This window comes from Stieleria tagensis (genome assembly GCF_024129865.1).
GTDB lineage: Bacteria > Planctomycetota > Planctomycetia > Pirellulales > Pirellulaceae > Stieleria > Stieleria tagensis.
Genome location: NZ_JAMYFE010000037.1, coordinates 1 through 57,671 on the forward strand (window position 1 = coordinate 1; position 57,671 = coordinate 57,671).

Annotated in this window: 40 protein-coding genes (1 of these 40 running past the window's edge); 14 read left to right on the forward strand and 26 right to left on the reverse strand. The window is 56.4% G+C overall.

What is annotated here, in order from left to right; genetic code table 11:
- The 6 genes from NHH03_RS07855 to NHH03_RS07880 all read right to left on the reverse strand — a co-directional run.
- Positions 1 to 743 (reverse strand): sulfatase-like hydrolase/transferase (locus NHH03_RS07855; protein ID WP_253155333.1); only part of this gene is annotated, 743 nt, incomplete at its 3' end.
- A gap of 34 nt (positions 744 to 777) precedes the next feature.
- Positions 778 to 2,286 (reverse strand): arylsulfatase, encoded by a 1,509-nt coding sequence (locus NHH03_RS07860; protein WP_253155217.1) that lies wholly within the window; start codon positions 2,284 to 2,286, stop codon positions 778 to 780.
- A 437-nt stretch (positions 2,287 to 2,723) separates the two neighbouring features.
- Positions 2,724 to 4,502: an arylsulfatase gene (locus tag NHH03_RS07865; protein WP_253155218.1), complete on the reverse strand. Its 1,779-nt coding sequence runs from the start codon at positions 4,500 to 4,502 to the stop codon at positions 2,724 to 2,726.
- Between the two features lie 44 nt (positions 4,503 to 4,546).
- On the reverse strand, positions 4,547 to 6,847 hold the full coding sequence (locus NHH03_RS07870) for an alpha/beta fold hydrolase (protein ID WP_253155219.1): 2,301 nt from the start codon (positions 6,845 to 6,847) through the stop codon (positions 4,547 to 4,549).
- 308 nt (positions 6,848 to 7,155) lie between these two features.
- Positions 7,156 to 7,863 (reverse strand): energy transducer TonB, encoded by a 708-nt coding sequence (locus NHH03_RS07875; protein WP_253155220.1) that lies wholly within the window; start codon positions 7,861 to 7,863, stop codon positions 7,156 to 7,158.
- 14 nt (positions 7,864 to 7,877) lie between these two features.
- On the reverse strand, positions 7,878 to 8,093 hold the full coding sequence (locus NHH03_RS07880) for a hemin uptake protein HemP (RefSeq protein WP_315861430.1): 216 nt from the start codon (positions 8,091 to 8,093) through the stop codon (positions 7,878 to 7,880).
- Positions 8,094 to 8,384: 291 nt separating this feature from the next.
- Between NHH03_RS07880 and NHH03_RS07895 the strand changes: the two genes are divergently transcribed.
- A complete protein-coding gene (locus NHH03_RS07895) occupies positions 8,385 to 10,871 on the forward strand; it encodes a TonB-dependent receptor plug domain-containing protein (protein ID WP_315861431.1) in 2,487 nt (828 codons plus the stop codon).
- Positions 10,872 to 11,158: 287 nt separating this feature from the next.
- On the opposite strand, the gene NHH03_RS07900 is transcribed toward NHH03_RS07895, so the two are convergent.
- A complete protein-coding gene (locus NHH03_RS07900; RefSeq protein ID WP_253155222.1) occupies positions 11,159 to 11,938 on the reverse strand; it encodes an AraC family transcriptional regulator in 780 nt (259 codons plus the stop codon).
- A 121-nt stretch (positions 11,939 to 12,059) separates the two neighbouring features.
- Here NHH03_RS07900 and NHH03_RS07905 point away from each other — a divergent pair, with 121 nt between their 5' ends.
- The 3 genes from NHH03_RS07905 to NHH03_RS28350 are packed head-to-tail and all read left to right on the forward strand — an operon-like array spanning position 12,060 to position 16,897.
- On the forward strand, positions 12,060 to 15,260 hold the full coding sequence (locus tag NHH03_RS07905) for a DUF1553 domain-containing protein (RefSeq protein ID WP_253155223.1): 3,201 nt from the start codon (positions 12,060 to 12,062) through the stop codon (positions 15,258 to 15,260).
- Positions 15,260 to 16,699, forward strand: a complete 1,440-nt coding sequence (locus NHH03_RS07910; protein WP_390895538.1) for a DUF1501 domain-containing protein — start codon at positions 15,260 to 15,262, stop codon at positions 16,697 to 16,699. Before NHH03_RS07905 ends, NHH03_RS07910 begins: the two co-directional genes overlap by 1 nt.
- A 30-nt stretch (positions 16,700 to 16,729) precedes the next feature.
- The gene (locus NHH03_RS28350; RefSeq protein ID WP_390895539.1) at positions 16,730 to 16,897 is read left to right on the forward strand and encodes a hypothetical protein; all 168 of its coding nucleotides are present in this window, start codon (positions 16,730 to 16,732) and stop codon (positions 16,895 to 16,897) included.
- A gap of 119 nt (positions 16,898 to 17,016) precedes the next feature.
- Here NHH03_RS28350 and NHH03_RS07915 read toward each other — a convergent pair whose 3' ends face one another.
- From NHH03_RS07915 to NHH03_RS07925, 3 genes are all read right to left on the reverse strand, one after another.
- Positions 17,017 to 21,012 (reverse strand): LamG-like jellyroll fold domain-containing protein, encoded by a 3,996-nt coding sequence (locus NHH03_RS07915; protein ID WP_253155224.1) that lies wholly within the window; start codon positions 21,010 to 21,012, stop codon positions 17,017 to 17,019.
- A complete protein-coding gene (locus tag NHH03_RS07920) occupies positions 21,009 to 22,472 on the reverse strand; it encodes a hypothetical protein (RefSeq protein ID WP_253155225.1) in 1,464 nt (487 codons plus the stop codon). The genes NHH03_RS07915 and NHH03_RS07920 overlap by 4 nt, the downstream gene beginning before the upstream one ends.
- A 61-nt stretch (positions 22,473 to 22,533) precedes the next feature.
- A complete protein-coding gene (locus NHH03_RS07925) occupies positions 22,534 to 23,109 on the reverse strand; it encodes a nitroreductase family protein (RefSeq protein WP_253155226.1) in 576 nt (191 codons plus the stop codon).
- A gap of 166 nt (positions 23,110 to 23,275) precedes the next feature.
- Here NHH03_RS07925 and NHH03_RS07930 point away from each other — a divergent pair, with 166 nt between their 5' ends.
- The 6 genes from NHH03_RS07930 to NHH03_RS07955 all read left to right on the forward strand — a co-directional run bounded on the left by NHH03_RS07930 (position 23,276) and on the right by NHH03_RS07955 (position 30,560).
- Positions 23,276 to 23,512 carry an RNA 2'-phosphotransferase gene (locus NHH03_RS07930; protein WP_253155227.1) on the forward strand — a complete coding sequence of 79 codons (237 nt, stop codon included), beginning with the start codon at positions 23,276 to 23,278 and terminating at the stop codon, positions 23,510 to 23,512.
- A gap of 57 nt (positions 23,513 to 23,569) precedes the next feature.
- The gene (locus tag NHH03_RS07935; protein WP_253155228.1) at positions 23,570 to 24,184 is read left to right on the forward strand and encodes a hypothetical protein; all 615 of its coding nucleotides are present in this window, start codon (positions 23,570 to 23,572) and stop codon (positions 24,182 to 24,184) included.
- Positions 24,185 to 24,251: 67 nt separating this feature from the next.
- Positions 24,252 to 24,791: a DUF2760 domain-containing protein gene (locus NHH03_RS07940; RefSeq protein ID WP_253155229.1), complete on the forward strand. Its 540-nt coding sequence runs from the start codon at positions 24,252 to 24,254 to the stop codon at positions 24,789 to 24,791.
- Positions 24,792 to 24,983: 192 nt separating this feature from the next.
- Entirely contained in the window at positions 24,984 to 26,810 is a 1,827-nt protein-coding gene (locus NHH03_RS07945; RefSeq protein ID WP_253155230.1) for an Hsp70 family protein, read from the forward strand.
- A 28-nt stretch (positions 26,811 to 26,838) separates the two neighbouring features.
- Positions 26,839 to 29,652: an Hsp70 family protein gene (locus NHH03_RS07950; protein WP_253155231.1), complete on the forward strand. Its 2,814-nt coding sequence runs from the start codon at positions 26,839 to 26,841 to the stop codon at positions 29,650 to 29,652.
- 107 nt (positions 29,653 to 29,759) lie between these two features.
- Entirely contained in the window at positions 29,760 to 30,560 is an 801-nt protein-coding gene (locus NHH03_RS07955) for a hypothetical protein (protein WP_253155232.1), read from the forward strand.
- Between the two features lie 186 nt (positions 30,561 to 30,746).
- On the opposite strand, the gene NHH03_RS07960 is transcribed toward NHH03_RS07955, so the two are convergent.
- Genes NHH03_RS07960 through NHH03_RS07970 form a run of 3 tightly spaced genes read right to left on the reverse strand, consistent with a single transcriptional unit; the run spans position 30,747 to position 35,035 of the window.
- Positions 30,747 to 31,679, reverse strand: a complete 933-nt coding sequence (locus tag NHH03_RS07960) for a PhzF family phenazine biosynthesis protein (protein WP_315861432.1) — start codon at positions 31,677 to 31,679, stop codon at positions 30,747 to 30,749.
- A gap of 19 nt (positions 31,680 to 31,698) precedes the next feature.
- Positions 31,699 to 34,167: a multiheme c-type cytochrome gene (locus NHH03_RS07965; protein ID WP_253155233.1), complete on the reverse strand. Its 2,469-nt coding sequence runs from the start codon at positions 34,165 to 34,167 to the stop codon at positions 31,699 to 31,701.
- Between the two features lie 19 nt (positions 34,168 to 34,186).
- The gene (locus tag NHH03_RS07970; protein ID WP_253155234.1) at positions 34,187 to 35,035 is read right to left on the reverse strand and encodes a methyltransferase domain-containing protein; all 849 of its coding nucleotides are present in this window, start codon (positions 35,033 to 35,035) and stop codon (positions 34,187 to 34,189) included.
- A 143-nt stretch (positions 35,036 to 35,178) separates the two neighbouring features.
- Between NHH03_RS07970 and NHH03_RS07975 the strand changes: the two genes are divergently transcribed.
- Positions 35,179 to 35,688, forward strand: a complete 510-nt coding sequence (locus NHH03_RS07975) for a nucleoside deaminase (RefSeq protein WP_253155235.1) — start codon at positions 35,179 to 35,181, stop codon at positions 35,686 to 35,688.
- A 12-nt stretch (positions 35,689 to 35,700) separates the two neighbouring features.
- On the opposite strand, the gene NHH03_RS07980 is transcribed toward NHH03_RS07975, so the two are convergent.
- Both NHH03_RS07980 and NHH03_RS07985 read right to left on the reverse strand, forming a co-directional pair.
- Positions 35,701 to 36,807, reverse strand: a complete 1,107-nt coding sequence (locus NHH03_RS07980; protein ID WP_253155236.1) for an AI-2E family transporter — start codon at positions 36,805 to 36,807, stop codon at positions 35,701 to 35,703.
- A complete protein-coding gene (locus tag NHH03_RS07985; protein WP_253155237.1) occupies positions 36,800 to 37,150 on the reverse strand; it encodes a hypothetical protein in 351 nt (116 codons plus the stop codon). Before NHH03_RS07985 ends, NHH03_RS07980 begins: the two co-directional genes overlap by 8 nt.
- A gap of 143 nt (positions 37,151 to 37,293) precedes the next feature.
- On the opposite strand from NHH03_RS07985, the gene NHH03_RS07990 reads away from it, so the two are divergent.
- Complete coding sequence (locus NHH03_RS07990) at positions 37,294 to 37,491, forward strand: zinc-ribbon domain-containing protein (RefSeq protein WP_253155238.1); 198 nt, start codon at positions 37,294 to 37,296, stop codon at positions 37,489 to 37,491.
- Here NHH03_RS07990 and NHH03_RS07995 read toward each other — a convergent pair.
- The gene (locus tag NHH03_RS07995; RefSeq protein ID WP_253155239.1) at positions 37,488 to 43,511 is read right to left on the reverse strand and encodes a PAS domain S-box protein; all 6,024 of its coding nucleotides are present in this window, start codon (positions 43,509 to 43,511) and stop codon (positions 37,488 to 37,490) included. The genes NHH03_RS07990 and NHH03_RS07995 overlap by 4 nt on opposite strands.
- A 164-nt stretch (positions 43,512 to 43,675) precedes the next feature.
- Between NHH03_RS07995 and NHH03_RS08000 the strand changes: the two genes are divergently transcribed.
- Entirely contained in the window at positions 43,676 to 44,209 is a 534-nt protein-coding gene (locus NHH03_RS08000; protein WP_253155240.1) for an MgtC/SapB family protein, read from the forward strand.
- 7 nt (positions 44,210 to 44,216) lie between these two features.
- Here NHH03_RS08000 and NHH03_RS08005 read toward each other — a convergent pair whose 3' ends face one another.
- The 3 genes from NHH03_RS08005 to NHH03_RS08015 are packed head-to-tail and all read right to left on the reverse strand — an operon-like array spanning position 44,217 to position 48,015.
- A complete protein-coding gene (locus tag NHH03_RS08005) occupies positions 44,217 to 45,263 on the reverse strand; it encodes a glutathione synthetase (RefSeq protein WP_253155241.1) in 1,047 nt (348 codons plus the stop codon).
- Positions 45,260 to 47,233, reverse strand: coding sequence for a flavohemoglobin expression-modulating QEGLA motif protein (locus tag NHH03_RS28130; RefSeq protein WP_253155242.1), 1,974 nt, complete (start codon positions 47,231 to 47,233; stop codon positions 45,260 to 45,262). The genes NHH03_RS08005 and NHH03_RS28130 overlap by 4 nt, the downstream gene beginning before the upstream one ends.
- On the reverse strand, positions 47,230 to 48,015 hold the full coding sequence (locus NHH03_RS08015) for an N-formylglutamate amidohydrolase (protein WP_253155243.1): 786 nt from the start codon (positions 48,013 to 48,015) through the stop codon (positions 47,230 to 47,232). The genes NHH03_RS28130 and NHH03_RS08015 overlap by 4 nt, the downstream gene beginning before the upstream one ends.
- Positions 48,016 to 48,604: 589 nt before the next feature.
- Here NHH03_RS08015 and NHH03_RS08020 point away from each other — a divergent pair.
- Positions 48,605 to 49,075 carry a PA2169 family four-helix-bundle protein gene (locus NHH03_RS08020; protein ID WP_253155244.1) on the forward strand — a complete coding sequence of 157 codons (471 nt, stop codon included), beginning with the start codon at positions 48,605 to 48,607 and terminating at the stop codon, positions 49,073 to 49,075.
- Between the two features lie 28 nt (positions 49,076 to 49,103).
- Here the strand turns inward: NHH03_RS08020 and NHH03_RS08025 are convergent, their stop codons facing one another.
- The 7 genes from NHH03_RS08025 to NHH03_RS08055 form a co-directional block, all read right to left on the reverse strand.
- On the reverse strand, positions 49,104 to 50,030 hold the full coding sequence (locus tag NHH03_RS08025) for a DUF1207 domain-containing protein (protein WP_253155245.1): 927 nt from the start codon (positions 50,028 to 50,030) through the stop codon (positions 49,104 to 49,106).
- Between the two features lie 71 nt (positions 50,031 to 50,101).
- A complete protein-coding gene (locus NHH03_RS08030) occupies positions 50,102 to 51,733 on the reverse strand; it encodes an ArnT family glycosyltransferase (RefSeq protein WP_253155246.1) in 1,632 nt (543 codons plus the stop codon).
- Between the two features lie 3 nt (positions 51,734 to 51,736).
- Positions 51,737 to 52,930 carry an LptF/LptG family permease gene (locus NHH03_RS08035; protein ID WP_253155247.1) on the reverse strand — a complete coding sequence of 398 codons (1,194 nt, stop codon included), beginning with the start codon at positions 52,928 to 52,930 and terminating at the stop codon, positions 51,737 to 51,739.
- On the reverse strand, positions 52,924 to 55,422 hold the full coding sequence (locus tag NHH03_RS08040; protein ID WP_253155248.1) for a glycosyltransferase: 2,499 nt from the start codon (positions 55,420 to 55,422) through the stop codon (positions 52,924 to 52,926). The genes NHH03_RS08035 and NHH03_RS08040 overlap by 7 nt, the downstream gene beginning before the upstream one ends.
- A gap of 155 nt (positions 55,423 to 55,577) precedes the next feature.
- Positions 55,578 to 56,681 carry a M56 family metallopeptidase gene (locus NHH03_RS08045; RefSeq protein ID WP_253155249.1) on the reverse strand — a complete coding sequence of 368 codons (1,104 nt, stop codon included), beginning with the start codon at positions 56,679 to 56,681 and terminating at the stop codon, positions 55,578 to 55,580.
- The gene (locus NHH03_RS08050) at positions 56,681 to 57,067 is read right to left on the reverse strand and encodes a BlaI/MecI/CopY family transcriptional regulator (RefSeq protein WP_253155250.1); all 387 of its coding nucleotides are present in this window, start codon (positions 57,065 to 57,067) and stop codon (positions 56,681 to 56,683) included. Before NHH03_RS08050 ends, NHH03_RS08045 begins: the two co-directional genes overlap by 1 nt.
- A 30-nt stretch (positions 57,068 to 57,097) precedes the next feature.
- A protein-coding gene (locus NHH03_RS08055) for a DUF1559 domain-containing protein (RefSeq protein ID WP_253155251.1) crosses the window boundary here: on the reverse strand, positions 57,098 to 57,671 show its 3' portion. Its footprint extends 383 nt past the window's final position; only the last 574 of its 957 coding nucleotides appear in the window; its start codon lies beyond the right edge, outside the window; the stop codon is at positions 57,098 to 57,100.

Below are 57,671 nucleotides of genomic sequence, written 5' to 3' on the forward strand. Positions count from 1 at the left end.
CAAAACCCAGGCCACCTCATCTGAAGCCGTTCCTGGGACCGTGTGTGAATGGGTGCGTGAACCAACCAGGTCGCGTAATAGAGAAAGAACGGCTTGTCCTTGTTCTCCCGCAGAAACTCCAGGGCGTCTTCGTTGGTCTGGTGATACGGATACCCGTTTTCATCCATCCGGTAGGGATCGTGCGCTTCCTTCGTTGCGAAGCCCGATAGGCGATCTTTCATTCCCGTGCGCGATCCGCGACTGGACCGGGTGAAATCAAATCCCACGTCTTCGGGCTGCGGAAAAGCGTGATGATCGATCGCAATGTGCCACTTGCCCGAGTGGCCGGTCGTGTATCCGTTTTGGTGCAATGCCTTTGCCAACGTCATTTCGTCTGCCGGCATGCGACCGCTATACCACGGGTCCATCATGCGGAAGTGATGATTGATCGGCGTCGGCGGCGCCCCACCGACAACGTGCGTCTTTTGAGCCCGCGCGGGATGGTTGCCGCTCAGGATGGCACAGCGAGACGGTGCACAGGTCGGAGCCGGCGAGTAACCCTGCCAGAACATCACTCCCTGCTTTGCAAAGGCGTCGATATTGGGAGTCTCCATCGGTGATGGTTCGTCGATGTCGTAGCACTTAACATCCTGCCAGCCGAGATCGTCCGTCAGGATCAGCACGACGTTCGGCCGTTCGGGACGTTCCGCAGCAGCAATGTCGTCGCAAGCCATCGCGGCCAAGCAGCCACCGAGAACCCACATGGGCAAGGGACACTTTCGACAAAATTCCCAAACGTCATTTTTCATTGTGCGATCCCGGGGCAGTTTCAATCTCATCGGGCGTCCAATCGGGAATCCCCTGTTCGTCCAGCTGCCTGCGGTAGCGGATCGCCAGTGGTTGATTTTCGCGGGTCACGCGCGGCAGGTCTTCGTTGACCATCAAGGGAATGGCCGAAGCCCACCAACGGTCGTATGACGCTCTCAGTCGCTGGACAACATCTGGATGGGACTCGAACACATCTTGCGCCTGACCTGGATCTTGAGTGATGTCATAAAGTTGTTCATTGTTGACAAAACGCCATCGCTGCGTCCGTACGGCACACTTCTCGAACTTTGCCTGCTGCGCCTTCCCCGTTGCCCAACGTCCGCAGTGAAAGAACAATTCGCGGTCAGGCCACTCGGCATCGGGATCGCTTAGCAGCGGCAGCAGCGAACGCCCATCCAACTCTTGCATCGTTTCTGGCAAAGTCGCACCAGCGAGTTCGCTGAATGTCTTGTAGAGATCAAGGTGCGCGGTGAGCGCATCGACATCGACTCCTTCACCAAGAATGCCTTGCCAGTACCAAAATGCGGGAACTCGGCTGCCGCCTTCATCGGGGGAATTCTTTTTGCCTTTCATGCCGGCATTGAATGGTGGCTGTGGCTTCCCGTTCTGGTGGATCATCGGCATCGACATTCCATTGTCGGTCATGAAGATCACGATGGTGTTTTGCAGCGCCTTCCACTGGCGCAGCTTTTCCATCATCAAGCCAAAGTTCTCGTCGATGTTCTCGATCATCCCGTACCGCGCCGCCGTCTTCTGGTCATAGCCGGCATCGAGAAACCGTTGCTTATTTTTTTCTGGTGCGTGATAGGGACCGTGCGGAGCGTTGCAAGAGAGATAGGCAAAGTACGGCACATTGGAACTGTGCTGCTGTTTAATCCATGCCAACCCCGACCTGAAAAACAAATCGGTACAGAACCCTTTCGTCTGCACGATCGTGTCGTTGTGCAGCAAGACATTGTCAAAGTAGGGGTTCACTGCGTTGGGCGGGAAATCGTCCAGACCGACCTGCCCGATGCCGCCGGCTCCATGGATTAGCACTTCGTCAAATCCACGGCTTCCCGGCAAGTAAGCTTGTTCGTCGCCGAGATGCCACTTGCCAAAAATACCCGTCGTGTAGCCGGCCGATTTCAACATTTCGGGAACGGTGAAAACGTCCAGCGTCATCCGCTCGCGTTGCAGAATCGTATGCGTCACTCCATTCTTCAGCGGAGCACGACCACTGAGGAGGGCTGAACGTGTCGGCGCACAAGTCGGGCTGACATGAAAATCAGTAAAACGCGTTGACGAATCGTAAAACCGGTCGAGATTTGGAGTCTTTAGAATTGGATTTCCCAGACAAGACAAATCGCCCATGCCTTGGTCATCCGTCATCACCAAAATGATGTTCGGTCGCGTCCCCACCAAAGACTTCGCCTGGGCGATTCCGGCAAAGGCGAGTGCAGCTAGCACGGCCGCATTGATGAGGGTTCTTGCATTCACTGAATGATTCCAATTCGTCAGCATCTGGTCTCTCTCGAAAACTGCACCAACACCGCCGAGAGCGATCGACCGGCACTGCGCTGTTGATCGTTCTTAATGATTTCTCACCCGACGCATCAGCGAGGGATCCCCTCCACCGGCTAAATCGCTGGCTGACGCGTCGGGTTACCATAAAAGCGCTGGCTTCAAAACTGACGCACCGAGTTGTGATCTTGCTGTTTTCGTCATGCAGATTCGGAGGGGGAATCATTTTCCGCTCGCCTAGAGGCGGATTCGATGCCATATTGCGACACCAAGGTAATGATTTGCAACACACCCCCCGAATGAAACTCACGTCCTATCTCGATCGGCAGGCCAATGGGATGCCACTCAACCGCGTGGCAGAGGAGCGCCATTTTCGAATCGATCAGCTAGCCGATTGCCGGGCCAATGCGTTGTCAATCGCGGGTCAGTACCACTTGATGCGGTCCCTGGACTTGGCCGCCAAAGTCGACATCGACCGCCAAGGTCAATTGGCCTTTGGCGACGTGGATTTTTGCCGTGTGTCCACGTTGCTGGTTCGGCAGGATCGGGATCGTCGACGAAGCGTCGCCGGTCTTGATCGTTGCCGTTCCAGCGGGATGGTTATCCGAGGCAAGAATGACTTCGATCGTAAACTCCCCGGCCTGTGGATTGTCGAGCAGCCAAAAACCGTTTGAACTCGCGCCCCATGGTTTCCCCTGGGCATGACGCCAATCCTGGCGGGTGAGCACTGTGACCGGTTCGTGCGGTGTTCCGATCACAATTCGCGGCGGTGCATAGTTGTCCGGGCGAGTTGAACTGACATCGGCGAACCAGGCTTCGTACGCTTTTGTCAAACGTTGCTTGACTTTGGGACGAATCTCGGACAGATCATTCTTTTGACGTGGATCTTGGCTCAAATCATAAAGTTCAAGTTTTGGCTGGCCGTCGAAACTCTCCTTGCCGAAGCCGCTTGGATGAACCAGTTTCCAATTGTCTTCGTGCAGGGCGAAGTTGTGAAACTGCTGGGGCACGTTGCCGCGATGAGCCTGGAAAATGACTTGCCGCGTAGGCCACGGTGGATCGTTCTCGGTCAATAGCGGCAGAAAGCTTTTACCGTCCAAGTGAAGATCCGCAGGCGCGTCGACATCGCAGGCATCCAGGATCGTTGGCAGGATGTCGATGTGGGCGCACAATGCTGACGAGGTTCGGTTGGCGGAAACTTTGTCCGGCCAATGAAACAGCAAGGGTGAACGGATACCACCATTATCGACGTGCGATTTCATACCACGCATGTTGCCGACATAGCGCATCGAGTTGGGGCCATTGTCGTTTAGATAGATGACGATCGTCTTGTTGCCGATCCCGAGTTCATCGAGTTTCTCAAACAGTCGGCCAACGTTTTGATCGATATTGGTAATCATCGCGGCAATGCGCGCGAGTTTATCAAATTCTTGTTTACGTTTTTTCTCTGGAATGTCGTTGACCAAGATCGGCGAAAAGTCGACGTCGCGATATTCCTCGTACAACTCGGTTGGTACATCGCCAAACGGCCCGTGTGGTGCATTGGTCGCGATGTAGGTGAAGAAGTTCTCACCTTGCTTCACGCTGTTTGCCATGAATTCCATCGCCGCATCGAAATAGATGTCGGTGCAATAGCCTTTCATCTGGACTTCGTCGCCATTCTTGAACAACGTCGGATCGGTGTACTTGGCTTCGGCACCGATCGGATCGGATGGTTGCCCGATCCCGCCACCGCGATGCACGAGGCTGTCTTGGAAACCCTGGTCCATCGCTCGCAGCGGATAGTTATCGCCCATGTGCCATTTGCCGTAGATCCCCGTGCGGTATCCGGCATCACGCAGGAGTTCTGCGAGGGTGACTTCGTCTGTGTCCATCATGGCGCGTCCGACGAAGGTGTCGATGCATCGAGTGCGATAGTTGTAGCGGCCCGTCATCAGACTCGCCCGTGTCGGGGCACACACGGGGCTGACGTAAAAATTGTCCAGGTACCCGCTGCGTGCATGCATGCCGTCAAGCTGCGGAGTACGAATGATTTCGTTACCTACAAATCCGTAGTCACCACCGCCCTGATCATCGCTCATGATAACGATGACATTGGGACGATCGGCCATGGCGTTTGAATTTGCAGCGGGGTTCAATGGAACCAACGCAGCGAGGAAAACGACCAGTGAAAGGGTGCGGAATATCAACATGGGTCAAAAGTTCACAGTTGTTCAGGGAAAAGGTGGACGGAGCACTAGTCGTTTCGAACGGTTGGGAGTGAATCGTGATTGAGAGTGCTGCTGAAAAATGCGTCGGAGACATTCAGCATCTCGTCAAACCAAACTTGTTTGCCGAGGAATGGATGCGGCGCACCCGCAATCACCGTTAGGTTTGAATCGATCCCCAACGGCTCCATTCGTCGGCGAAATTCATCCGCGTGCGTGCTCGGGTCATCAGTCTCGCCGGTGATGAACCAGCAGGGTGGATCATTTTTGTCGAGATGATGCATCGGTGACGCGAGCTGATAGGTCGCTGGTTTGTCTGCCTGCGAGCCGCCGAGAAACTGTCGCCAAATGGTTCCACGCCCCTCGATTGCGGAAATCTCTTTGGTACGAGCCGATAGAAAATCGGTTTGGGCACCCATCGGCACAGCGGCTTGAATCGCGCTGCTGAATGTTGCGTTGCCTCCTTCGCCTTCCAATTCAGCGACCCCAGCAGAGGTTGCCAACAGAGCCGTCAAATGCCCGCCGGCTGAAAGCCCGATGGCACCTATTTGGTTCGCATCGATGCCGTATTGCGACGCGTTGGCCCGCAAGAACCGAACCGCGGCTTTGCAATCGTGGATGGCGGCCGGAAATGGAGCTTCACCGCTCAAGCGATAGGAAATCGTGGCGGCGACATATCCGCGCGACGCAAGCGCCTGAGCGATTTTGCCATGATTGGCTCGAGTGCCGTTGGCCCAACCGCCGCCGTGAATACAAACGATCGCCGGCAAATTGCCCCAAACCCCTTTGGGTCGATACAAATCCATCTCCAACGTTCGATCTGCATAGCGAGCGTAAGTCACGTCTAGCTTTGAATCGATTTGATCCAGCATCGATTGCGAAATCACCGCTGCACCATCGACACGCGGTTTCGCCGGAGCTTCGCCGGCCGGGCGTGCGTCGAGCCGCATTTCGTCTTGAAACAGAATCGCCATGCCACGCAACTTCCGCGTGATGTCTCGGTCACGCACAAGCTTTGATTCCCCCGGATCATTTGCCAAGTCATAGAGCTCAAGCGAGGGGTTCAAATAGAGCTTCCAGTTCTTCCAGCGGACTGCGGACAATGCTCCCTGGCTGCCGTGATAGAAGAACGCGTCGTTGTATTCATTGCGTTTGATGATCGGCTGCCATTCTCCAGGCGGGCTCCATCGACGCCGCAGTGGCAGCGATGCGTTGAGCGACATTTTCAATCCAGGAGGGGGCACGACTTGAGTTTCACCCTTCAACAACGGGCTGAGATCGCGACCGTCGATCACACGTCCTGCGGGGACTTCGATGCCGGCGAACGTGGCCAGTGTGGGGTACCAATCCATCGCACGGACGACCGCAGATGACTGCACGCCCGACTGCAGCCCAAACTTGGGGCCCCATGCGATTGCTGGCACGCGAATGCCACCTTCATACGTCGATAGCTTGTGTCCGCGAATCTGCTGATCCGGCGTGCGTCCGGGGCCACGTCCGTTGTCCGATGCATAGATAACAATCGTGTTGTCATCTATGCCCAAGTCGTCGAGTGAATCAAAAATACGGCCGACGTTGTGGTCGAGCTCTTGAATCGCGTCCCCGTATTCACCCCAGTTCGAGCTGCCTTTGAATTCGTCACTCACGCCCAGTGGATTGTGCAACATCGTGTGCGGCAGATACAGGAAGAACGGCCCCGCTTTGTTCTTTTCAATAAATTCAATCGCTTCGTCGGTGTAGAGCCGGGTGAGTTCTGAGGGATCGGCGGGACGTTTAACGACGTCGCCATTTCGCATCAACGGCACGCCACCCTGGTCCTGGAAATACACGAACTCGACCGGATCAAGATTGTGCAACAACCCGAAATAGTGATCGAAACCTTGATTTCTTGGCAGCAGTGGCGGCTCAAATCCGAGGTGCCATTTGCCGATGCACGCGGTCGCGTAGCCGTTCGCCTTTAATAATTCCGCAATGGTCAGTTCGTCGGGATGAATGCCTGATCGTGAATCAGCGCGATGCACCCAAGTCTCGTTGCCGACTCGCCGCGGGTAACATCCGGTCAACAGACCCGCTCGTGACGGACTGCAGATTGGAGCCGCAGCGTAGTAGTCGGTGAACCGCGTTCCCTGATCCGCCATCGCATCGATTCGCGGCGTTTCAACCTCCGTCGCCCCATAACAACCCAGGTCGTAGTACCCCTGGTCGTCCACAAAGATGAAAACGATGTTTGGTCGAGAGTCGGAAGCCAACGACCACGAACCGCCACCGCATAAAGACGCAATCGCAGCGCAGAGGATGAAAGTTGTTCGAATCCACGGTGTGCGAATCATGTCCTAGTTCCCGGTGTTGGGCCACGAAGAAAGGGGTCAGGAACCAAAAACCAAGCGGCACCCATTTGTCAGTTGACTGACTGCCGCAGAAAGATTGTATTCCAAGATTCACTTGCGGGTGTTCCGTGTCACCGGGATTGCCCCGCAGCTGCCACTGATCGATGGAAACCACCGATGGAAACCGTCGTCCATCGGCACTGGCGAACTGTTCCAGGCCCTACCGTCGATCAACAGCCGTACAAGGTTCGGCTATTCCGCATAGAATGTGACCGGGCCAGACTGCGTGAGCAACGAGCGTGCGGTTGCCATCAGAGGCGAAATCGGATGGGCAAGACTTCGACCGACGCAATGGGTCGGCCTAGGCGAGTGGCGGGGTTGCCCGACCATTGCAACACCGCATCCATTGCGGCTCGGTCCAACAAACCACTGCCGCTGGACTTCATGACGTCGGCGCGTTCGACTTTTCCGAGATCGCTGACGTGCAGTTTCAACAACACGGTGCCTTCGATTCGGGTTGCCACCGCGGCAGCGGGGTACTTGGGTGGTGGGTTTGATAAAAATTCTACCTTTGTTTCCGCCTGACCAGCGACCGCTTGAAGGGGCGGATTTTTTAGGGATGGTGGGGCGGCCACCGATGGAGCGCGGCGGGGACGGGCAACCGTGGTCATCGTGACCGGCGGCAGGTCGCGACTGGGATCCGATCGTTTTGGGACTTGCTTGACGATTGATGTGATCGGTCGCTCAGCCAACTCGAACTCGGCGAGTGGCAGACTCGTTTCGGCCGGCTCGACGCGACGCTTTTCAGGCGTTGGTTCGATTTCGATCGGTTGTAATTTGACCGGCATGGCGATCGACGCCGTAGCGACGGGTGACGGTGCGGTCATCGTCAATTCAATCGCGATGATCTCACGTTGCCCGCTGATGGAAAGTCGATCGTCCAGCGACAGCGGCACAGCGGACAGTACCAACAGCGCGGTCGCGTGCAGGATGCATGACAGCGCCATCGATCGTTTCATTGGGTTCGTGTGAGTCACTTGCTCAAGTATAATTTCCCCGTCCCAGTTTGTCGAAGCCGGTACAGGGTGCCCTCATGGTCAATCCATACCTCGTGCCGACCTTGGAAAAGATCGGTCGAACTTAGAACACGTGCATGTGATTCGTCTGGTTGCGACAGGGAATGCTGTTCGGGTCGGTCATCAGGACAGGGCGGAACGGATTGATTCATGACCGGCGTGGATAGCAACATTCGTTCCACAAGACCTGGAAAATGCCCTCGCTTGCATTCCCGCCACAGACCACGCCGAATTGCGACACCGGGCGGTGAAATTTCCGCCGTGAATGGCGGAAATCTGCGCAGGTTCCCTCATTCTTCCCGCTCGGGTCCTATCGGCTGCGGCGACTTTGACGGGTGGTGTTGTGCGGGATCACGCGAAAGAAGGGCTGGTGCCGATCGAAGCTGATAGACCGAAAAGAACGATCGCCACAGCCTAGCTTTGTCGCCAACGCGGTGGTGTCGTTCCATTGAGAAGGAATACTCGTGAAAAGGACTTCACCGATTTCGCTGGCTTTAGTGCTGGTGATCAATGCCTGTGGATTCGCCGCAGACAACCCATTTGAACCCAGTTCTTCGTCCAACAACGCTGCCGTGTCCTTGGCAGCGATGCTTCAACAGGACGACGCGCCGACGTTGCCAGAAATCGAAGTGCGTCCGCCCGCGAATTCAGCGGCTCCCGAAACGATTCCACCGACGCAGCCGCCCATCGAAACGTTCGATTCCCCACCAGTCCAGCCGCCGACGAATCAACCGCAATCGGTCTCGCCGTCGGCCAGCGGATCCGACGCGTTTTCGCTGCCGACCGAGTCGTCTGCGCTGGACGATTCTGCGCCCACCAACGCGAACTTTAACGCCTCCAATACAGGCAACAGTTCAGCCAACAACAACGGCCCCTTTAGCGAATCGTTTGAATCGTTGAGCGAACAAACGTTTGGTGGTTCGATGAGTGACATCACTGGATTGAACAGTGTCCTAAGGGGTGAAACGGATCTGTTCGACACACCAAGACTCGGCACGATCATCGACCGAGAGTTGCTCGATCGTCGTCAAGCGTCGTCGATGTTCCGCGCATTGCAAAACGAAGTCAGCGTGCAGTTACAACAAACCGGAAACGGCCAACTATCGCCGTTCATTCGCGGTTTAACAGGCCAGCAAATCCTGATTTTGGTCGATGGCATTCGGATGAACACCAGTATTCTGCGACCCGGTCCAAACCAGTACGCCGCGACGATCGACCCCGGTTCGGTCGAGCGGATCGAAGTCATTCGCGGAGCCGAATCGGCATTGTGGGGCAGCGACGCAATCGGTGGTGTCATCAACATCATCACCCGCTCCGCCGACCCACTGCGCGGGGATTACCTGAGCCCTCGTTTCACTCAGTTTTATAGCACTGCCGAAGCATCTTCGTACACTCGCACCGGATTCGGCGGATGGTACGGAGCAACTGGAATCACGGGCGGTGTGTCATACTCGGATGTTGGCAACCTGGATCGCGGTGGAGAATTTGGACGTCAACCGGGAACAGACTACACCCAGTTCGCTGGCGACTTGAAACTGCAACGCATGTTGACGAAAGATCACTTGCTGACCATCGCGATGCAACACTTCGAGCAGCAAGACCTTGATCGCAGTGATCGTTACTTGCCGTTCGTCCTGGGCCCCGCCAGCGATGGAAGCGTGCCGACGCAGCGGCCGACCGTGTTTGATCCGCAACAACGCGATCTGATCTATGGACGGCTGGAAGGACTGTTGCCCGATGACCTGTTCTTTGCAGATGTCTACTCGGCCACACTTTCAGGCATGAGGACCAAAGAAGCATCGGTGGTTGATCGCTATGCCAGTAACGATGCGAACGCCGTGCCGACGCGGCGAGAAATCGGCGAGTTCGACGACTGGGGCTGGGGCACGACAATGTCATTCGTCAAGAACATGAACGACTTTGGCAAGCTGACGTATGGAACGGATTTCTACAGCGAATCCATCGACGCCACACGGGTTCGCATCGACAACCCGACGCTGCCCGGCGCAACCCCGACGCCCGATGATCCACAGTACCCTGACGACGCCAAAGCCGACCGAGTGGGCCTATTCGCATCGTGGTACGTCCCGTTGACCGATCGCCTGGATGCAACGAGCTCGATTCGCTACGAAAATATCAATGTCTCTGGTTCACCGAACTTTGACACGATCGGACCACAGTTTTTCAGTCGAACGTTTCAAGACTGGATTACGAGTGTCGGACTGTCCTACGAATTGACCGAAGAACTACGTTTGGTCGGCGGTTACTATGAAGGCTTCCGAGCACCGACCATTGACGACTTGACGGCCAACAAAACTTTCCTGCAAAACGGACAATCCACGCCGTTGGTGGGAAACTTGGATGTCCAACCGGAACATAGCCAGACTTACGAGGTCGGCTTGAAATTCAACTACGATCGACTGCGGCTTCAAGCGACCGAATTTTGGACGGATTTCGACAGCTTCATTGCCCGTGATGTCATTGGCGGCCAGCGTTTCTTGACGAACCAAGAAGCCTACCTTAACGGCACCGAACTGGCGGGCGAATACCTGCTCGATCGCAACGTCGCTTTGTACGGAAACTTTTATTACACCTACGGAAATAACACGACACAGAACGATCCGTTGTCTCGGATCCCACCCACGCAAGGCATCCTCGGTTTGCGTTTGAACGACCCATCCAACGGCGGTTACCTGGATGTCTTCACCTGGATGGTTGACCGAGCCGATCGCTACGCGGAATCGAACTTGGGCGATGTACGATTCATCGCAGGTGGGACGCCCGGTTACGCGACACTGAACGTTCGCAGCGGAAGATCATTCGGCAACCGCAACCAACACACCGTTTCACTGTCACTGGAAAACATCACCGACAAGTACTATCGAGTGCTCGGGAGTGGCGTGGATGGACCAGGATTTAACGCCGTGCTGGGCTATCAATACGCCTTGTAGCGCGAGGCAATTTCGCGGCTTCGATGCCGAACAGCAGGGCCGCTTGGAATGGATTGCCAGCGGTGTGGGCGACGACGACAGGGATTGAAGCCAGCGCTTTTGCGTGGGGCATTGGATTTTGGTAACCCGAAGCGTGAGTTTTGAAGCCAGCGCTCAACAGCCTTTTCAACGCAAATGACTCGTCAAATTGCCGCTTGGACGTCCGACTCTCCCGCGGGGCGGGGTGAATTGCAAAAGCGCAACTTCAAAACGCATAGGGATCGTTGGGACGCTCTTTTGCAAGCCAGCTACGACGCTGATTGATCCGGCGATCGTTTGTCGCTCGTTTTGCTGGGCTGCATTTGCGTTCGGTATGCTGACGGCGATCGGTTCATCAATCGGCGAAAGCTGCGGCTAAAGTGAGCGTGGTCATAGAAGCCGCAACACTGCGCGATCTCGGTGACCGAGCGATCCGTTTCACGCAACATGCTGGCCGCATTTTCGATGCGAACGCGGATCAGATACTGTCGCGGCGAGGCCCCGAATGCGAGTCGAAAACGGCGTTCGAAATGGCTGATCGACAACCCCGCCATCTCCGCAAGTTTTCCGGTTGCGATGTCTTGCCGATAGTGCTGGTGCAGGTACTCAATGACGCTGGCCATCGAATCCGCCGTGCCCGACTGCATGCGTTCCACTTGGCGTGAAAAACCGGCGACGCCGATCACGCGGCCACGACGGTTCCGCAGCGGAATTTTGCTGGTCGTCACCAATCGCGGCGACCCGGCTTCCTCCGGCGCACTCTCAATCCGATTGATGATCGCCTCGCCCTTCTGCAGGACCTGCAAGTCATCCAGCCGGTACTCGTCGGCCCGCACCGCCGGGAAAAAGTCGTGGTCTGTTTTGCCGATCGCCTCGGATTCCGACAGCACGCCACAGTATTCGCAGCCACGCCGGTTGAGCGCCATGAATCGGCCGCCCTCGTCTTTGACAAAGAACGACACGTCCGGCAACAGGTCAAACAGCTGCAAAACCTGCTGCCCGGGGGCCAAACGATCAAAAAAGGCTTGACGAAGGGGTGTTTTTTCCATGCTGTATTTTTACACAGCAAAAGCATTCACGTGCAAGACAAGGCGGCATGATTGGCACAGAATGCCAGCGTCGATTCACTGTTTTGCGGCGTCCCCATCCCCTCGGTTTCCAGCGATCCCCATGCAACGTCGAAAATCCGCCCTGTTCAACACCTCGCTGCTATTGGCCGGTTTGATAGCGTGTTGCGGTTGGCACGCCGAAACGTTCGCGGACGAGATCGATTTCAATCGCGATGTGCGGCCGATCCTTTCAGACCGATGCTACTTCTGTCACGGCCCAGACGCTGCGACACGCGAATCCGGATTGCGATTGGACATTCGTGACGAAGCGCTCGACGCGATCGAATCCGGCGAGTTGCTCGATCGCATTCTTAGCGACGACCCGGACATGCAGATGCCGCCGCCGCATTCGAATCTGTCGCTTTCCGAAAAAGAACAGCAAACGCTCACCCGCTGGGTCGAACAAGGCGCGGTCTACGCCAGTCACTGGGCGTTCGAACTGCTGCCCGATGCGGTCGCAGTGCCAGCGGTTAGCAAACCTGCCTGGTGCCGTGAAACAATCGATCACTTTGTGATGGCGGAATTAGACCGTCAAGGTCTGGAACCGAACCACCAGGCCGATCCACTGCGCTGGTTGCGACGCGTGACGTTGGATCTGACCGGGCTGCCGCCGACGCCTGACGAGATCACAGCGTTTGAATCGGCGATCGCTCGATCAGGTGACGATGCCTACCGCGATGCCGTGGACCGTTTGTTGACCTCCACGGCGTTCGGGGAACAAATGGCGATCGCCTGGCTCGACGCCGCTCGCTACGCCGATTCCTACGGTTACCAATCGGACAAACTGAACACCCAGTGGCCCTACCGCGACTGGGTCGTCGGCGCGCTGAACCAAAACCTGCCCTACGACCAGTTCCTGACTTGGCAGCTCGCTGGCGACTTGTTGGACCAACCGACGAGCGAACAACGACTGGCGACCGCGTTCAACCGAATTCATCGGCTGAACAACGAGGGCGGCGCGGTGTTCGAGGAATGGCGACTGGAAAACGTGGCCGATCGCGTTCAGACCTTCGGCACCGCAGTGCTGGGGCTGACCCTGGAATGCTGTCGCTGCCACGACCACAAGTACGATCCGATTCCGACGCGTGATAATTACGCCCTGTCAGCCTACTTCAATTCGATCGACGAAAGCGGCGTGTACGATCGGACCGAAAAAGTGCCTTGCCCGTCACTGTTGCTACCGACACCCCAGCAGCAGCGTGCGTTGGAACAAGCACGCCAAGCGATGGACGCAGCCGACGCAGACTATCGCGAGCAGCGCGAACTGGCCCGTGAGCGCTACCAGAACTGGAGTCCAGATTCCGGCCCGACGTTAGAGATCAGCGATTTGCGATTGGCGATCGCGTTTGATCGTGACTACGACGCATCGCTCAAGCATGTCTACCGACCGACCCAGTCCGATCGGGCCGGGGCACCGATGCCCGAACTGGTCACCGTGGAAGAATCTGCGATCGAAAGGCTCGCTCCATCACTGGCTGACGATCGCGATCCCCAGTCGCAGCAGCAACCGCCTCGCCGCGCGCTCTCGTTGGACGGCGAACGAGGTGTGACGACCACGGGGATCGAACCCTTTGATCGCTGGTTGCCGATCAGCGTTGTGATCACATTTCGCGAAACCAATCGCGCTGCCGACCGCAGCTTGATCGCTCATCACACCCGCGGCACCGATTGTGGATACAACGGCTGGGATTTGACGATTGAAAACGGGCACTTGGAATCGCGGATGGCCCGTGTTTGGCCGGGAAATGCCATCAGCGTGCGCACGGTCGATCCGATTCCCGTAAACGTTTGGCACCAGGTCGCGGCGACCTATGACGGATCCTCGCAAGCGTCTGGGTTGAAACTGTATTTAAACGGCGCGCCGCTGAAAACGGAAATCGTTCGTGATTCCTTGAAGAAAAGTTGCAACGTCGTGGTGGATCACGGTGGTGAATTCGTGGTCGGACAACGGTTTCGCGCCCGAGGCCTAGCCGGCGGACTGATCGATGACGTGCGGGTTTATCTACGAAACCTGACTGCGGAGGAACTGCAGTCGCTGGCGACCGGAGGCGTCGACACAGCGCGGAAACCGAGCTTTGAATACTACGTGTCTGCCATCGACCAACCGGCCCGTCGATCCATGGCGGCACTGACGGCGGCTCGCAAAGCGTTCGTGATGTCCGAGGAGGACATTCAAGAGATCCCGGTGATGCAGGAAATGGATACACCGCGGCCCGCTCATGTGTTGGCGCGTGGCGAATATGACGCGCCGAAGAACGAGGACACGCTGGTCGAGCGAAGCACGCTGTCGGGATTGCCATTGCCGTTTCCCGCCGGCGCCCCGAACAACCGCTTGGGACTTGCCCGCTGGGTCACCGACCCACGACACCCGCTGACCGCCCGCGTGGCGGTGAATCGATTTTGGGGCAACTTCTTTGCGGCACCACTGGTACGCACGCCGGAAAATTTTGGGCTGCAGGGCGATCTACCGACGCACCCACAATTGCTCGATTGGTTGGCGCGCGATTTCATCAACGGCGGGTGGGATGTGAAACGGCTGTGCCGCTCGATCGTACTGTCGGCAACCTATCGACAGGATTCACGGTGCAGTGCAGCGGCGCTGCAAGCGGATCCGACGAACCGATCACTCTCACGCGGACCGTCACATCGTTTGGCCGCCGAACAGATCCGCGACCTCGCACTCGCCGCCTCTGGTTTACTCGACGACCAGCAGGGTGGGCCACCGGTGTCACCCTATCAACCGGGCGAAGATTTGTGGAAGGAAGCCAACGGCATGTCGCCTCCCTACCAACAGTCGGTTGGCAAATCGTTGCACCGGCGATCGCTGTATTCGGTCTGGAAACGCACGGCACCGCTGCCGAACATGATGGCGTTCGATGCAACAACACGAGAGGTTTGCACAGTGAAACGCTCACGGACAAACACTCCGTTGCAAGCGTTAGTGTTGTTGAACGATGTGCAGTTCATCGAATCCTCACGCGTGTTGGCGGAAGCCCTGTTGCGGGACAGCGGGGACGATCCGATCGACGCGGCGATGCTACGTTTGACCGGACGCAAGCCGGATGCCGACGAGCGTGCTGTTCTTGATCAGTTGCTCAGCGACGAAAGGGAACACTACCGCCAGCACCCCGAAGCGGCCACCGAATTGCTGAACCGGGGCGAAGCTCAGCGCGACAGTGAACTTGACCCCGCCGAATTGGCCGCTGTGACCAATCTATGTCAAATCATCTTGAACCTCGATGCCACCATTTGGAAACGATAATGATGTTGCGTGATCCATTGGAAATCAATCGTCGCCATTTCTTTCAAAACAATGCGCGCGGCATTGGCGCCGCGGCGCTGGCGGGTCTGCTGGGCAGCGAATCGCCCACTGCGGCAGGCGCGCAAGACGGCCTGCTTGGCAGCGGGCTTCACCACACCCCAAAAGCCAAACGAATCATCAATCTGTTCCAGTCGGGCGGACCGGCCCAACAGGATTTGTTTGATTACAAGCCGCTGCTGACAAAGATGAACGGCCAGGAGATTCCGCCCGAGGTTCGCGGCCAGCAACGGCTGACGGGAATGTCGGTCAACCAGACATCGCTGCCACTTGCCGGTTCCCACTTCAAATTTGCACAACACGGCCAATCGGGAGCCTGGTTGAGCGAATTGATGCCGCACCACCGCGACATCGTCGACGAGGTGTGCTTCATCAAATCGATGCACACCGAAGCGATCAACCATGACCCGGCGATCACGTTCTTTCAGACCGGTTCCCAGATCGCCGGCCGGCCGTCGCTGGGTTCTTGGCTCTCGTACGGTCTGGGTAGCGAGAACGAAGACTTACCCGCCTTTATCGTATTGGTTTCCGCCGCGCAGGGCGGCCAACCGCTGTATGCTCGACTGTGGGGAAACGGATTTTTGGATTCCAAATACCAGGGCGTTCAATTTCGTAGCGGGCACGATCCGGTGCTGTACCTGAGCAACCCGGAAGGCATTCCATCGTCACGACGTCGGGCTCAGTTGGACGCACTGCGCTCGCTGAACCAACACCAGTTTCAAAACGAACTCGATCCCGAGATCGAGTCGCGAATTGCGCAATACGAAATGGCTTTTCGGATGCAAACCAGCGTTCCCGATGCAACCGATTTTTCGGATGAACCGGAGTCGACGTTCGAGCTGTATGGCCAAGACGCCAAGCAACCCGGTACCTTCGCGGCAAACTGTTTGTTGGCGCGACGATTGGCACAACGCGATGTCAGGTTCATCCAGTTGTATCATCAAGGCTGGGATCAACACTCCAATCTGCCGGCACAGATCAAGGGCCAGGCGAAGGAAACCGATCAAGCGTCGGCCGCGCTGGTCACAGATCTTAAACGACTGGGCATGCTGGACGACACGCTGGTCATTTGGGGCGGCGAGTTCGGCCGCACGTCGTACACGCAAGGCGTTTTGACACCGACCAATTACGGCCGTGATCACCACCCTCGCTGTTTCACGACTTGGATGGCTGGTGGCGGAATTAAACCGGGTATCACCTACGGATCCACTGACGAATTTGGTTACAACGTTGTCGAGAACCCCGTTCATGTTCACGACTTCAATGCGACCCTGCTACACCTGATGGGGATCGACCACCAGCGTCTGACCTACAAATACCAAGGCCGACGGTTCCGGCTGACCGATGTCCATGGCGATGTGGTGCACGATCTTTTGTCCTAACGCAATGTCACGGTCGACCGGTCAAAACCACTGACAATCACCGCGTTTGTTCAGGGAACCATCATTGAGTGTTTCGTGAACGATGCTTGGGCGTTTTCCTGCCGAGCGTACGACCATCGCAGTGGGGAATTCACGATCAAACTCAATCGCGGGACTGCCACTGTGAATGAACTTCAAGTGAAACAAGCGAGAAAATGACGCGATTGCTTGCTGTGGTATCCGCCTTACCCCAGCGGGCAATTTCGGTTTGATCCCAACGACAACGTCGTCACCGAACTTGGGAAATTGTTCCGTTCGAAACGAAGGCCGACTGAATGTCACTTCGGTAGGTTGTGAATGGTGAAATACAGCGGACTCGACAACGATGTCGCGTCCTTGGCGTTCACCGTGAAATCTAGTTTTAGTGTGTCGCAAGGCTGCAGATCCGGCACCTTAATGACAGCCTTGATGCCGTCGCCGGACAGTTGAACGTCGTCGATTTCCCACACGTCCATGCCCTCGACACCAGGCTCGCTGACTTTGAAATGAGGTGACCCATATTGGGCCGACCACTTGTAATTCCAAGCCTGGACCGTCCATTGGCTGAAATCAGTCAGCGCCGGATCGAGCGGCTGATTGAAAGTCAATTCCAATCGACCTTGGCGTGCTTTGGCCGCCAGCAAATACAAACCATCGCCGCCTGTGTACCGCATGCGCTGGATACTGCCTTCGCGTGTTGCGCCGGCTTGCCAGCCAGTCAGTCCAGAGAAATACAGTTGTCCGTCGGCCGGATCCTTCGCCAGCCGCATCGTGCCCGATTCCATTTTCATCGGAATCGGATAGACCGCTCCCTGGGTGATCCCGTCGGCTTCATCCAACAACACCACCATCGTGCTGGCGCGGCCATAGGAGGTGTGAAAAAATTGACCGCCAAGCGGACCGAAGCGAGCATCGGGTTCAACCCACAACTGCGAACCGGCCGAGCTATCGAGTTCCTGTGGCATGTAGACGATCGGCGCGACAATCTTTTCTGGATCATAGTCACCCTCGCGATCAGGCCATTTGCCAGCGCCATGAAATGCACCGGGGTGGGTGATCGCGATCTTACTGGCGGGAACATAGGTGCCTTGATTATCGCCGAATGTGATACGACCATCAGGCAAGCGACCGATTCCATTGGGGACTCGCAAACCGGCTCCGACCACTTCCCATGACTTGCCATCGGCGGCCACTCGTACGATTCCGCCGGGGACGGACCAATCGCTAAAACCTCCGACGCGCGCGTAGTAGTACGATCCGTCGTCGCCGACTTCTAAATCAAAACTGTAGGCATGCCAGCCCGGATCCGGTTCGGGCTCGTTGAAGAACGCTTCGTAGAAATCAGCTTCACCGTCGTTGTTAAAGTCGTGAAGTTTGACAATCCGACCGCGGGTGCCAACGGTCAGAACATCGTCGACAACCTTCATTCCCAGCGGTTCATACAGCCCGGCTGCGAACCGCTGCCAGGTCACCGCTTTCAAGCCATCGTCGAGACCGGTGACGATCCAGACATCGCCGCTAAGGGTGGCGACGGCCAGCCGACCATCCGGAAAGAACGCCAGCGACGCGGTTCGCATCCAAGTGTTGTAAGCGTTTTTCAGTGGCACCGGCACGCTGTCCATCACGTAACCCTGGAATTGATCCGTGGCCAGTTTGCCCTTCATCGTATGCGTCTGACCCCAGCGCCGCGTTCCACCAGTCGTCCGTTGGGTCAGGTCGACCATGTCCGCCGGTTGGGTGACAGACGTGTTTGGATCAGCCTGTTTGGGCGTGCCGGTCGTGACCAGATTAAAGTTCAACAGAGCGGTTGAGGGCGGCACATGCAGCACCAGCGCACCGTCATTGCTGATTCGCCAGTGTGGCCTTTCAGACGCCTCGTTCGACGGCGTCTGCAAGGTCACGAAAAACGCTGACGAGCTGTCCTTGGGACGCTTGTGGGGATCCATCGTCACCGTCGCCTGGTCGCCTGCGATCACAGCTTTAGCGTTTTGCCCGGCCGCGACAACCAGCTCCAGCGCATTTGCCGCCGGCTGGATCGTCATTCGGCGAACGATCACTGGGTGGACCGTCTGTGTGTTTTCCAGTGCCGGGTTTTCCAGTATTGGGCTTTCCAAAACACCACGGCCTTGAACGGCATAGGAGACAATGATCTGATCGCCGTCGGGGTAGTGTCCCCGATAGCGAACTTGCGATTCTGGCCAGACGGTCAGGGGGCGCAGATCAGGCGGCGTTGTGTCCGCATCGCCGTCCCACGCCCATCGCCAATCGCCATTGCCGGGCAGGGAATCGAATCGTGCGAGCGGCTGCCCGGCGGCTCGCAATTTATGGTGCAGCGTGTTGCTGAAATCGAGAAACCCGCCCTGCCATGCTCCCAAAGACTTCATCGTCCCCAGGTCATAGGCGATCGTCGTCTCGTTTCCTAAATCGACAACCAATGCGTTCACACTGCGAATGCCATTCTGCGCGGTGCCCTGAACCGGTGCGATCAGCGCTCGACCGTAGTCACGCAGATAACCCGACTTTGCCAACGCTTCGACCCGCGCTGCCGCCGCACCACTGCCGCGCGGATTGTGTGGCATCGCGTTGGTGTAGGTCTCGGGAATCTCCACGTACAGCTCGGGTGACTGCTGGCGAATCATTTTTTCGCGGATGAAATGAATCACCTTGTAGCGTTCTTCGGGGCTCAACTGCGGAGCGGCCATCATATTGCGGAACCCATAGGTGATCGTACGGAACATACTGTACGGATCGCCGCCGTTTTCCATCTTGTGCTTGGTAAAAATCCGCGCCGCCGGATTTTTTGGCGGCTGAATCCCGTCCGGACTATGACACTGAATACAGTTCATTTCATAGAGCTGCCGGCCTTCCTCCAGATCGGCATCGCTATCAGCACTGGGAACGAACCGAGCCAGATCCCGATGACTGACATTCTCAAAATCATTGAACGCCACCATCGATTCAGGGATCATCTCCCCATCATGCAGCCGCGAGACTTCGTCGCCGCTCAGCGGCCGATCGTACATTGTAAAATCATCGATTAAACCATCAAAGAAGTCACCGAGTTGTTGTTTGGATTGACCGTTTTCATCTTTTTGTTGGCCCAGCACCGCAGCGCCAAAGTGGTACTGGTTGAACGACTGGCCATAGCCCAGTTGGTCGCGGCGATGTTCGACGGAAAGCTTGCCGTCGACATAGACGTTCATGCCAGCAGCCTGAGATCGCGTGATGACCAGTTGGTGCCATTTGTCCACCGCGACGTTGCCGGCGTCGAGCGTCCAACGCTGCGGATTTCGTCCTCTACCCGGACCACTGACCGAAAGTCTTCCGGATTCATAGGTGACACGAACCGCTTGGTTATCGGCCGCCCCCAGTACCAGTCCAAACAGGTCGCCTTTGATCTTGGAGTGCGGTTGAAACCAAACGGAGATCGTCCAGCCTTCCATTTCGCCCAGCGGCACTCCGCGAAAGTAGCCACGGCGCATCGCCAGTCCCGAACCCAGCGACAGCGATCCCTGGGGAACTGGTTGCGGACGCCCACTGTCAAATTCGGGTGTCGCAAAGGAACCCTCAGCGATCAGCCGCTCGCGTTCTGCGGCGTCGTTGGCGGCCCATCGCTGGCGTAGTTTGTCCAATCGCTCGGCCGCCCCCGGCTGTGCCGAGAGCATCATCAGAAATGCCGTCAGATGTTTAACGTCATCGGGTCCCGTCGCCAGCCCGACCGGCATCACCGAAAGGTCACTCTTGACGAATTGTTCGATGTCATCCGCCGCGAACGTGGCTCGCTGGCCGTTCATCGTTTGCAGCGTGGTCGAACTTGGGTCGGCATTTGGATCTTTGATCAGGTGGCCGATCACAACGTTGCCGTCGACCGTCAACACTTTCCACGGCTGGTAACCCGCGTCGATGTTCTGGCTGGGCACGACGATCGACTGGGCCATGAATTCGGGAGCAAGACGATCTGCGACGCCAGCGAGTGACGGGCCCACACTTGGCTGATTTCCGGGTGTCACCTCGTCAGTCACATGACAGGCCGCGCAGCGCAGTTGAAATAATTTTTCGCCCAAACGGACATCACCGGATTTCCACGCCGTCGTCCAATCGACCGATCGATAGGGCTGGGGAAAGCAATCGATATCAAATCGCTTGGCGGACTCAGCCGGATTCATTGCTGTTTCCAACTGACCGATGGCTGTGGTCCAGCCGCCGAGTCCCGAGAACATAGCCACCAGACCAAAAATCATTCGCTTCATCCGGATCGCCATCTTCTCGTTCCTATCCTGTAGCTCGTCATTCATTTCGACGATTCAATTAACAATGCGGTATCGGTTGTGAACGCCTGCAATGTGATTTCAACCGATTTGCCCGATCCGGCTTCGATGGATGTTTGATCGGTTCGGCGTCCGGTCGAGGGATCGATCTGTTTGACCCCATAGCGTCCTTCCGGCAATTCCAATATCAACTGCACATCGTTGTTCGCTTGGGTGAACTGTTCCGCCGGTTGGTCTTTCAGACGACCAGGCAGATCCACATGCACATAAACCAAGTAGACGTTTTTCGGTTGCCCGATCGCCGAGACCGAATAGCCATCGGGGACTTTGGCGAAACGCTTGGCTTGTGGTTCCAAATCAGGAATCGGCAATCGATCAAATGTCGATTTCAAGACACCGAGTTGTCGACGCAATTGGCGGCTACCGCCACCGGGCGAGGAATAGCCGGTGAGCGTTCCGTCGGGATGTTGCGCGCTAAACGAGTAGTCCAGATTATTGAAGATCGCTCCACCAGCAACCAAGAAATCCCAGCCTTCGGTGCGATACAGGAATGATTCGCTGCCGCGAAAACCTGTTTCGTTTTCGCCGATCACACCGTGGACGTGACTGTTTTCTTCGACGACCACCGGCGGATAGCAATAGTGGAAATTAAAAATCGAAACGGCGGGATGTGGGTTCTCGATACGTTTCGTTTTGTTGGCGACATTGATCGAAATCAGATGTTTGGATCCGACCTGTTCCTGCTTGGCGACCACTGCGTCGATGATGTGTCGTTGCCACGCATCGGTAACGCCGCCGAAATAAGGTTCGTTACAGATTTCCAAGTAAACGTTGTCGTAGGGCATCAGAACGTCGACCATTTTCTCCGCCAATGCCGACTGAACGCGCAGCAGATCTGGATTCTCTGTTGTGTAGACCTGCTGGGAACCACAATCGCCAACCTCATTCACGTTGTTGCGAATGTTCATCGGATTGACGTCCCACAGCGCGGGTTTGTACATCGGACTGAACAGACACATTTCGACCACGATGCCACGTCGTGATGCCGCTTTCATCAGTGCATCGAGCCGCTGGAAATAGGCGTCGTCCCAATGATCCAGATCAAAAATTGGCGATCCATCGGCATGGGTTTTATCGCTGCGTTTCCAGGGACACACGTAATCGTTGTCTTGGGGCGCAAGGGTGTTTTGCGTGATCCCAAATGAACCCTTGATCTCACGATACGCCCCGCTGAACACTCGCGTGTGGTTCAGACCCTGCGCCGCCAATTCGTCGAGATAAGGTTCGAAATCAAATGCCCGGTTCAGCAGCACACCGTAGTGTTCGGCCGATGTGACCAGCACCGTGGGGCGGTCACGAAACAGGAAATAGCGATCATTTTGCGGATGCAGTGACAGCGGTTGCTGTGCCTGTGTGACCGCCGATTCGCCACTGAACCACATCAGCATCAGACAGGTGACGACGCCCATTCGATAAGACAGAAACATCTTGGCAAGCCTAGGATCGTAGGGAGAAGAAGTCGGACCAACGCGGCGCTGAAACAGCGGATCACGCCCAACTGACCTTGGATTGTAAAGACTCGCGATCGCTGGTCGGCCACTGACCGACGACATGGCCCAGATAGAACAGCCCCAGCGCACGGTCCTGGCCGCTGAGCCCGATGTAGTCTCGCATTTGGTCACTGAGAGCCGCCGGATTGGTCGACCAGAACCCACCTAAACCATGCACCGCAGCGGTCAAATGCATGTTTTGAACAGCACAGGCGACCGCCATGATCTCGTCCAGTTCCGAGATTTTCCCGCTGTCCTGGCGTTTCATGCCCACCACAATCACGGCGCCGGCAAGCGTCGGATTGACCCGAAACTTTTCATACTTCGCTTGCTTGAAAGATTCCGGCGGCATGATCGCTTTGTAGGTGTCGGCCAGGAAGTTCGCCAATTCGAGTCGTGTGTCACCCTGGAACACACGAAATCGCCAGGGCTGAGTCATCCCATGGGTGGGGGCCCAATTCGCATTGGTCAGAATTTCATCCAGGACGCGTTTCTCGATCGGTTGGTCGGACATCTGCCCGGGTTTGACCGTGCGCCGATTGCGAATCAAATCAGAAAGGCGGTCGGATTCCATGGTGATATCAAGGCAGGGGGGATGCGTCGGGCGGTTGAATGGGAACGATGTCTTACCATCCGGCGCTGGCACTGTCAGCGACCTGACCGAACCCGATCGCCGCTGTGTTGCCACCGACTCGTGTGGCCAGCTAGGGCAATCCGCCAGATTGGTTTAAACTGCGGGAATGAACAAACGATTGACCAAGATTAGCAAATACCTGACCTTCATTCTCCGACACCACCCGGAGACCATCGGCGTACAGCTGGACCCGGAGGGTTGGGCCACGATCGATGACCTGGTCAAAAACGCCAACGCCAGTGGCAAAGCGATCACGACCGAGCAAGTGCACCAGGTCGTCAGCGAAGCTGAGATCAAACGATTCGAACTCAGCGACGATGGGCTGCGAATCCGCGCGATCTGACCTGTACCGGTTGATCCATTCCCCCCATGTCGGCTGCGGCCTGACACCAGGATGACGATGGCACTTCGAACAATTGACGTCCCCAGCTCAATCAAGAAATTTGATCTGTCCGACTCCGCCGAGTCGCTGATCGATTTGGCCAACGATCGCATCGAAGCGTTCATGCTGGCCGACCAAACGGTGCTCGAAAATTTTGTGACCTGCGATTTTCATCTGCTCGATCAAACGCTGACCTGGATCCGCGAAAACCACTTGATGACCGGAGACCGCTTTTGCGAACTGGGCAGTGGTTTTGGGGTCGCCGCGATGCTGGCCGCGCTGCAGGGGATGCAGGCGGTCGGGATCGAAACCGAACCGGTGTTGGTGTCGCAGTCCAGTGATTTGGCAGACGACCAACAGAACACGGCAAAATTTTATTGTGGCAGCTTCATTCCGCCAGAATTCGAACTGCAGAGTGAGAATGCGGCGGATGCCGAACACCTTCGCACCGAAGACGTCGACGTGTATGAAGCCCACGGTTTTTCGATGGCGGATTTCGATTTGTTTTTCGCCTACCCATGGCCGAATGAATACCCGTTCTTCAACGAACTGTTCCAGGCCAATGCCGCCGATGGCGCGCTGTTGTTAACATATCGTGGCCGCGAAGGGATGAATCTGGTCCGCAAGACTTGACGCATTCGACGCGAACGCCAAGCTGAACGGTTATGGCACACGACGAAGTTCTTTCAAGGGAATTCAAATGGGTTTGGCAGTCGCGTTCAAAGCATTTTTCACCGCGTTGGGCCATAGCCCCAAAGCGGAACAGATCGAGCGAATCTTGAGCGGCCAAGAGATCGCCGGGGCACCGAGCGAGCCGGTCAAGCGAATCAGCGAACCGCCAGCGAAACCAGTCCCCAAAGCACCTGACCGCGAATCGGCCATCACCCTGCTGGCGACCTTGCAACGCGAAGCCCGCTTGGTGGATTTGATCCAGGAGAACTTGGAACAATACACGGACGCTCAGGTGGGAGCCGCAGCACGCCCCTGTCTGCAACAATGCGCCGGCGTGCTGGACCGAGTGCTGGGCTTGAAACCACTGGTCGAGGCGACCGAGGGCCAGCCGGTTGAGGTCGGCGACAACCCCTCGCCGACGCGTTACCAATGGATCGGCGAAGCCACTGCGAGTTCGGGGAAACTGGTGCACCACGGTTGGCAAGCGAGCGAAGTCAAACTGCCGACTTGGACCGGCCAACCGGCCGACGCCAACATCGTTGCACCTGCTCAAATCCAGGCGCCCTAGTTCGATCTGGGCTCAACCAGCCCGGCAACAAGCGCAAAGACTCACTGTAGCTGGCCTCTATGAGGCCAGCTACTTGCGGTATGGGGGGAATCGCCGGGTTGCACCTGGCCTACTGCGTCGGGGTGATTTTTTGTGGGTCGTTCGGGTAAATTCTCATTGACCAAACCACTTTCACCCACGACCAGACCATCCATGGGCCCACGTTTCAGCATCGGCATCGATCTCGGCACCACCAATTCGGTGATCGCCTTTGCACCGCTGGCGGACGATCCGAAACAAACCGCACCGGCAATGCAGCTGCTGCCGATTCCGCAGTTGATCGGACCGGGACAAATCGAATCCCGCGATTCACTGCCCTCGTTCTTGTATCTGCCACGCGAGGGCGAACTACAGTCGCTGCAAACACCGCTGGTCAGCGACCCGGAGAACGGAATCGTCGGCCATTACGCCCGCCAACAGTCGGCCGAGAATCCACAGCGCGTCGTCGTCGCGGCCAAAAGCTGGCTTTGCCATGGCAGCGTCGGCCGCACCGAAGCCGTGTTGCCGTGGCAATCGCCGCCCGAGATCAAAAAGGTGTCGGCGTTTGATTGCACGCAGCGATTTCTCTCCCACCTGGTGGCTGCCTGGCAAGCTGCCCATCCGGATGCGCCACTGAGCCAGCAACAGGTCGTGCTGACCGTGCCGGCGTCGTTCGACCCGGCCGCCCGAGAATTGACTCGCCAGGCAGCGATCGAAGCCGGATTACCAGACAACTTTGTCTTGCTAGAAGAACCGCAGGCGGCCGTGTATCGCTGGCTGGCGGCGCGTGCCGAGGATTGGCGCAAGGAACTTGCAGCGGGCGATGTCTTGTTGGTTGTCGATGTCGGTGGTGGCACGACAGATTTGACCTTGGTCACGGTCGAGCCGATCGACGGTGAACTCAGTTTGCAGCGTCTGGCGGTCGGCAACCATCTGTTGCTAGGCGGTGACAACATGGACTTGGCACTCGCCCACCACGTGGCGACGCGACTGCAAGAACAAGGTCATGATCTGGATCCCTGGCAAAGCGTCTCGTTGTGGCATGCCTGCCGCGATGCCAAAGAAAAACTGTTGGCAGCCGACGGCGCCGAAGAACACACGATCTCGGTCCTCGGTCGCGGAAGCTCACTGATCGGTGGCACGATTTCGACGCAGCTCTCAGGCGATGAAACACGTCACTTGATCGCCGATGGTTTCTTTCCGCAATGTGATGCGGGCGACCGACCCGAACGGCGTTCGGCATCGGGCTTTCAAGACATCGGATTGCCTTACGAAGCCGATCCGGCGATCACGAAACAAGTCGCAGCGTTTTTGGCTGATCACGCCGACACGATCCGCCAAGCGTCAACAAGATCTGATGACGATGCTCCCACAGTTGTCGGTCCGACACACCTGATTTTCAATGGCGGTGTGTTCCGTAGCGAAACCTTGCGCTCGCGGATGCAATCCGTGATCAACGGTTGGTGTGAAACGCCGCCGACGGTGTTGGGCGGACCGGGCGACCTGGACAGTGCCGTCGCACTCGGCGCGGCCTACTATGGCTGGTCAAAACAAACCGGCGGTATCCGCATCCGGGGCGGCACCGCGCGGTCCTACTACATCGGGATCGAAACGGCCGGCCTGGCGATCCCCGGTGCTCCGCGTCCACTGCGTGCATTGTGTGTGGCACCGCAGGGCATGGAAGAGGGCAGCGAAGCCGAGGTGCCGGGAAAGGAAGTCGGACTCGTCGTTGGCACACCGGCACGATTCCGCTTCTTTGCTTCATCGACCCGCAGTGACGACACGGTCGGAACCCAGCTGGATCGCTGGTCACCTGACGAATTGATGGAGAGTGAACCGATCGAATTGACACTCTCCAGCGAGTCGGCTGGGGAGGAACCCTTTGTCCCGGTTCGCTTTGTCAGCCACGTGACGGAATTGGGGATGTTCGAACTGTGGTGCCACAGCACACGCACCGACGATCAATGGAAAATGGAATTCAACGTTCGCGAAGACCAATAGGCATTCGCCAAGTGAGTGGAACAACGTTTTGCCCAAACCAGACAACGCCGCCGATCCCGATCCGGAAACCCCATCGCGTTACGTCGTCGGGATTGATCTCGGCACGACCAATTGCGCGCTCTGTTACGTCGACACACTGCAAGCCCAATGGACCGTGGAAACGTTTGCCGTCGCCCAATGGGTTGATCTCGGCCAATTGGAAGCACGCGAGACGTTGCCGTCGTTTCACTATGAATTGACGTCTGCCGAAGCAACGGGCGTCGGCATGGGATTGCCGTGGGCGACCAAACGCGATTCAGCCACCTCCTGTGTCGGCGTGCTCGCACGCGATGCCGGTCAACGCCATCCCGAACGACGCATCAGTTCGGCCAAGAGCTGGTTGTCACATGACGGGGTCGACCGCACCGCCGATTTTTTGCCTTGGCATGGCGATGCCGATGTGCCGCGGATGTCCCCGGTCGATGCATCGTCAAATTACCTGGCGCACCTGCGCGGCGCCTGGGACCACGACCACCCCGACCAGCCCCTGCATCTGCAAGATGTGGTGATCACTCTGCCGGCGTCGTTTGATGAAGTCGCCCGCGAACTGACAATACGTGCGGCCAAACAAGCCGGGCTGAAACGAGTTTATTTGATCGAGGAACCCCAAGCCGCGTTTTACGCTTGGATCGATCGCCACCGCGACGACTGGTCACGAATGGTCCGCCCCGGCCAATTGATTTTGGTCTGTGACATCGGTGGCGGGACAACCGATTTGACGCTGATCCGAGTCCAGCCGGCCGGCGACAGCGGCGACCAAGTTCAGTTTCATCGCGTGGCGGTGGGACGGCACTTGATCCTGGGCGGCGACAACATGGATCTGGCCGTGGCCAAACTGGCCGAACAGAAACTGGCCACCGCCGATGCTGCAGCCGATCTGTCGGCCGGACAATGGGACCGCATGGTGCAAGCGGCCCGCGGTGTTAAGGAAGCCATGCTGAGCGCGCAACGCAATGAGTCGTTTACGTTAAACGTCGCCGCCGAAGGATCCAAGTTACTCGCCGGCGCGATTCAGGTGGAATTATCGGCCACAGAAATTGACGACACGCTGTTGGACGGTTTCTTTCCGCGCGTCTCACTGACCGATCGACCGGTCACGGGGCAAAGCGGGTTCCAAGAATTTGGATTGCCCTATGCCGCTGATCCGGCCGTCACACGTCACTTAGCCGAATTTTTGACCGAGCATCGCCGCAGCGGCTTGGACGACCAAGACCAGGACTCGGCGGACCGCCCCGATCTGGTGCTGTTCAATGGCGGCGTGATGGCGGCACCAGCGATCCGCCAGCGGATCATCGATTGTTTGCGGGATTGGTTTGCCAAGCCCGGCGAGTCATGGCAACCGAGTGAACTCGCATCACCGCGATTGGACTTGGCCGTCGCCCACGGGGCAGCCTACTACGCAATGGTTCGACGCGGTTTAGGTGTACGGATCGCAGCCAACTTGGGGCGTTCCTACTACATGCAAGTTCAAGATCAACCGCCACAGGCGATCTGTTTGATCCCCGGCAACGCGGAACCGGGACAACGGTTCTGTGCCGACGACCACTTGCTGCAGTTACAAGTCGGCCAGCCGGTCCAGTTTCCGCTGTGGGTTAGCAGCACGCGACTGGCTGATCGCGTCGGCGAACTGGTTGCCATCGAACCGGCCGAGATGTCACCGCTGCCGCCGATCTGCACAGCGCTTGTTCGCGGGCGACGACGCGAAGAAACGCAACTGAATGTCGTCATCGAATCAGAACTCAGTGAGATCGGGACCATCGGGATGTACTGCGCCGACCCCGCTGGCGGCAAACGTTGGAAGCTGGAATTTGATATTCGCAGCACCTTGGAAACCGATCGCTCGGCTCACCAGGGCGATGGGGAAACCGCTGGTATTCTGGACGCAGAAACCGTCGAAGCCTGTGCCGACGCGATCGCCCAGACATTTGGCGACGACCCGATATTGAAACCCAATCAAATCGTCAAACGATTGGAAACGTTGACCGAACTGGGGCGCAACGATTGGCCACCCACCTTGATCCGAGAACTGTGGCAGTTCTTGGTCGACCATGAACCCGGCCGACGCAAATCGCCTCAACACGAAGCGCGTTGGTTGAATTTGGCCGGTTTCTGCTTGCGCCCCGGCTATGGCGTCGCCGTCGATGATTGGCGTGTCGCGCAAATGTGGAAATTGCTGCACGGACGTCTGGCATTTCCAGCGTCCCAGTCGCGTACCGAATCGATGATTTTGTGGCGGCGGGTCTCCGGCGGATTGACCGCCGGACAACAACAACAACTCGCTGCGCCGATGATGGCCAACCTGCGCAGCAAAACACGCCGCATCGAACCCCACGAGGCGAACGAATTCTGGCGGTTGATTGCGTCGCTGGAACGGTTGACTGTCAGCGAAAAAATCGAACTCGGACAGATAGCGCTCAAAGAGTTTCAGCGGAAAAAGAACGCTAAACTTCGTCCCGCGCTGCTGTGGGCACTCGGGCGTGTCGGAGGTCGACAGCCTGCCTATGGACCCCTCAACACCGCCATCCCCGCGGCCCAAGTCGAATCCTGGGTGCAGACTTTGATCGACCTGGATCCACCCGAATCTGCCGTGCCGTTGACCATCGTGCAACTGGCGCGCAAGACCGGCGATCGCTATCGCGACATCAACGACGATGCGCGGCAGAACGCCACTGCCTATCTACAGGATCGCCAAGCTGAACCGCATCTGGTCACGCTGTTACGTGACGGCGGTGAACTGGACCGCAACGAGGAAACCGCAGTCTTCGGTGACTCACTGCCGCTGGGAATAAGCCTGGTCCGCTAACGGTTGCTATAACATCACACCGTTGAAGTTTAACGTTGGGATTGCTCAGCACTGACAATCAACGTCCTGCCATTTATTCCCCTCAAGCAACTCACATCATTGATAATATGAAAACCGCAACAACAACCGTCACTGCCGCCGTGATCGTTTCGGTCATCGCACTGTTTGTACCACCAAGGGCTGATGCGGCCGAACCACAAACCGTTGTCTGCGAGGGTCGTTATGCCCATCATTTGCAAGGTGTGTGCGCCGATGACAGCGCGATCTATTGGAGCTTCACGACCACCTTGGTCAAGACCGACTTGGAGGGCCGAGTGTTGGCAAAAATCGCAGTGGCCAACCATCACGGCGATCTGTGTCTGCACGACGGCAACCTGTACGTGGCGGTGAATTTGGGCAAATTCAATGATCCCCAGGGAAACGCGGATTCCTGGGTTTATGTCTACAACGCTGCAACGCTCAAAGAAACCGCTCGTCACGCAACGCCCCAGGTCTTCTACGGTGCCGGCGGCATCGGTGTCCGCGATGGCCGGTTTTATGTCGTCGGTGGACTGCCCACAGAGATTGCAGAAAACTACATCTACGAATTTGATGGCCGATTTCAGTTTGTTAAAAAGCATGTGCTCAATAGCGGGCACACACATCTAGGCATTCAAACGGCCACCTTCGCTCAAGACCGCTGGTGGTTCGGATGCTACGGCGAACCCAAGAATCTGTTAGTCACCGACGACCAATTCAATCTGCTGGGCCGTTACGAGTACGATTGCTCACTGGGAATTGTTGGCTGGTCCGACGACCGGTTGCTGAGTGCCAGCGGACAGTGCAATCAACAAGATGGTTGTACCGGTAAAGTCGACCTCGCGGTTGCCGACCAAACGTCAGGTCTACGTTTGCTGACACGTCCCTAACTGGCTGTGTTTCCCCTAGCTGGGCCGGCACAGTTCACCCGGGGTTCCTGCCGAATCTGCCTCCAGCAGGTTCGACAGTGACCNNGTAGAGATGGGATTGAGTGCATGCAACTCTCCCAATGGTGGCACGCGAAGCTGCAAGACCTCTGGTGCGGGACAGAACGCCCCGTGCCGGTGTGAGCCGTCTCACGGAGGGAAGTGGAAATTGCCGTGCATCACGGTGATGGCTTGTCCAATCAGTTCGACGCGGTCGCCGGCGCACCGGCATCGCACCCGACCGCCGCGGCGCGACGCCTGGAAACCGACGACTTCATCCACACCCAACTGGCCACACCAGTAGGGCGCTAGCGCACAATGAGCCGAACCCGTCACGGGGTCTTCGTTGATGCCGAATCGAGGCGCGAAGAACCGAGAAATGAAATCGATACCCGTCTGATCTGATCGGGCTGTGACAGCGATCCCGCGAGTCTTTATTTTTGCCAGGCGGCCGAAGTCCGGTTTCAGATTGCGCAGGACAGCAGGGTCGTCAAGGACAACCAACAGATCAGCCTCTGTGCGTGCAACCAAGGTCGGCGTGGTTCCGAGCGCCCTGGCGATCGCTTCCGCGGTCTCAGGTTCTTGTCGATCAAGGATAGGGGCGGTCGGAAAGTCCAACATGATTTGTTCCCCCACCCGCTGGCAAATCAGTTCACCGCTGCGGGTTTGGAAACGGATCACGGCTGACGGCTCGACCCGATTTTGTTCGTACAGTGTGTGCGCAGCCGCTAGCGTTGCGTGTCCGCACAAATCGACTTCGACCAGGGGCGTGAACCAGCGGAGCTGGAAACCGTTAGCTTGATCGGTCGGCACCACAAACGCGGTCTCAGACAGATTCATTTCAGCCGCCAGATCCTGCATCCAGCGGTCATGTGGAAATCGATCGAGCAAACAGATCGCGGCCGGGTTTCCTGTAAACGGGCGATCGGCAAAGGCATCGACCTGCCATAGAGAGATGCGACTTTGTTCCGACTGCGATTCACACATGGTCGTTTTGCAAAAATGAAACGGGGTTGCCACAGGGGTGGCAAGGTACAGTGTCTGGACGGCGGGCCCGGCAAACAGGTTCGCGGGCATCGCCATCTGACCCAACGATCCAGCGCTATGACAGCGCCTCGCCTGCTCGTCCATCATCGCCTGACCGCCGTCGCCACCACCACAGAAAACCGGCGCTGGCCGTCGCGACGACCGCAATCGCCCCCAGCACTTGCCCCCAGGCCGACAGCAACACAATCTTGTGAACCAGGCTGCTGTGTTTTTCAGTCGTGTCAGGCAACTGGCCGGTGTACTTGGCGACATGATGCAACAGATTGATCGCCAGCGAATTCTCGGGGATCTCTTTGTGACATGCGACGCACGTGCCTTTGCGACTCATCCGATCGAGTTCTTGTTTGTTGAACGCACGCGAGAGTTTGAAATGGTGCCCGACCGTGGCCAGCTGGTTTCCCTCTTCGTCGACGATTCGCGACCAGTCGTTTTCCAAATTCTCGATCGGTTCCATCTGTGTCTGGGCGCGATTGGACAGGATCTGGCCATCGACCGTTTCCAAATCGACAACGTGGGGTTCATTCCAGGGCCGCGTCGAACCGATCCCTAATCCCAACGCCTTGTTGGATGCGTGACACGATTCGCAGCTCCGTGCATTCTTTGTCATCGTGTGCGGCTGAGTCGGGCTCATGTCGATCGCCAACTGCCCGTCCGGTCCACCCCCTTCGGAATCGGGGAGCGTCTTGAAAATGTGGTTGGTCAAAATCGGTTTGCCGTCTTGACCGATGATCGTGACCGACGGTTGGCACCCCGGCGCCAGCGGCGTCACGCGACCTTCGCCATTGATGCCCAACATCGGTTCTTCCCAACGCAGATAACTGCGCTGTTCGGTGATCTTGCCTGGGATGATCGTGTCATAACCCGATTCGCCGGGGTCGGCACGATGTTCGTCCTGCATGTGACGTCGCCCGGCGGCCACCCAATCAAAGTTCGACTTCGACTCGGACACCTCGGGACATTTCTCTTTCTGAGAAAAATCGACTTTGACATGACAACCGTAGCACTGTGGTGTCCAGCTAGCATGACAGGAATAACATTCCATGCGATTGAGGTGTTTGGCGACGCCTTGCATGGCGACCAAGCCGCGCTCGCTGATCTTCTTCTCCGCAGCCAACTTCTTCAGCGGCTGCATGCGAATGTCAGCTCCGGCAGCGGTGTGCACAATGGTTTCATTGCCATCTTTGACAACATTTTCATAAGGATTGCCGCGGGCGGTCAACAAGTATCCGTCGCGTTTGTCGTACTGTGACCCGGCCCAGGTGTGCGGCAATTGTTCTTGGGCTAATCCTCGAGGTGCTCCACTAGCCGCTTGGTCGTGGAATTCGTCCATGAACCCCAGCGGCAGTTCCCAAGGGAACTGGTCCGGCGTGCCGTGGCAGTCAGAACACTCGATCTGCACCGCAGCCAAATTGGCGGCAGCCAAAAACCCATCACTGTGCACATCGTTGGAGGTGTGGCAATCTTGACAGGTCATGCCTTTTTGGTAATGGACATCTTGTTCCATTGCCAGGTAGTGCTTGGTATGCAGCTTGGGTTGCTCACCGCCCTGAGCGTTGTACGGCGACGCGTACGGCGTCTCCATCAAACCCTGAAACGACACGCCAATTCGTTTGCCGCGGTCGTGACAGGTGGTGCAGGTCTCGACCGGCATCCCGTGGTATTCGACCTCGTGCACCGTCACCGTGGTTTCCCGGGTTCCCTGAATGCTATGCACCAATGCATGTCCCGGTTCGTCGTGGGGCAGCGCAACATCGGCGCCTTCATAGTAGCCTTCGTTACCGTAGGGAACGTGGCAGGACGAACATCCCATGCCGCGAAAGTCGCCGCGTTCCTGTCGGCCTTTCACCGCGTGGTGACAGCGCTGACACTCTTGGCGGATGTAAGTGAACGCAGCCAAGGTGGGATCTTCATCCAATCGGTGCAACTCGTCCACCTTCAGTGCCTCGGGCAGGGGATCGTGTTTCTGCACAAACACGCCCGGTTCGAGCTCGGCCAGTCGTTGCATGTATTTGCGATAGGCATCGGTGCCCAGTCGCTGTTTGGGATCGATTGGATTTTCGACGGCATAGTTGGCAAATCGGTGCTCGTATCCGGTCAACGAACCGAACGCCCAACACACACCTTGGATTTTGCCAGCCTCGGTCATCATCAAACTTTGCCATTGCACACGCACCTGTTCCTGGTGGCATTGGCCACAGGTTTCGGCGTTGACCCAGGGGCTGCCGGGATCGGCATAAAAATTCTCGCCGCCATGGGCGATCGCTTTGTCTTTGGTTTCCGTCGGATCCCCGTTGTGACAAACGACACAACCAGCCGGATCACCGATAGCTTCGCCGCGGGCCATGATCTGATTCAACATTTCCGAACCGATTTCGCGGATCGGTTCGATTTCGCCGTGGCACGCCAGACAACCTGACTCGGCGGCTTGCGGAAAGTGGTCGACCAAACGTTGCTGTGCCTGCGCTGCAGCGACCGTCAACAGCGAACCAACCGCGCACAGCATCACGAAAAGAAAATTGCGCATGGAAGACATCCAGAACCATTCATTTATTCGAATCAGTCTCGCTGCGACGCAGCAAGATAAGATCAGCAGCCAGTGTCACGCGCATCGCATCGACATGGTCCAGGCGTGTCTGTTGAGAATGTCGTACAGCGCGATAGGTCATCGCCAGTGCGTCACTGATCGCGTCCTGTTCCAGCTCGACACTGTGCCGCCATTGCTTGCGTTCGACACATTCCAAACCGCCAGCCGACATTTCGTCGACCACCATTTCCCAGCGACTGCGACGATGCCCGGACAATTGCACCTGTTCGCGCAATTCAATCAGGTCTTCTTCGCCAGGCACGGCAATGATGCAAATTCCACCCGGCGCCAAAACGCGGTGGATCTCAGCCACCGGACGTCGACCGAACAGCGAGATCACTCGCAGCACACTTTGATCGGCCGCCGGCAAGAAACGATCCGCATTGGCCAACACCCAGGTGGCATCCGGCCAGTGACGCGCGGCCAGCCGAATCGCCCGTTTCGATAAATCGATCCCACAATACGCCGCGGCATCCGCTGGAAACAAGGCGGGCCCAAAGGTGCCTTCCCCACAGCCCAAATCCAATGTTCGCAGCGGATGTGAACGGTCGCCCACACCGCGATCCACCCACGGTAAAAGCTGTTCAATCAAACCCGCCGCATGGCCGCGGGCCAACCAACGATGCCGGGCGAGCACTGCCGCGTCGGCGTCGCCGGGTGTTTTTGATTTGCGATCTTGGGGCTGCAGCAAACTCCAATAACCGGCTTTCGCGCTGTCAAAATGATGGCCACCGGCACAGACCAATCCATTGGCATCCCGCTGCAGCAAGTGGGGACAGTTTCGGACGGTACAGCGAAGTTCAAACATGCCGCCATCTTAAAGGGTGCCAAACCCATCGAAAGGGGACTTCTTTCAAGTCAGGCAATTTGGCTCGGTATGCTAATTGCACCGCAGCACCTGACGTCAGGTCATTTGCGATCCACTCTCTCCGTACAACCCAACTCACCAACGTGATTCAGCCAACAACGATCAGTGAAGCGTTGCTTTCACGGTGGATGAAGGACACGGTTCGGGTCGCACTACGGGGGGTCGCAGATGGTGAAAACCCCTTCGCGGCGAGTGTTTACCGACCAGATGGTTCGCGATTGGCTTTGGCATCAAACCAAGTCAATTCCACGCATAACCCCTCGGCACATGCCGAAATCTGTGCGATCGAGCATGCCTGCCGGGCGACTGGCGAGCCTGAACTGCGGGGCTGTTGGTTGGTCTCCACCGCCGAACCCTGTCCGATGTGTTTATCCGCAGCGGTCAATGCCGGAATCCGAAACATCGCGTTTGGCGCCGGACAGGCCGTCGTCGCCGAGGCCGGCTACGGGTCATTTGGGATCAGTGGGCGACAACTGGCCAAACAGATGTCAGCCGACATTCAGTTGCGTGGACCGATTTTAGGAAATGACTGCGTGTCGCTTTTGCTACGACATCGCAACCCAATGCGTCCACTGACCGCGGGCCCTCACTGACGCACTTCGCAGTCAATCTCTTGCCGTTTCGTGTTTGTCTCGAATGATACGTTCCTTGGCGATGTTTAAGAGCGCGTAGAAAAATGCAGCCACCATCGGACCGACAAAAATCCCCCACAATCCCATTAGATTCAGTGCCCCTAACACCGTGACCAACGCAACCAGAGGGTGCAGTTTGGCTTGGTTGCCGATCACGTAAGAACGCACCAGGTTATCGGATGTGGAAATGATAATGACGCCATAGGTTGCCAGTCCCAGCCCCGCGGCGACACGGCCTTCGGTGAGCAACCAGACGGCGACCGCCCCCCACACCAGCGCAGAACCCAAAAAGGGGATGAACGAAAAGAACATGCACAGCACGATCAACATCCAAATCTGAGGCACGCCCAACACGGCAAATCCGATCCCGGCCAAACCGGCCTGGGTCATCCCAGCGACGAGCGTCCCTAACACCACCCCGCGACAGACCGAATGAAAACGGTCGGTTAGTTTCTGTTCCTCGCGATTCTCCAGCGGCATCATCCGATGCAATTCACCGACGAAAATTTCTCGATCGGCCAGAAAGTAATACAGCGCCAGCGTCATGATGCAGACACCGACACCAAACCCGAATGCATCGCTGATCATTCCCCGGGTTTTCTGATACAGCTCGCCGGAAATGCCATTGGCCACCTTGACCGCCGATGCACGCAGCTGGTCCTGTTGGTCCGGTGGCAGCCTGCGGTACAGGTGATCCAGTGTGGCCCCGACGCGTGTCCGTTCGATCTGTTCAATCGTATCGTCAAAACCATCATTGGAACGATCCTCCAACCAAGCGACCGCATGTTTTCCGGATTCCATGACCTGGGTACCGGCCATCAACAGGGTCACACCGATCGGAATCAGCACCAACAGAATCACCAAAGCGGTCGTCGCTGCGGCGGCGGCCCGTTTGTAGCCAAACATCCGCTTGGTAAGCCACTGATGCAGCGGCGAAAACAGGACGGTCAACACCGCTGCGACGAACAGCGCAACGATGAACGGTCGGACGATCTGAAAAAACAAGACGCCGACCAATACCACGATTCCCAGCAACAGCCAAAGCGAAATCTGGCGTGGTAGATGACTACGGTCACGCATCCGTGGCAGAACTGATGTTAGCTGCTTTGGGCTCGTCCTGCTGCTTGGGCTGTTGTGATTCCCAGCGCACCAGTTCGTCGAATTTTTCTTGCAAATTGGACGTGATCCCGGAAAGCGCCCCGCCACGGTGCATCGCCGGTTTTTGGCACAGTTGCTTGACTCTCGATTCGACGTCGGCCTGCAGCGACGCGCCTTCTTGCCGCGCATAGCCACTCATCAGCAGTGACTTCAACAAGGCGTCAGATTCTTCTCCCGCGACGGGCTCGCCGCCATCGAGTGAGTCACAGCAGAGCCGTGCCAGTTTGCTGAGCTGTTCTTCAATTTGGGGGTTGGACTGTGTCATGATTGAGCTTCCAAAGTCGGAATATTGTGTTTGAGACGGAACGATTTGTGCAAAGCTCATGCCAGCGACCCTCTGGATCGCCAATGTTTACCCTCCGCTGCCCCAATCGACCCTCCAGCGACCAAACTGGTGGGTATCAAACCATGTCAAAAAAACAACTGAACCGGGTTTCTTGTCCTCAATGTAGCCGAATGGTCGATGACCGCGCCCCAGCCTGTCCCTTCTGTGGCGAGAAAATCTATGTCGTCAGCCCCGGTGGGATCACACCGACCAAACATCCGCCGCTGGACGACGATCCGAACGACAGCGACACACCGTCCAACACCGAGCCATTGAATTAAACCATTTTGGCCTGAGTGGTCAATTCGGACACCAATGAGACCAGCCGCATGGCATCAATCGGCTTTGACAAATAGTCGTTGCAGCCCGATTCGATACAGCGGTTCATGTCGCCCTGCATCGCATCGGCGGTCAACGCGATAATGGGTCCGGTGAATCCCAGTGTCCGCAACTGTTTTGCGGTGTCGTAACCATCCAGGTTGGGCATCTGCATGTCCAGCAGAATGAGTGCGGGCGGATTGCCATTCTGCAGGGCCTCGCGAATGTGATCGACGGCAATCTGCCCATCCTCGGCTTCCGCCACGGTGGCCCCCGCTTTGCCTAGAATGCGACCACTCAGAAAACGAATGTCGTGACGATCATCGACAACCAACACGTGACAGTCCAGCTTGATGGGCTCGCGTGGTCGTTCATCCGCTGACGGTTCGATCACCGGTCGGGGTTCGACCAAATCCACACCTTCGATATCGCCGGTGGCGACCGTCGCGGTGAATCGACTGCCTTCGCCGACACTGCTTTCGACTTCAATTTTTCCACCCAGCATCTCGGACAGCCGCCGACTGATCGCCAACCCTAACCCGGTACCGCCGAAGTGACGGCTGACTGACGAATCCCCCTGCGAAAACGGCTTGAACAACTTTTGCTGTTGTTCATCACTCATACCGATTCCGGTATCGATAATGTCAAACTGCAATGCCGGATCATCGGAACCGCAGGACTGCCCGTTGCGACCAACCAGATGGCGCACCACGACTTTGACATTTCCATGCTTGGTGAACTTGATCGCATTGCCAACCAAATTGATCAGGATTTGTTTCAACCGTTTGGGGTCACTTTCGATTTCGGCGGGGATCTTGCCGTCGTAGTGCACATCCAACGTCAAATCATTTTCGCTTGCCCGCACCTCCATGATGCTGCGGACATCTTCGACCAATCGCGTCGGGTCAAAACGCTCTGGATTGACGTCGAATTTGCCGGCTTCAATTTTTGATAAATCCAGAATGTCGTTGATGATTTCCAACAAAAAATCACCATTGCGCCGGATGGTCCGCAAGTGCCCGATGGCTTCTTCATCGTCGATCCGATCGGCAATCAAATCGGTGTAACCGAGGATGGCGGTCATCGGCGTGCGAATTTCATGACTCATATTGGCCACAAACGCGCTCTTGGATTGGTTCGCCGCAACGGCTTCGGCGCGAGCGGCTTTGAGTGATTCCTCGAATTCGTGCTGTGCGGTGATATCCAACATCGTGCCAATGATTTGGCGGGGACGTGTGTTGCCCTGCTTGTCGGTCCCGAACAGCGTCTTGGTCTGCAAACGAACCCAACGAATTTGCCCGTCCGGTCGCACAATCCGGTGATCCAAGGGCGGCATCGATTCATCGTCACTCAATAACGCTTGGCGACCATGATCTTCATAGTCCGCGACATCGTCGGGATGAACAAACGGCGGTGTCTGGTCCGGTGAAAGTCCGAATTCATGATCCGCCGGATAGCCGACGATACGATTGAGTTCGGACGAAAACGTGACACGGGAATTCCGTAGGTCCACATGCAACATCCCAAACCCTGCCGCTTTGGCCGCCACGCGTAGTCGTTGTTCGCTCAATCGGACTTCGCGTTCACGTTGTTTTTGTTCGGTGACGTCGACGCCACTGGGAACGGTATAAACCACTTCGCCAGATTCGTTGCGAGCCGGTGCCACACGCAGTTGTAATAACCGCTTGGATCCGTCAACCAACCAATAGTCCAACTGCAAGTCAACTGTCTCGCCGGATTTGGCCGCCAAATGGGCTTCGCGAACCCTCCGTCGTACAGTCTCGCTGCCCGACCACCACGGACATTCCCAAAACACTTTGCCGATCACCTGTTCACGGCGGTAACCACATGCTGTGGTCGATGTTTCGTTGGCCTCTTGCACATAGCCATCCAGATCAAGCACACCTGCAAAGATCGCTGTGACATCGAACAAGCCCTGTAACTTGGCATTGCTGCTTTCCACCCGCTGCAAGGACTGGCGGATCAGTTCTTCGGATTCCTTGCGGTCGGTGATGTCCAATTCGACACCCACCATTTGCATCGGTGAGTCTTCATCTTGAATACTGATGTGCGCCAGGGACAACACCCATCGATAGGTGCCACCGCGGAGCACACGATACTCGGCGCGAAACGGATCCCCGCGTTCCAAACTGGTATGGATCGCCGCTTTGACTTGTCCACGTTCATGGCGATGGACGCGTTTGAGAAAATCTGCAAATCCGCCCAGCAAGCGAACCGGCGATGAAGCCGTCTTGGTCAGTCGTTCGTCGGACCAATACCATTGATCCTCAATCACATTCCACTGCCAAAGCTGCAACTCGGCGGCACTCAGCGCCAATCGCAGGCGTTCCTCACTGGCACGAATTCGTTGTTCGTACTCTTTTTGATCGGTGATGTCCCAATTCAATCCGTACATGCGGACGACCGCACCGGAGGCATCGCGTACCAGACTGCCGACCGCCGAAAGCCAGCGCACTTGGCCATCGGGCCGACAGATCCGAAACTCGCTTTGATAGTCGTCTTGGCCGTGGATGGCACGCTGCCACCGGGTCTGCAGCATTTTGCGGTCATCGGGATGCACACACTCAAAAAACAACTCGGAACTGGGGTGTTCCGTTTCCGGGATGCCCAACAACTCGAACAAACCGGTTTCCCAATAACTTTTTTGCTCGGTCCATTCCCAAGCAGCCATGCCGCCGGCCTTGAGCGCCATCCGGACTCGATGCTGGTTGGCCAATAGTTCTTTTTCGGCCCTGTACCGGTCTCGAATATCAACACCCGAAGGAATCAAATATTCGACGTTGCCGTCAGCATCTTTGACCGGTGCGATCATGAAATCGATCATCACCCCTTCGTCACCATGGGCAAACAGGGACACGTCGTAGCGAACGACTTCGCCCGCAAAGGCCCGTTGCATGGCATCACGCATTTGATCGGCCACGGCCGGATCGTAAGTCCACCACGATGTTTCGGCAAAATGTTTGCCGATCACGTCCTCTCGATTCGCTCTCGCGATTTCCATCGAGCGATCATCCACTTCGACGAGTATGCCATCGCGGTCAATCACCCCCACCAATCCGAGTTGATTGTTGATCACGCGGCGCAGGTGTGACTCGCGATCGGTCAGTTCCAACTCCCATCGTTTCTGGACGTTGATATCGGTGTTCATGCCGACCCAGCGTTTCACAGTCCCGTCCCGTTTGTATTGGGCAACCGCACGCACTTGCGTCCAGCGGTATTCACCACTGTGGTGCTTCAGCCGATACTGGACGGAGAAAGGGCCATTGGATTCGACCGCCGCCCGCCATTTCTCCCTCGTCAGCTGGCGGTCCTCCGGATGGATCGCGTCCAACCAACCCTCTCCAATCCACTGTGCTACCGTTTGCCCGGTAAAGGCACGCCAGCTCGGCGAATCCAGTGACACAGTGCCATCGGCATTGGCGATCCAAACGATTTGTGCCGACGCGGCGACCAACAACTGAAATAATTCTTCGCTCTCACGCAGCTGAGTGACCTCGGTAAAGGTCACGACGATGCCTTCGATCGCACCGGTACCCGATCGGTAGGGCAGAACGCGGCGGATATAAGATTTTCCAGACCTAGCCGTCACGGTATGCTCGACCGACTGTCCGTCGTCTAACTCACTCGGCTCGGGCAGTTTCGGCATCTGATCGACTAACGGAACAAAGTGATCCAGGGGCCGACCGATGTCCGTGCTGATCAGACCGTAGATGTCGGTGATCGCCGGTGTAAAACTGCGGATATTTCGATCTTCATCCAAAAACACCGTTGCGATCTGAGTGCTGCGCAACAGATTTTGCAAATCACTGTGCGCCCGTGCCACCGCATCACTGCTGGCGCGGATCTCTTCTTTGGACGCCTCCAATTCCTCGTTGGCCGATTGCAGTTCCTCATTCATCGACAACAGTTCTTCGTTGGACGACTTCATCTCCTCATTGGCCGCCTCCATGTCCTGCATCGTTCTGTCTAAATCTTCACGTGTCGAACTCAGTTCCAGTTCCAACTGCGCAATGATCGACTCGGCTTCGCTGGAGTTCTGCAATGCAGGATGACTGATTTCATCGCGTCCGATCGGTGTCCCCAGTTCGTGAAAGACAACCATATACAACGCTTCGTCTTCACCGAGTCGCGGCATGGGTTGTACGGTCAACATCACACGCTGAATTTGGTCGCCCTGACGCAGCGACAGGTTGTCGTGTTGAACCCGACGTTTCGTTTTCACCGCTTCAGAGATCGCGGCTCGTAACCCGATCCGCAATTCGCTGGCAACCATTTTGACGACATGGTTTTGGAAATCGCCGTCACCGAGCGTCAAGAACTTTTGCATGTCCGCCGCGGCATTGAGCACTTTGCCGGATTCATCAATCACACAGGACTTGGGCGCAAATTCATCTAACAGAATCCGCTGCCGCATCGCCGTCAGGTCCACCGGGTGCTCTGAAATCGGCGTGGAGCTGCCGTTATTGTTGCCGTTGGATGTGACCGGAGTCGGCCGCTGACCCAACGCCGGCGTGGTGCCTACCGCGGTGCCCTTGCGTTGCGAGATCCGCGATTTGGCGTCGACACTGCGAAACAATTCACCATGCGAGGTCATGCTTTCACTGGGCCCCAGAAAGAGAAACCCCGATGGCCGCAGCGCGTAGTGAAACAAAGGGACAAGCTTCTTTTGTAAATGCGGGCCCAAATAGATCAACAAATTGCGACAACAGATCAAGTCCTGTCGCGAAAACGGTGGATCGCTGATCAGGTTATGTGCCGAGAACAACACCAGGTCGCGGATCTCTTTGGTGACCTGATAGCGATTGCCACGTTTGACAAAAAAACGCTGCAAACGTTTTTCGGAAATGTTCTCTTGGATGCCGACCGGATAGATGCCTTCTCGTGCGATCTGCAAGGCGCGTTCATCGATGTCGGTGGCGAAAATTTGCACCTCCGGCGGCGATTCAATCTCATCCATGAATTCACGACACAGAATCGCCAGCGAGTAGGCTTCGGCACCGTTGGCACAGCCGGCCACCCAGATTCGAATGCTGTCGTCCGCATTCCGCTGCTCAAATAATTTCGGCAACACCTCTTTCCGAAGGGCTGCAAACGCTTCTGGGTCACGAAAAAACATCGTCACACCAATCAGCAGCTCGCGAAACAATGCCTGTGCTTCGTCGTCATGACGTTGCAGGTCGTTGACATACTCAGCGACCGAGGCAACCTTCAGAATCTGCATCCGTCGCTGAATGCGGCGCCGTAGCGTGCTGTTTTTGTAGTGTTGGAAATTGTGACCGGTGACAGACAATAACGTCTCCGCGATGGTCGGAATCGCTTCCTCGATCCGCTCGTGGAGCCGCACGGGTGAGAGTTCGTGATTGAGAGCCAGCAAATGACGGCAGTAGCGTTTTAATTCAGCGGCAATCTCAGCCGGCTCCATCACATGATCGGCGACCCCGGTCGTCGCAGCGCTGCGTGGCATCGAATCAAACTTTGCCGATTTTGAATCCTGAGCAAAGGTCAGCCCGCCGGCGTCACTGATTGCTTTCAAACCCAATGTGCCGTCGGTTCCGGCACCCGACAAAATCACTCCCACCGCACTCTCGCCCTGATCCTCGGCAAGCGAGTGAAAGAAAGTGTCAATCGGCGAAGACGGTCGCCGGTCAGATTCGTTCGTGATCGGCCGTAAAACCCCCGCCGATAACTCCAACGGTTGCTGGGGCGGGCCGACATAAACGCAACCGGATCGCACTTGAATCGAGTCAACCACCTCGACCACATCCAAAGTCGTCGCGGCAGACAACAACTCGGCCAGCAGGGACTGACCGGCGCGATCCATGTGTTGAACAAAGACAATCGCCAGCTCAGAGGCCGATCCCAACGCATTTAGAAACGCTTGAAAAGCCTCCAGCCCGCCTGCCGAAGCGCCAACACCCACAATCAGGGGAGGTGCGATCTTGTTCGACTCTGGTTCATTCATTCAGTTCACTCACGGGGGATCGATCGGCATTTCAGTCGATTCTCGACCCACCCCTGCGGTCTGGGAAAGATTGGGAACGGCTTGGTATAAAGATAGATCGTGCTGCCATCGGCAACAACGGGCGAATTTCACCGAATCGCTGCCGAACTTGGGAACAGGGAATCATGTTTAATTCAGCTGACAGTGAAAGTTTGATCGTCATCGCCGTTGCGGCGCTGCTGGGTGCCGTGCTCGGGATCGAACGAGAAATCGCCAAAAAACCCGCCGGTGTTCGCACCCATATTCTGGTCTGCGCCGGCAGCGCCCTGATGATGGTGCTGGGCCAAGCCATTGTGGACCAGTTTCAAGCCCGGGAACCCGCTGAGGTGATCAAGGCAGACCCGATTCGGGTGTTGCAAGCGATCGTCGTCGGCATCAGCTTCTTAGGCGCCGGCACGATTATCCATGATCGCGATGAAGTCGAAGGATTGACCACGGCCGCAACGGTCTATCTGACGGCCGGAATTGGCGTGGCAGTCGCCGTCGGTCGGATTCCGCTGGCCGTCCTGATCACGATCGCCGCAGTCGTGGTGCTCTCCCTGGTTGGATGGCTGGAATCCCTGTTCGAATCGCTACAGGAAAAACAGGATCGCAGATCAGACCAGTCCCCGAAAACACCGTCCGAAGACAGTGATCCGCCTGCTGCCGACCGCATGTGATGAATCACTACAGCGTTGCGATATCACGATTGCGCATCGTTGCTCCATAGTACGATCGGTATTGCGCCTTGCGTTCCAGGTCGCGGATCACCACATCCGTAAAATCAACTCCGGTCAGTTTCTGGCTGCTGCCTAAACCGCCGGGACTGAACACGTTGATCTCCATCAACTTGTCCTCGACGATGTCCAACCCGACCAGAAACATTCCATCTTGCACCAGTTTGGGACGGACCATTTCCACCAGCTCCAGCATTTTGTCGGTCACCTCCGCCTCGACGCCCTTACCGCCCGAATGCATGTTGCTGCGAGCATCGCCGGTATCATTGCGTCGTCGAAAGGCCGCGTATTTGCCATCTTTCATCAGCGGTCGACCGTTCATCACAAACATCCGCACGTCGCCATCGACGGCTGCGGGCAGGTATTCTTGGGCGATACAGAATCCGTCGCGGATCACCGCTTCGATCATCTGATTCAAATTTGCTTTTTCATCTTCGCCGATCAAGAACACACTCTGTCCGCCGGATCCCTGCAAGGGTTTGACCACCACCTTGTCGTGCTGATCGGCGATAAAGGCTTTGATGTCGTCCACGTCACGACTGATGCAGGTTCGCGGACGAACCTGTTCGGGGAAGTGTTGGAAATAGGTCTTGTTCAGCGCGTTGGCCAAGCTGAAGGGATCGTTCAAGACGATCACGCCACGCGTGGCAGCAAGCTGGCTGAACAGAATGCCGCTGGTCTGTGCCCACGGTCGGTCCGAAGCATCATCGGAAGGATCGTTTCGCAGCAGCAAAACATCTAAATCATCTAACGAGATCCGTTGACTTTGGTTGTCGTCACTTTGCACTTCGCCCAAGAACGTCTTTAGCGAATCATATTTCCCATTGTTGACGCTGCGCACATGCGCCTGGATCGAACCGTCGGGAGCATAGATGAAATCACCGACACCCAACAGAAAACTCTCATGCCCCAAATTGACCGCTGACATCGCCAGCCGTGTGGTCGTGTAACTGGCTTTTTCGGTCATCACGTCATTGACTACAAATCCAATCTTCATCTGTCCGTCTCCATGAGGTCCAGGACGGACTTGCCGCGACAGGCATCGAGCCGCTCGCGAACTTTGGCGTCGTCCAAAAATCGAGGTAATAAACGTGGCGGTTCGATGATGCCACGTCGACGTAGTTCTTGAATGTAGGGAACATGTTGCAGACCGATTTTGCCGACATACAACGGCTCGATATCGTGTCCGGCTGCAAGATAAACCAACAGATCTCGCAAACCACGCAGGTAAATCAAGTCTTTGGTCAATCCGCCGCCTCGAAACACACGCAAGGCGGTGGTGAATGATTGCCGACCGCTGAATCGGTGGCGGCGATGCAATTTGCGATAGACGTCGGCAAAAGATTCGCCGCGCGTGACGCAGCGCGTCGCGATCACACGTGCGGCCAGCGTTCGCATGCGGTTGCGGGTCAATCCGCCCACCAAATATTCCGCCAACACAGCCAGCCCCTCCTGCAATTCTTCGTATCCCGCCAGCCCGGCGTACATCTGACGCAGCGGCTGGCAGCGACCATTGAAATAGGTCAACAGGTGCGTCCCGATCTCATGATGCAGTAGCGCCGTCACTCGGCGCGGTGACAATCGCAAATTGTTGGCGATCAACAATCGGTCTTGCGAAACCATGATGCCTGATGCAATCCGATCGGAAACCTCGACCTTCGCATTAAACTCGCTCATTCGTGTGTGATAGTGGTCAATCTCCTCACGCGCTCGCTGCACCAACTGGTTGGTACCAACCGTTTTCTTGTTCTCGACCGACGGCTGGTCGGCCGCATTTCGATCGGGCCGAAATCGTTGCAATATCTCACGGGCCAGTTCCACCAGTTCTTCCTCCGGCGCACCGTACAATTGCAAACTGTTGGCAAGGAAATTGGATTGCCCCGGGTGCAACGAAGTGGCCTCGGGTAGATGCAATTCTCGCAGCGAGGTCAGTTGATGATCGATTTCGTTTTGCTTCTCCCAGAACAGATGCGCCAACGTCGGATCTTCGATACGCTCGATCTCGACCGCAAACAGTTGACGTTTCAACAGATTGGGATGGTAGGGCAAGTGTCGGTACTGCAGTGGCGGTAGTTCGCGATAGCCGTGTTCGCGAAAATGACAACCGGCGTCCTCCGCATTGGTCGGCGTGACCTGCAACAGAAAATCAAAGGACTGCGAAACATCGCTCAGTTGCTGGTCGATCAGACGCACCGCTTTGACCATCGACGAGGGGCCCAGCGTGTCGTAGTGCGAGGATTCCGATTCCTTTACCGTCCCAGTGAACTCAGCAATGGTCTTGCGAATCGCCGTCGCTAGTTGCCAACGCAAACGTTGTAAAACCAACGGATAGATTGCGCCGGTTTTTGAATCGCGATAAATGGGTTTCACCGCCAATCCGATCGTACAACACCCACCGCTGCCCCCATCACTGCACTCGGGCATCAACGGCGAGAAACCATCTGGATGGACTTGGTCGCCACTGCGAATTCGGACCACCGGCGAGTCGCTGGCCAGATGAATCGACGCCAGAGATTTGCGAAAAACTTCGATCGTTGACGGCATGGCGTCGGCGTCGGTACACACGATTTCAAAATCTGCATTCTCGGAATCCGCCTGTTCATCCTGCCCCGACGCCCACACCTCGATCAACAGAAAAGTGCCGAAGTGTTCCTGCATTGCACCACCAATCGCACCGCATAAATCAGCCAAGCCGTCCTGATGCGCCGCATCGCCGTCGGCAAACAAGTACGACGCTTCACTGGTGACCAATTGTCGTGTGCCCAGATCGGGTTGCTGGCACTGCTGTTGACGGTAGACACATAGAAACGGCAATTGGCGATCAATCCGCAAACGACCCTCTCCCGGCAAATTACGGCGCACCCGCTTGTTCTTCTCCAAGCGAGCACAAACCGCTTTGGTGAGCGCCCGATAGCGGGATTCGATGGTCGAAGCCGTCCCGGCGGTCCCGGTCGATGAATCGCTCACATCTGCTCCAATTCATCGCGTACGCCGGGCAACGTCGATCGCAATGCTTTGTAAATGCATTCGACCTCACTGGGATCCGCTTCACCGTTCCACTCGTCCATGAAGAACTTTTTGAACTCGATGGCAATCGAACAGACCTGCTGGGGATAGGTTTCGTGAACCCATTTGCCGAAATGTCCGCCTTGGAATTTAACGTTCTCACGCACATCCAAACTGCGACCATGAAAATCATAAGCACGCAATCGATCAATGAATCGATCGACGACGGGCGCCCAATACTCACGGTCCATCGTTCCGGTGCCAATATTGACTTCGGGGTTCAATAACCGGTCCGCCTCAGGCGCGTCAGCTCCGTCGCGGCGATAGTTATAGGTATGCAGGTCATAGATCACGACATGCCCATGTTCGGCCACCATTTCATCCAACAAGCTTTTGACCTGCTGATAAAACAAATCGTATTCGCGCAACGAAGCCGCCTTCATCTTCTGATCCGGCGGCGTGTCCCAAACCTCCATGCCCCAGGCATCGGCCGGACGTTCATAAACCGCTTTGTCACGGGGTCGATTCAAATCCACTTCGAAACGCGATCGCAACCCAACGATTTGCGTTTTAGCGATCTGAGTCCACTCGCCAGTCAGTGGATCCTCTTCTCGCAATTGCTCCTGTTCATCGATCCGCAAATGGCGTTCGACACTGCGCCGCGTGTCGTGACCATTGTGAATGGCCGCGGCGACGATTGGCCCCGTGCCACGCTGAAAAATGCAATGAGGTTTGAGTGTCATGAGGATTCGCCCGAGTTGGAGTGTAAATGGTTGGGTTTAGCGAATCCCGTACCAATCAGGCACTACGATGCTGCTTTTCGAACACAGTCGATACCGACTCGCCACTCAAGTCATTCACGGTTCGTTTGAATCGATGCACTGACCCGCTCGCCACCAGGCTGAACGATCTGCGACCAATCGACTCGTCTGGAAAGTCCAGTTTGCTACTCCCGTGACCCTGGCGATTACCCACAAATGGCGACCCGACGCGTCAGCGAGGGATTTAGCCGTTTGACGGGATCCCTCGCTAACGTTTCTTTGAAGTTGCACAAATCTGCCTTTTAACTCAAATGACTCGGTAAATTGCCGCTTCGATCTCTTCACTCTTCCTTGGGAGAGTCGGCCTCTCAGGGCCGGAGAGGGGCTTTCTGAGAACCCTCTCCGGCCGCTTAGCCGTCAGACTTTATTTCTCTTTGGAATGCCGGATTCGGCACGACCTTTGCGTGATTCATTTCGAAAGACCGCACCGAGCTGTGCTTTCTAGCGCACTGAGCTTTCTAGCGCTGTGAGGTTGCTTGAACAGAAAATAGAACCCGCAAGGAGAGATACGATGAGTCTTGAAACGAAAATGGATCTGAACGAATCGACGATCGATAAGCTTCAGAAACTGATCCGAGCCAACATTGACTCGTACAACGGATTCCACGAATCCGCTGAGGAATTAGACGACGCAAAGTTGTCGACTCTGTTCCGTACGATCGGCGACGAACGCTCTGCGATGGCCACCGAGCTGCAGACGTTGGTGGAATTCAACGGTGCCGAAGCGGAGGACGACGGGAGTGTCGCTGCCAAGACGCACCGAATTTGGATTAACATCCGAGGCAAGTTGAACGGAGGCGATCCCTATGTGATTTTGATCGAAGCCGAGCGCGGCGAAGATCACATCAAAGAGGCCTACGAAGACGTGCTGAAGGAAACCGCTGGCAGTGCTGCCAATGACATCCTGACGGCCCAATACGCCAAGGTCAAAGCTGGCCACGACAAGGTTCGCGACCTGCGCGACGCCTACAAAGACAAATAGACCGCCACGTCGCACTGTTTAAACGACATCAGTAGTCGAACCAAACGCCGCCGCCGAGCAATTCTTCGCGGCGGTCGAAGAATTCGTATTGGCTGGTTGGACCGCCGCCGTATTGCAAACCAAAACGGATTCGGCGACCCGACTGTGGACTTTGAAACGACCAACCTAGCTGGATGGTGGTTGAGACGTCGTGGCCGACCGCTTGGCGAAAATTCAAATTGACAGCCGCAAATGGTGCACCCCGTCGGGGATCGATTGCCCGCGGCGTGTATTCCGCACCGGTTTGAAACTGATAGCGCCGGGCGCCACCCGATGCTCGAAACGCGTTGGCAACCTCGGCATAAAAGCGATAACTGGGATTAGGCGAGTAGCTTCCGCCCCAGACCCAGGATTCGGTGACGTAGTTGATGCGTTCAAACGCTGGGTTGCGGATGACGTATTCGTCGCCGACATGGGAACTGATGTGAAAGTAGCCGAACTTCATTGCCCAAGGCCCTTCGGCTGCCGTGATTTCGGTTCCAAAGCGATAGTCGACCGACTCCACGTCTTCGGCATGCAGCAAGTCCAGTCGTGTCATCACCGCGCCTTCCAAATCCCACTGCCAGCCTTGGGGTCGCAACGCACCGGCACTACCGTATCGCAACAATCCGACGCGCCCGCCTAGCGTCGCATCCCAAAACACGCCTTGTTTTTGGTCATTAAAGATGACCGTGGACAGGCGTGGTTCATGCGGGCCGGCCAAATACGATCGCCACAGCAATCCGTCTGGCAATAGATACCAATCGCGTCTTTGTTGCTCCGCACCGGGAATTATCGGGCACACTTGCTCGCAGATCTGACTGCACTCTGCATCCGCTATTTCAAACAGGTGATCGGTACGCGCCATCAACGTCCCGAACTCATTGGCAAATTGATCCCGATCAGTGTCATTTACCTCGCCTCTCTCTGCGGCCATGCTCCATCGACGGTCGATCGGTCCATTCGTCCAACCTATTAGTAGCGCGATGCAGATTCTGAAAAACAGGTTCATCGTTGGAACCTGGCCACATACAGATGCCTGTGCACCCCCGATTCGATCAAGTCATGGCTCGATGCAATCGCATCACGCGTTTGATTGATGGTTTCGTCATCGGTTACAAGAATCAGATCCCGCTGACCAGAAACAAAACCGACAAACTCCGCGCTTAGTGGCTGAGGAAAATAGACCACTCGATCGACCGGCAATTGAAGTTTGGCTGCGTGTGGTTTTTCGCCAAAGAAGACCAGCAAGGCACTGGGATCTTCAGACGCCAACTGTCGGGCTTTCCCATACACCGAACGTGATCTGGCAATGCCGGGCATCAAACTCCAGCCGGCAAACCCAAGCGTTAGGCCAGCGGCCATTGCCATCACCGACCAGCTAATCGGGGATGGCGTCGACTGCCGACGCCAAGTCATCAGCAGGCCTCCTGCCAAACCCATCGCACAGGCGACGACTGCGATCGTCCCGGCGCCCATCGATCCGCGGAACCAGACATCGACCGCGGCAACGATGACCAACACTGCCACCAGAATCAACATCGTCCGCTGGGGGAACGGCAGCAAGAAGCGGGCAACGCCGGTCGGCGATCCAGACCGGAACACCGTCTGGTCCAACATGCCCCCGACCAGCAAGCAGGTCAACGGAAACATGGGCAGAATGTAAGTCGGCAATTTGCAACTGGACAGCGAAAAAAACACCAAGATCCAGACGGCACTGCAGACCAGAAAACCTAAGTCCTTTGTCCTCAGACTGCGAATCGGATTCGAACGCCCCGTCAGATAAACAGCGACCGAAGGCAATAGAAGTGACGTCGGAAACATTCCCGCAAGCAATACGGGTACAAAAAACCAAAACGGTTGCGGGTGATTCGAGCCCGCCGTGAACCGTTTGAAATTGTGTTCCCAGAAAAAATAGTCCGCAAACTCCGGGTTGAAGGAACACACCGCCACATACCATGGACATGCCAGCAACAGCAGCGGAATACCAAACACAGCCCAATGCAACGGCCGGGCTTGTGTATGATCGCGGCGCAGCCAACCACTGATGACCAACGGTGGAACACACAAAACCAATGCGACAGGCCCTTTGGTCAGGATCCCCAACGCACAAGCTACCGCAGAAACCATCCACCAACACCAATCGATTTTTCGTTGCTGCAACGCGATGTATCCAGCCAACAACGAAAGAGTCGAAAACAGCGTCAACAAAGAATCCAGGATCAAGAACCGGCCGGTCAAGACAAACCCACCGCACAACAACAGCGAAATCGCACCCAACCAGGCGGCACGTCCGCCGACAATGCGTTGCCCTAACAGATAAGTCAAAACAATGGTTGCCAAGGCCGCCAACACCGATGGCATCCTGGCCGCCGTCTCGCTGATTCCAAACCACTCAAAACTGGTTGCCGTCAACCAATACATCAATGGCGGTTTGTCCAAATAGGGCGTTCCATCCAACGTCGGAGTGACCCAGTCTCGTGAATCGATCATCTCGATCGCGATCTGTGCATACCGAGTCTCATCGGGCTCGATCAACGGATACGACAGGTTTGGCAACAAGACGATCATCGCGGCAACGACCAGGACGCTCCAGGCGATCACCCGTTGCCAGCACGGTTGCATGAGAAAGGTTGGCATGAATCAGGCGGGGCGTTGGAGTGTTTGTCGTAACATAAAACTGCCGGCGACAATGAATAATGCGTTGACGCACCACACCGACTGTGGAGGGATATCGCCCTGCTTGGCTAAATCCAACATCACAGCGAACAGCGGGTAGTACGACAGCACGGTGGGTAAAAAAACGATTCCAAAGGTGGTCATGGTGTCGGACGCGCGCAGTCGGATGGCCAGTGGGATGCCGATCATCACCATCGCCAAACAGGTGAACCCGCTCGCCCAGCGGCGATGGCCTTCGGTCGCCAAGCGGTGCAGTCGCTTCCTCGCGGTTCGAAGCGAGGTCTGACCAAGTTCCGATTCGCTGCCTGCGATCTGATCCAAGCGTGATTGCAGCAAACTGAACCCCAACCGAACTGTCAGCTCCTTTTCATACCGTTCGATTTCAGCCCGCTGATGCAGTGAAGCAATGGGCAAAGATTTCATCGACATGTGCGACGGATTGGCCGTCAATAGGTCAACCGGCTGACCGACCGGCAACGCAACGGTGTGCACGATCGTATGGGGGAACCGAAACTGCGCACGATTGTCGACCTGTGCTATTCCGTCAGTGATACTCAATTCAATTCCCTGCTGCGCTTCGTTGTAGCGAAGTTGAGCACGGCGAGCAGTGATCAAGATCGGTTGGCCGTCTTGCCGGTGAAGCTTGATTGTCGGTGCGATTAAATCGTTGCCCCGAACATCATGAACCACCAACGAGAACTGACCGTGTTGAAAGCTGTGATCACGTCGCAGCACGCCGTAGGCGATGTGCTGAACCGATGACATTACGACCTGTTGAATGCCGTGATAGCCCCAGGTGAACGACACATTGATTAGCGCCACCGTTGCCAAGCTCAACAGAGTGGTGATCATGATCGCCGGCCAAACAATGGAATATGGTGAAATACCAACCGACTGCATGGCGATCAACTCGTTGTCTGCGGACATCCGGCCGTAAACACAGCAGACGCTCAACAGTGCCGTCGCAGGGACAGCCAGCGACAATGCGTTGGGCAATGCAAACGGCAGTAGACGTATGACCCCGCTCATGCTCAGCCCCTGATGAATCGCTTCGCGAGCCACTCCGACAAACATGGCCAGCGTGGTGACGACAATCAACGACAAAATGAACAGGTTGATGATCTCCATGCCGACGCGACGTTGAATGGTGGTTACCATGCCGCGTCTCGATGTTTCGACAAGGGTGTGGTCGTCGAGGTGTGTTGGGCCCGGGTGGCTATCCGATCGATCGTCGGCGCGATTGCCACCTCGATCAACTGCGCCGAACCCCGCTGGCCGAGTCCTTTCAGCTGACTTTTGGGCGGCAGGTAGCGGCGCAGCTCCGTCGTGCTGACCTGTTGATCCATCACCAACAGGCAACGACGATTTTTTGCCACAAACTGCTGCAGTCCTGCATCCTGCACCCTGGCAAAATTCACGATGTCATTGCGTCCTAAATAGAATGGGACCTCGGAAAATTCATGGGCGATCGTCGCCATCGCTGTCGACGAATGCCATTGTGAATCGGACCGATCCGCCAGCGGCTGGCCCAGCGGTGACGTCGCCCCGAACAGGGTTTGTGATCGGCTATACATCGGCAGCAGATGATGCATCACCATCACGGCAAACAAGAATGCCACCGCAGAGGTTGACCCCCAGGCAAATCGGGCTTGATGTTTGTCGCCCAACAGAACCAGAGTGGAAACCAACAAGCTGATCCAAAGGATCCCCCAACCAAAGACGCCCAGTGAGATGCTTTGCCCAAGCGTCACGGCGAACACCACAAATCCGACGCCTGCCAAACATGTCGCCGCGGTTGCCGACCGGGCAGACCAAAATCGAGCAAACCAGTGCCGCGTCGGATCGGCCGTTCGACGCAAGACCAGATCCAAATAGTGCCCCATCATCAACGCCAGCGGGGGTGCCGCCGGCAATAAATAGGTTGGCAATTTGCACCGGGATAAAGAAAAGAACAGAAAACACCAGCCCACACACAGCATCATAAAACCGATCGCCGGCGGCCGTTGCCGACGCAAGTCGTCTCCGCGACCGAACAAGAATTTGGCATAGGGGATCGTCAGGAACGACCAAGGATGCGCCGCGATCAATAACACTGGAATGAAATACCAGATCGGACGGGCATGAAACTCACCGGCAAACCGTGCCAAATGATGCCTGAGGAAAAACTCGGCCAGAAACGTGGGGTCTTGTAGTGACACCGCGACCAACCAAGGTGCCGCGATGGCGGACACAACGCCAGCGATGGCTGCATAGTGTGATAATCGTGGCTTCACCGACGAGCGGGACAACCAACTGAATACAAACACCGGCGGCAACCATAAGACGAGCGCAAGTGGGCCCTTGGTCAAGAACCCCAAACCGCAGAGGACACCTGACAACAGCCACCAGGACAGTCTAAATCGATCCCCGCGGATTGCCTCGATCGCTGTCAACAGTGATGTCGATACGAACAGCGCCAACAATCCATCCAGCAACAGATAGCGGCTGGTAAACGTGAATCCGACCGACAGCATCAAGACGATGCCCGACAACAGACCAATGCGACGCCCGAAAAAACGAGTCCCGAAAAACATCGTCGACGCGATGGTTCCCAGTGCTGCCAGGGCCGGCACCAATCGCGCGGATGCTTCCCCAATGCCAAACCACTTGAAACTGATGGCGCACAACCAATACAGGAGCGGCGGTTTATCGTAGTAGGTTTGGAAATTCAGACGCGGCAACACCCAATTGCCGGTGACCAACATCTCGCGCGGTATCTCTGCATACCGTGTCTCGTCACGATCGATCAGCGGATAGCCAAGATTCGTTAACAGAAACAGCGCCGCGATCATCAACAATGCGACTTGCAATCCTCCATAGAGGGAATCCGAGTGCTCACGGCGAACCGGCGGTGCGGTAACCGGTTTCTCATCCGCGGGATCAGAAGCTTCACCGGGAAACTGAACCACGTTCCACCAATAGCGAACCAAATCCGTCAGCACTTTGGGGATATGGCGAACCGAAACGGTGCTCGATCCTGCCGTCCGAGGGCGGTGCGAGACTCCGACTTCGACAATGCTGCGTCCTTGCTGTTTGGCTTGGACCAAGATTTCGGAATTGACTAAAAATCCGTCCCCTGTGATTTCCAATTCTTGCACCACCTCACGATGAAACATTTTCAGCGCGCAATCCACATCGCGCACGCCTGTTCCTAACAACGCGCGGACCAGTTGGTTGTAGACCTTGGAATAGAAACAGCGCAGCGCCGTGTCCTTGCGATCGATCCGATAGCCACAAACCACGTCGTATCGCTGCGACAACAAGACAAATCGATCCAATTCAGTCAGATCGAACTGGCAATCGGCATCGGTAAAGACGACTCGATCCATCGTTGCGGCGGCAAACCCGCTACGCAGCGCTGCACCATAGCCTCGGTTGGGCTGGTGACGTAGCAAACGCACCGCCGGGTTCGATGCGGCGAGTTGCTGAACCAACGCCGCCGTGTCATCGGTGCTGCCGTCGTCGACGACTATGATTTCATAACACGCGGCGACTTCGCGGAGCGCCTGGTCGGCTTCTTCGATCGCGCGGACAATCACTTCGCTCTCATTCCAAGCCGGAAGAATGAGCGAGAGTGACGGCGCGACCGGACGTGACAATGCTGGGTGCATCCCTGCACTCCTGAACTACGAGGAAATTAGTATTTCAGCAAACGGTACAGGCGATCGGTCGGTCGCAGCAATCCCAACTTCTAGTCTTTTAGTAGTTTATCCGAGGCTCACTTTCGCAGTTTGAAGCCAGCGCTTTTATGGCAAGCGCGAAGTGATCAGTGATCGCTCTCGGATTCCAACCATTCGTGGAGTCGGGTTCGCTCGTCGAAGGGTTCAAAATCTCGGACACGAATGTCGAAGTGGTGCAACGTGTTGGCGGTCCATGTCGGCCACGGTGACCAGTCGCTACGGCCCGATGCGATGGCGTTGGTCGGCAACCAAACCTGCTGGACGGCCAAGACCCATAACAGCAAGATTGAGATTGCAGCCACCGGTCGCAAGGATTTTGGCTTGGACACGGTTTGGTTGAGCATCACCAATCGATCACTGCGTCGAACCAAGGCGCTTTTTCGGTTGCCAAACGCCAGCGTTCCACGCGGCATGCTGGAACAGGACACACTGCCGCAACGCTCTGCGATTTTCACCAGTGCATGCAAATAGTCGGCACATTTTCCCGACGCGGTCACTGCGGCTTCGTCACATAGATACTCACGCGTCAGTTCGGCGCCGTCGGCTGCCCACCAGACCGCAGGATGAAACCACAACAGAGTCGAACAGACACCCTGCAAAAAATGTTGCATCGGATGCTCTGTACGGAGATGCTCCAATTCGTGCAACAACACCAAACGCAGCGTGGTCGCGTCATCGTCGAACATGTATCGCGGCAAGACAATCGTCGGACGATGCAATTGCCAACAAAATGGACCTTGGATCTCATCTGACAGCATGATTCGCAAGTTTGCGATTCCATCTCGATCAAGATCGACCGGCAAGCTCGTCAATCCCTCCGCATCCAATTCTTCGCACCGGAGGCTGAGAAAGCGAATCAGTGAGACACAGAATAGAGCGCGGCGGAGAATCGAGACGAATGTCCCAGCGATCCAAATCACCAACAGGGCCACGACCAATCGGGCTTGCCAGGTAACGATCCCCACCACACTTTGCCGCGAAAAACCGTCCGGAAACTCAAACAACCGACGGTGCGGAAACAACACTCCGGCAGCAACCAACGCAATCAGAGAGACGAAACAGATCGTCCACAACTGACAACTCCCCCGCGTGTCGCTGACGTAGCGCTGCAGCGTCAATGTCACCGCAACAATGATCGCCACTTGAACACACAACGTGCTGCCGACTTCAAAAGCGAGCGAATAGTCCATCAGGACTTCTCCAACTTTGCAGCGGCTTTTTTGACCGCTTCGATGTCGGCTGCCGAAACGGCTTCAGATTGAATCAAACTCAATACCAGCGATCGCGCCGACCCACCGAATAATTGATCAGTCAGAGATTTCAACATGCCTGCGCGAGCCTGTTCACGAGAGACGTTAGCCGTGTAGGTAAATGCACGCCCGATCTTGTCCCCGCGAGAAACGAATCGCTTTTCTTCTAGAATTTTCATCGTGGTCAATACGGTCGTGTAGGCCAGTTCACGATCGATACCTTCGACCACATCATTGACCGTCACGCATTCCTTGTCCCACACCACATCCATGACCTCGGCTTCACACTTGGTCAATTCGATCCGTGCTTTTTTTGCAGGCCGCATCTGAAATATCCTTTAAAATGATGTCGCGTATCAGTGGTCGGATTCGAACAGGGAGTGTCGGGGGTGCAAACGCAATTGTGAAAACTGGTGGTACTCGTGCAAGTCGATTTGCTCGTTCACAAACGTGACCCGCCCATCGCCCCACAAAAAGTTGGCGCCGCCGGGATGTCGGCTGGAAAAATCGCATTCATCGGCGAGCGGATTGTTGATGCCCTCCAGAGCGGAACCGACGATCCTTGCAGCAGCATCCTCGCCTTGCAGGCTGACACCCAGCCAAGTCGATGGGACCTGTGCCATCGTGCGTTCACCGACGATTATCGTGTTGGACAATCCGCGACCGAAATCACGAAAACGTGTGGTGCGATTCTCTAAAAAAGCCCCGTCGCCGATCGGTGCCGGAATACTGTCATCCGGTTCAATCGTTCCGAACATGCCGACGTAGTTCGCCGTTGGCAATTGCACCAACGCAGCCGCATCGTCTCCGCCCAAAGATGCGATCACCGATGCGCGCAGGTCGTCATCATCCTCGTCATCTTCGCCGGCGGCATACAGCATGAATGTCTGCTCGGCGATATCTGACGGGCACAACATCACAGCGAGCGAA

Coding starts and splice junctions, on each gene's coding strand:
- NHH03_RS07865 (WP_253155218.1), bottom strand. CDS start 4,502: ATGTTGATATTCCGCACCCTTTCACTGGTCGTTTTCCTCGCTGCGTTG.
- NHH03_RS07870 (WP_253155219.1), bottom strand. CDS start 6,847: ATGATTCGCACACCGTGGATTCGAACAACTTTCATCCTCTGCGCTGCG.
- NHH03_RS07875 (WP_253155220.1), bottom strand. CDS start 7,863: ATGAAACGATCGATGGCGCTGTCATGCATCCTGCACGCGACCGCGCTG.
- NHH03_RS07880 (WP_315861430.1), bottom strand. CDS start 8,093: ATGTTGCTATCCACGCCGGTCATGAATCAATCCGTTCCGCCCTGTCCT.
- NHH03_RS07900 (WP_253155222.1), bottom strand. CDS start 11,938: ATGGAAAAAACACCCCTTCGTCAAGCCTTTTTTGATCGTTTGGCCCCC.
- NHH03_RS07905 (WP_253155223.1), top strand. CDS start 12,060: ATGCAACGTCGAAAATCCGCCCTGTTCAACACCTCGCTGCTATTGGCC.
- NHH03_RS07910 (WP_390895538.1), top strand. CDS start 15,260: ATGATGTTGCGTGATCCATTGGAAATCAATCGTCGCCATTTCTTTCAA.
- NHH03_RS07915 (WP_253155224.1), bottom strand. CDS start 21,012: ATGAATGACGAGCTACAGGATAGGAACGAGAAGATGGCGATCCGGATG.
- NHH03_RS07920 (WP_253155225.1), bottom strand. CDS start 22,472: ATGTTTCTGTCTTATCGAATGGGCGTCGTCACCTGTCTGATGCTGATG.
- NHH03_RS07925 (WP_253155226.1), bottom strand. CDS start 23,109: ATGGAATCCGACCGCCTTTCTGATTTGATTCGCAATCGGCGCACGGTC.
- NHH03_RS07930 (WP_253155227.1), top strand. CDS start 23,276: ATGAACAAACGATTGACCAAGATTAGCAAATACCTGACCTTCATTCTC.
- NHH03_RS07935 (WP_253155228.1), top strand. CDS start 23,570: ATGGCACTTCGAACAATTGACGTCCCCAGCTCAATCAAGAAATTTGAT.
- NHH03_RS07940 (WP_253155229.1), top strand. CDS start 24,252: ATGGGTTTGGCAGTCGCGTTCAAAGCATTTTTCACCGCGTTGGGCCAT.
- NHH03_RS07945 (WP_253155230.1), top strand. CDS start 24,984: ATGGGCCCACGTTTCAGCATCGGCATCGATCTCGGCACCACCAATTCG.
- NHH03_RS07955 (WP_253155232.1), top strand. CDS start 29,760: ATGAAAACCGCAACAACAACCGTCACTGCCGCCGTGATCGTTTCGGTC.
- NHH03_RS07960 (WP_315861432.1), bottom strand. CDS start 31,679: ATGGCGATGCCCGCGAACCTGTTTGCCGGGCCCGCCGTCCAGACACTG.
- NHH03_RS07965 (WP_253155233.1), bottom strand. CDS start 34,167: ATGCGCAATTTTCTTTTCGTGATGCTGTGCGCGGTTGGTTCGCTGTTG.
- NHH03_RS07970 (WP_253155234.1), bottom strand. CDS start 35,035: ATGTTTGAACTTCGCTGTACCGTCCGAAACTGTCCCCACTTGCTGCAG.
- NHH03_RS07980 (WP_253155236.1), bottom strand. CDS start 36,807: ATGCGTGACCGTAGTCATCTACCACGCCAGATTTCGCTTTGGCTGTTG.
- NHH03_RS07985 (WP_253155237.1), bottom strand. CDS start 37,150: ATGACACAGTCCAACCCCCAAATTGAAGAACAGCTCAGCAAACTGGCA.
- NHH03_RS07990 (WP_253155238.1), top strand. CDS start 37,294: ATGTCAAAAAAACAACTGAACCGGGTTTCTTGTCCTCAATGTAGCCGA.
- NHH03_RS07995 (WP_253155239.1), bottom strand. CDS start 43,511: ATGAATGAACCAGAGTCGAACAAGATCGCACCTCCCCTGATTGTGGGT.
- NHH03_RS08000 (WP_253155240.1), top strand. CDS start 43,676: ATGTTTAATTCAGCTGACAGTGAAAGTTTGATCGTCATCGCCGTTGCG.
- NHH03_RS08005 (WP_253155241.1), bottom strand. CDS start 45,263: ATGAAGATTGGATTTGTAGTCAATGACGTGATGACCGAAAAAGCCAGT.
- NHH03_RS08015 (WP_253155243.1), bottom strand. CDS start 48,015: ATGACACTCAAACCTCATTGCATTTTTCAGCGTGGCACGGGGCCAATC.
- NHH03_RS08020 (WP_253155244.1), top strand. CDS start 48,605: ATGAGTCTTGAAACGAAAATGGATCTGAACGAATCGACGATCGATAAG.
- NHH03_RS08025 (WP_253155245.1), bottom strand. CDS start 50,030: ATGGCCGCAGAGAGAGGCGAGGTAAATGACACTGATCGGGATCAATTT.
- NHH03_RS08030 (WP_253155246.1), bottom strand. CDS start 51,733: ATGCCAACCTTTCTCATGCAACCGTGCTGGCAACGGGTGATCGCCTGG.
- NHH03_RS08035 (WP_253155247.1), bottom strand. CDS start 52,930: ATGGTAACCACCATTCAACGTCGCGTCGGCATGGAGATCATCAACCTG.
- NHH03_RS08040 (WP_253155248.1), bottom strand. CDS start 55,422: ATGCACCCAGCATTGTCACGTCCGGTCGCGCCGTCACTCTCGCTCATT.
- NHH03_RS08045 (WP_253155249.1), bottom strand. CDS start 56,681: ATGGACTATTCGCTCGCTTTTGAAGTCGGCAGCACGTTGTGTGTTCAA.
- NHH03_RS08050 (WP_253155250.1), bottom strand. CDS start 57,067: ATGCGGCCTGCAAAAAAAGCACGGATCGAATTGACCAAGTGTGAAGCC.